Source organism: Marinicella sediminis, assembly GCF_002000055.1.
GTDB lineage: Bacteria > Pseudomonadota > Gammaproteobacteria > Xanthomonadales > Marinicellaceae > Marinicella > Marinicella sediminis.
The window spans coordinates 173015-230685 of record NZ_MVBD01000006.1 but is presented as its reverse complement, the minus strand read 5'-3'; the positions used below and the strand labels follow the sequence as shown (position 1 = coordinate 230685).

Annotated in this window: 51 protein-coding genes; 32 read left to right on the top strand and 19 right to left on the bottom strand. The window is 48.2% G+C overall.

Going from position 1 to position 57671, the window contains the following annotated elements:
• Positions 1-87: 87 nt before the first annotated feature.
• The 12 genes from rpmH to B0475_RS10330 all read left to right on the top strand — a co-directional run bounded on the left by rpmH (position 88) and on the right by B0475_RS10330 (position 12265).
• A complete protein-coding gene (rpmH, locus tag B0475_RS10385) occupies positions 88-228 on the top strand; it encodes a 50S ribosomal protein L34 (protein ID WP_449288551.1) in 141 nt (46 codons plus the stop codon).
• Between the two features lie 23 nt (positions 229-251).
• Positions 252-596, top strand: a complete 345-nt coding sequence (gene rnpA / locus B0475_RS10380) for a ribonuclease P protein component (RefSeq protein ID WP_157892856.1) — start codon at positions 252-254, stop codon at positions 594-596.
• Positions 593-2275, top strand: a complete 1683-nt coding sequence (gene yidC, locus B0475_RS10375; protein ID WP_077411773.1) for a membrane protein insertase YidC — start codon at positions 593-595, stop codon at positions 2273-2275. Before rnpA ends, yidC begins: the two co-directional genes overlap by 4 nt.
• Before the next feature lie 10 nt (positions 2276-2285).
• Positions 2286-3605, top strand: a complete 1320-nt coding sequence (gene mnmE / locus B0475_RS10370) for a tRNA uridine-5-carboxymethylaminomethyl(34) synthesis GTPase MnmE (protein ID WP_077411772.1) — start codon at positions 2286-2288, stop codon at positions 3603-3605.
• Between the two features lie 45 nt (positions 3606-3650).
• Positions 3651-5090, top strand: coding sequence for an ATP-binding protein (locus B0475_RS10365; RefSeq protein ID WP_198538202.1), 1440 nt, complete (start codon positions 3651-3653; stop codon positions 5088-5090).
• Positions 5087-5758 (top strand): response regulator, encoded by a 672-nt coding sequence (locus tag B0475_RS10360; protein ID WP_077411770.1) that lies wholly within the window; start codon positions 5087-5089, stop codon positions 5756-5758. Before B0475_RS10365 ends, B0475_RS10360 begins: the two co-directional genes overlap by 4 nt.
• Positions 5759-5835: 77 nt before the next feature.
• Positions 5836-6156 carry a hypothetical protein gene (locus B0475_RS10355; RefSeq protein ID WP_077411769.1) on the top strand — a complete coding sequence of 107 codons (321 nt, stop codon included), beginning with the start codon at positions 5836-5838 and terminating at the stop codon, positions 6154-6156.
• 107 nt (positions 6157-6263) lie between these two features.
• The gene (locus B0475_RS10350) at positions 6264-7592 is read left to right on the top strand and encodes an MATE family efflux transporter (protein ID WP_077411768.1); all 1329 of its coding nucleotides are present in this window, start codon (positions 6264-6266) and stop codon (positions 7590-7592) included.
• A gap of 3 nt (positions 7593-7595) precedes the next feature.
• Positions 7596-8171 (top strand): DNA-3-methyladenine glycosylase I, encoded by a 576-nt coding sequence (locus tag B0475_RS10345; RefSeq protein WP_077411767.1) that lies wholly within the window; start codon positions 7596-7598, stop codon positions 8169-8171.
• Complete coding sequence (locus tag B0475_RS10340) at positions 8168-8704, top strand: hypothetical protein (RefSeq protein ID WP_077411766.1); 537 nt, start codon at positions 8168-8170, stop codon at positions 8702-8704. The genes B0475_RS10345 and B0475_RS10340 overlap by 4 nt, the downstream gene beginning before the upstream one ends.
• Before the next feature lie 66 nt (positions 8705-8770).
• Entirely contained in the window at positions 8771-11722 is a 2952-nt protein-coding gene (locus B0475_RS10335; protein ID WP_077411765.1) for an FG-GAP repeat domain-containing protein, read from the top strand.
• A gap of 15 nt (positions 11723-11737) precedes the next feature.
• Positions 11738-12265 (top strand): GNAT family N-acetyltransferase, encoded by a 528-nt coding sequence (locus B0475_RS10330; protein ID WP_077411764.1) that lies wholly within the window; start codon positions 11738-11740, stop codon positions 12263-12265.
• A gap of 180 nt (positions 12266-12445) precedes the next feature.
• On the opposite strand, the gene B0475_RS10325 is transcribed toward B0475_RS10330, so the two are convergent.
• The 3 genes from B0475_RS10325 to hemE are packed head-to-tail and all read right to left on the bottom strand — an operon-like array spanning position 12446 to position 14210.
• Positions 12446-12835: a GtrA family protein gene (locus B0475_RS10325; RefSeq protein ID WP_157892855.1), complete on the bottom strand. Its 390-nt coding sequence runs from the start codon at positions 12833-12835 to the stop codon at positions 12446-12448.
• Complete coding sequence (locus tag B0475_RS10320) at positions 12822-13157, bottom strand: Rieske (2Fe-2S) protein (RefSeq protein ID WP_077411761.1); 336 nt, start codon at positions 13155-13157, stop codon at positions 12822-12824. Before B0475_RS10320 ends, B0475_RS10325 begins: the two co-directional genes overlap by 14 nt.
• Before the next feature lie 6 nt (positions 13158-13163).
• Positions 13164-14210, bottom strand: coding sequence for a uroporphyrinogen decarboxylase (hemE, locus tag B0475_RS10315; RefSeq protein ID WP_077411760.1), 1047 nt, complete (start codon positions 14208-14210; stop codon positions 13164-13166).
• A 140-nt stretch (positions 14211-14350) separates the two neighbouring features.
• On the opposite strand from hemE, the gene B0475_RS10310 reads away from it, so the two are divergent.
• Positions 14351-15751, top strand: coding sequence for a hypothetical protein (locus B0475_RS10310; RefSeq protein WP_077411759.1), 1401 nt, complete (start codon positions 14351-14353; stop codon positions 15749-15751).
• Between the two features lie 69 nt (positions 15752-15820).
• Here B0475_RS10310 and B0475_RS10305 read toward each other — a convergent pair whose 3' ends face one another.
• Positions 15821-17644, bottom strand: coding sequence for a DUF885 domain-containing protein (locus B0475_RS10305; protein ID WP_077411757.1), 1824 nt, complete (start codon positions 17642-17644; stop codon positions 15821-15823).
• A gap of 16 nt (positions 17645-17660) precedes the next feature.
• Positions 17661-18047, bottom strand: a complete 387-nt coding sequence (locus B0475_RS10300) for a VOC family protein (protein WP_077411756.1) — start codon at positions 18045-18047, stop codon at positions 17661-17663.
• A gap of 176 nt (positions 18048-18223) precedes the next feature.
• Between B0475_RS10300 and B0475_RS10290 the strand changes: the two genes are divergently transcribed.
• The 8 genes from B0475_RS10290 (at position 18224) to B0475_RS10255 (ending at position 25455) form a co-directional block, all read left to right on the top strand.
• Positions 18224-18640: a RidA family protein gene (locus B0475_RS10290; protein ID WP_109862376.1), complete on the top strand. Its 417-nt coding sequence runs from the start codon at positions 18224-18226 to the stop codon at positions 18638-18640.
• A gap of 4 nt (positions 18641-18644) precedes the next feature.
• Positions 18645-19187, top strand: coding sequence for a 3-hydroxyanthranilate 3,4-dioxygenase (locus B0475_RS10285; protein WP_077411752.1), 543 nt, complete (start codon positions 18645-18647; stop codon positions 19185-19187).
• Positions 19187-20197: an amidohydrolase family protein gene (locus B0475_RS10280; protein ID WP_198538201.1), complete on the top strand. Its 1011-nt coding sequence runs from the start codon at positions 19187-19189 to the stop codon at positions 20195-20197. Before B0475_RS10285 ends, B0475_RS10280 begins: the two co-directional genes overlap by 1 nt.
• A complete protein-coding gene (locus B0475_RS10275; RefSeq protein WP_077411751.1) occupies positions 20197-20988 on the top strand; it encodes a cyclase family protein in 792 nt (263 codons plus the stop codon). The genes B0475_RS10280 and B0475_RS10275 overlap by 1 nt, the downstream gene beginning before the upstream one ends.
• Entirely contained in the window at positions 20985-21863 is an 879-nt protein-coding gene (locus B0475_RS10270; RefSeq protein ID WP_232781871.1) for a DMT family transporter, read from the top strand. The genes B0475_RS10275 and B0475_RS10270 overlap by 4 nt, the downstream gene beginning before the upstream one ends.
• Positions 21864-21941: 78 nt before the next feature.
• On the top strand, positions 21942-22754 hold the full coding sequence (locus B0475_RS10265) for a TerC family protein (RefSeq protein ID WP_077411750.1): 813 nt from the start codon (positions 21942-21944) through the stop codon (positions 22752-22754).
• Positions 22755-22756: 2 nt separating this feature from the next.
• Positions 22757-24586 (top strand): cation:proton antiporter, encoded by a 1830-nt coding sequence (locus B0475_RS10260; protein ID WP_077411748.1) that lies wholly within the window; start codon positions 22757-22759, stop codon positions 24584-24586.
• 65 nt (positions 24587-24651) lie between these two features.
• Positions 24652-25455 (top strand): oxygen-binding di-iron domain-containing protein, encoded by an 804-nt coding sequence (locus B0475_RS10255; protein ID WP_077411746.1) that lies wholly within the window; start codon positions 24652-24654, stop codon positions 25453-25455.
• A gap of 49 nt (positions 25456-25504) precedes the next feature.
• Here B0475_RS10255 and B0475_RS10250 read toward each other — a convergent pair whose 3' ends face one another.
• From B0475_RS10250 to B0475_RS10230, 5 genes are all read right to left on the bottom strand, one after another.
• Complete coding sequence (locus tag B0475_RS10250; protein ID WP_077411744.1) at positions 25505-25666, bottom strand: DUF1328 domain-containing protein; 162 nt, start codon at positions 25664-25666, stop codon at positions 25505-25507.
• A 71-nt stretch (positions 25667-25737) separates the two neighbouring features.
• A complete protein-coding gene (locus B0475_RS10245) occupies positions 25738-26361 on the bottom strand; it encodes a BON domain-containing protein (protein ID WP_077411742.1) in 624 nt (207 codons plus the stop codon).
• A gap of 257 nt (positions 26362-26618) precedes the next feature.
• A complete protein-coding gene (locus tag B0475_RS10240) occupies positions 26619-27287 on the bottom strand; it encodes an OmpW/AlkL family protein (protein WP_077411741.1) in 669 nt (222 codons plus the stop codon).
• 195 nt (positions 27288-27482) lie between these two features.
• On the bottom strand, positions 27483-27833 hold the full coding sequence (locus B0475_RS10235) for a hypothetical protein (protein WP_077411739.1): 351 nt from the start codon (positions 27831-27833) through the stop codon (positions 27483-27485).
• Positions 27834-27905: 72 nt separating this feature from the next.
• On the bottom strand, positions 27906-28595 hold the full coding sequence (locus B0475_RS10230) for a PepSY domain-containing protein (protein ID WP_157892854.1): 690 nt from the start codon (positions 28593-28595) through the stop codon (positions 27906-27908).
• Positions 28596-28700: 105 nt separating this feature from the next.
• Here B0475_RS10230 and B0475_RS10225 point away from each other — a divergent pair, with 105 nt between their 5' ends.
• Positions 28701-29090 carry a RidA family protein gene (locus B0475_RS10225; RefSeq protein WP_109862375.1) on the top strand — a complete coding sequence of 130 codons (390 nt, stop codon included), beginning with the start codon at positions 28701-28703 and terminating at the stop codon, positions 29088-29090.
• Positions 29091-29124: 34 nt separating this feature from the next.
• Here the strand turns inward: B0475_RS10225 and B0475_RS10220 are convergent, their stop codons facing one another.
• Both B0475_RS10220 and B0475_RS10215 read right to left on the bottom strand, forming a co-directional pair.
• Positions 29125-31266: a M3 family metallopeptidase gene (locus tag B0475_RS10220; protein WP_077411826.1), complete on the bottom strand. Its 2142-nt coding sequence runs from the start codon at positions 31264-31266 to the stop codon at positions 29125-29127.
• 435 nt (positions 31267-31701) lie between these two features.
• Positions 31702-33414 carry an autotransporter domain-containing protein gene (locus B0475_RS10215; RefSeq protein WP_077411736.1) on the bottom strand — a complete coding sequence of 571 codons (1713 nt, stop codon included), beginning with the start codon at positions 33412-33414 and terminating at the stop codon, positions 31702-31704.
• A 155-nt stretch (positions 33415-33569) separates the two neighbouring features.
• Between B0475_RS10215 and B0475_RS10210 the strand changes: the two genes are divergently transcribed.
• Positions 33570-36146: a phosphoenolpyruvate carboxylase gene (locus B0475_RS10210; protein ID WP_077411735.1), complete on the top strand. Its 2577-nt coding sequence runs from the start codon at positions 33570-33572 to the stop codon at positions 36144-36146.
• An 11-nt stretch (positions 36147-36157) separates the two neighbouring features.
• Here B0475_RS10210 and B0475_RS10205 read toward each other — a convergent pair whose 3' ends face one another.
• From B0475_RS10205 to B0475_RS10195, 3 genes are all read right to left on the bottom strand, one after another.
• On the bottom strand, positions 36158-37387 hold the full coding sequence (locus B0475_RS10205; RefSeq protein WP_077411734.1) for a threonine synthase: 1230 nt from the start codon (positions 37385-37387) through the stop codon (positions 36158-36160).
• A gap of 27 nt (positions 37388-37414) precedes the next feature.
• Positions 37415-40363 (bottom strand): serine/threonine protein kinase, encoded by a 2949-nt coding sequence (locus B0475_RS10200; protein ID WP_157892853.1) that lies wholly within the window; start codon positions 40361-40363, stop codon positions 37415-37417.
• 114 nt (positions 40364-40477) lie between these two features.
• Positions 40478-42073: an isocitrate lyase gene (locus B0475_RS10195; protein ID WP_077411731.1), complete on the bottom strand. Its 1596-nt coding sequence runs from the start codon at positions 42071-42073 to the stop codon at positions 40478-40480.
• 272 nt (positions 42074-42345) lie between these two features.
• Between B0475_RS10195 and B0475_RS10190 the strand changes: the two genes are divergently transcribed.
• Positions 42346-44517: a malate synthase G gene (locus B0475_RS10190; protein ID WP_077411730.1), complete on the top strand. Its 2172-nt coding sequence runs from the start codon at positions 42346-42348 to the stop codon at positions 44515-44517.
• A gap of 246 nt (positions 44518-44763) precedes the next feature.
• Here B0475_RS10190 and B0475_RS10185 read toward each other — a convergent pair whose 3' ends face one another.
• The gene (locus tag B0475_RS10185) at positions 44764-47415 is read right to left on the bottom strand and encodes an alpha/beta hydrolase family protein (protein ID WP_157892852.1); all 2652 of its coding nucleotides are present in this window, start codon (positions 47413-47415) and stop codon (positions 44764-44766) included.
• A 168-nt stretch (positions 47416-47583) separates the two neighbouring features.
• On the opposite strand from B0475_RS10185, the gene B0475_RS17465 reads away from it, so the two are divergent.
• Positions 47584-47760: a hypothetical protein gene (locus B0475_RS17465; protein WP_198538200.1), complete on the top strand. Its 177-nt coding sequence runs from the start codon at positions 47584-47586 to the stop codon at positions 47758-47760.
• Between the two features lie 266 nt (positions 47761-48026).
• On the opposite strand, the gene B0475_RS10180 is transcribed toward B0475_RS17465, so the two are convergent.
• Positions 48027-48539 (bottom strand): transposase, encoded by a 513-nt coding sequence (locus B0475_RS10180; RefSeq protein ID WP_077411825.1) that lies wholly within the window; start codon positions 48537-48539, stop codon positions 48027-48029.
• Between the two features lie 604 nt (positions 48540-49143).
• Positions 49144-50010, bottom strand: coding sequence for a transposase (locus B0475_RS10175; protein WP_232781870.1), 867 nt, complete (start codon positions 50008-50010; stop codon positions 49144-49146).
• A 344-nt stretch (positions 50011-50354) separates the two neighbouring features.
• Here B0475_RS10175 and B0475_RS10170 point away from each other — a divergent pair, with 344 nt between their 5' ends.
• The 5 genes from B0475_RS10170 to B0475_RS10150 all read left to right on the top strand — a co-directional run bounded on the left by B0475_RS10170 (position 50355) and on the right by B0475_RS10150 (position 54268).
• Positions 50355-50666, top strand: a complete 312-nt coding sequence (locus B0475_RS10170) for a cupin (protein WP_077411724.1) — start codon at positions 50355-50357, stop codon at positions 50664-50666.
• Positions 50667-51174: 508 nt separating this feature from the next.
• On the top strand, positions 51175-51477 hold the full coding sequence (locus B0475_RS10165; RefSeq protein ID WP_077411722.1) for a hypothetical protein: 303 nt from the start codon (positions 51175-51177) through the stop codon (positions 51475-51477).
• Between the two features lie 586 nt (positions 51478-52063).
• Positions 52064-52636 carry an ankyrin repeat domain-containing protein gene (locus B0475_RS10155; RefSeq protein WP_077411719.1) on the top strand — a complete coding sequence of 191 codons (573 nt, stop codon included), beginning with the start codon at positions 52064-52066 and terminating at the stop codon, positions 52634-52636.
• A gap of 216 nt (positions 52637-52852) precedes the next feature.
• Positions 52853-53017, top strand: a complete 165-nt coding sequence (locus tag B0475_RS17655; protein WP_157892851.1) for a hypothetical protein — start codon at positions 52853-52855, stop codon at positions 53015-53017.
• Positions 53018-53437: 420 nt separating this feature from the next.
• Entirely contained in the window at positions 53438-54268 is an 831-nt protein-coding gene (locus tag B0475_RS10150) for a class I SAM-dependent methyltransferase (protein ID WP_077411717.1), read from the top strand.
• A 401-nt stretch (positions 54269-54669) separates the two neighbouring features.
• On the opposite strand, the gene B0475_RS10145 is transcribed toward B0475_RS10150, so the two are convergent.
• Positions 54670-55503 (bottom strand): DUF2306 domain-containing protein, encoded by an 834-nt coding sequence (locus B0475_RS10145; RefSeq protein WP_077411715.1) that lies wholly within the window; start codon positions 55501-55503, stop codon positions 54670-54672.
• A gap of 161 nt (positions 55504-55664) precedes the next feature.
• Here B0475_RS10145 and B0475_RS10140 point away from each other — a divergent pair, with 161 nt between their 5' ends.
• On the top strand, positions 55665-56726 hold the full coding sequence (locus B0475_RS10140) for a helix-turn-helix domain-containing protein (protein WP_077411713.1): 1062 nt from the start codon (positions 55665-55667) through the stop codon (positions 56724-56726).
• Between the two features lie 317 nt (positions 56727-57043).
• Positions 57044-57451: a hypothetical protein gene (locus B0475_RS10135; RefSeq protein ID WP_077411711.1), complete on the top strand. Its 408-nt coding sequence runs from the start codon at positions 57044-57046 to the stop codon at positions 57449-57451.
• The last annotated feature ends 220 nt before the right edge of the window (positions 57452-57671 follow it).

Here is a 57671-nt window from a genome sequence, read left to right as displayed (position 1 = left end):
CTTGAAAATTAATTGAAAAAACAGTATGATGCTCGACCTTTTTAAGGGTGTGCAAGATGCATACCTAACGCGTTAAAAAAACAGGTAATTATCATGAAAAGAACATTTCAACCAAGTAATTTGAAAAGAGCCAGAACCCATGGTTTCCGTGCTCGTATGAAAACCGCTGGTGGCCGTGCGGTAATCAATGCCCGTCGTGCCAAAGGCAGAAAAAGACTGGCTGCCTGAAGCCACGTTTAATCAGGTGTGCCTTGGAACATTTCCCAAAAGGCAAAAGATTACTAACCCGACTTGACTACAGTCGGGTTTTTAGTAAGTCAAAAAGAATACACAACAAACACTTCACCATATTGGTGCATTTCACGCAGGGGGCAAACATGGCCCGTGTGGGACTGATGGTTTCCAAGAAAGTACACAAATCAGCAGTCAAAAGAAACCGCATCAAGCGCCTGATCCGGGAAACCTTCCGCACCCAGTCAAACCTCAGGATGGCTGATTATGTGGTGATGGCAAAACCTGGCGCAGCCCAGGCCAGTAACCAACAGCTTAATTCCAGCCTCAATCAACTCTGGCAACAAACCGAGAATCGTCGATGAATAATAAAAATTTATACCTGATTACCCTCATGTTCATGGGTTTCATGTTGTACATTCAATGGAACAAAGATTATGGTCAACCAGTCAGTCAGGCAGCTGACCAGACGGCAGTAAGTCCTGCGGTTAATACCACAGTCATGGATGATGTTCCTGCGGTCAGTCAAACCACACAGGATCAGGACATTCCCCAGCCGAGCATCACCGGTCAACAGGATGTGCCTTCAGTGACTGGACCGACCAATACCAACATCATCAGTACGGTTGAAACGCCCCTGTTGAAATTACAGTTTTCGGAACAAGGAGCCGCATTGGTTTACGCAGAACTCAAAGCGTATCCATTGAAGAAAAATGAAGCGAAAAACATCATTCTGATGGATTACCAGGAACAGTTTTTTAAAGCAGAAGCCGGACTGGTGAGTCAAAGTGTTAATTTTACTCACAATGATCTTTATACCACCAACACACCTCAGGTTACGGTTACCGATCAAGTCACTGAAATCACTTTTACCCATCAAAAGCCAGAAGGTCAGTTGATCAAAACCTATACCATTGATCCGGCCAGTTATGAAATCAAACAACGACAAACAGTGATCAATCAATCCAGTGATAATTGGTTGATGAGTGAGTACCAGCAATTGCAGCGCAATAATCCCTGGAATGGCAAGGACCCCTCTTTCACCGATGCCAGTCGTTATTCATTCAAAGGTGTGGGATTCTTTGATACCGAGAATGGTTATGACACGGTCAGTTTTGAAGACATGCGTGATGAATCACTGGTACGTAAGTTGGGTGAAGGCAACTGGGTGGCCATGGTACAGCATTACTTCTTTGCCGGCATCATACCCTCAAGTGCACAGGCTGACATCCAGACGCAATACAATGCCAACAGCACCCACCCATACCGTGTTCGCATGGTGACTCCGGCACAAATGGTGAACGCCAATGGCACCGCAGAATTTAATTCCAGTTGGTATGTGGGACCAAAATTACAGAAACAATTACCCGCAGTGGCACGTGGTCTGGACCTGACGGTAGATTATGGTGTGTTCACAGCGATATCCAAACCACTGTTTTGGGTACTGGAGAAAATCCATGGTTGGGTTGGAAACTGGGGCTGGTCTATCGTATTGCTCACTGTACTGATCAAACTGTTGTTCTTTAAACTGTCTGAAGCGCAGTACAAGTCCATGGCCAGGATGCGTAAATTGCAACCCAGAATTGCGACTTTGAAAGAGCGTTACAAAGACGACAAGCAGAAATTCAATCAGGAAATGATGGGCCTTTATCAAAAGGAAAAGGTCAATCCGTTGGGTGGATGTTTACCTATTCTGGTTCAGATTCCGGTGTTTATTGCCCTTTACTGGGTGCTGCTGGAATCGGTGGAATTGCGTCAGGCACCATTTATTTTGTGGCTGCAGGACCTGTCAACCCCAGATCCGTACTTTGTGTTGCCGGCAATCAATGCGGCGGCGATGATCATGACCCAGCGACTGTCACCGACTCCGGGCATGGATCCAATGCAACAAAAGATCATGAAGTTTATGCCTGTGGCGTTCTCAGTGTTGTTTGCTTTCTTCCAGTCTGGTCTGGTGCTTTACTGGGCGGTGAACTCGGTATTGTCACTGGCACAACAATGGGTGATCACCAAACGCATTGACGAGCAGGACTCCGTTAAATAAGCAATTTCCGATGACCGTATCTGCTGACACCATTGCTGCCATTGCCACTCCGGCAGGCAGCGGTGGTGTTGGCATCATTCGTATTTCCGGCACCGAAGCCACAACCATAGCTCAGGCCATCTCCGGTCTGGGTGACCTTAAACCCCGATTTGCTCATTTTGCTCATTTTAAAAACACCCATCAACAAACCATAGACTCAGGATTGTTGTTGTATTTTGCCGCGCCGGCATCCTTTACCGGAGAAGATGTGATTGAACTGCAAGGTCATGGTGGCCATGTGGTGATGCACATGCTGCTCAATGAAGTTCTGGCACTTGGTGCCCGGATGGCCCGTCCCGGCGAGTTCTCTGAACGGGCATTTCACAATGATAAAATTGATCTGGTTCAGGCCGAAGCGATTGCAGATGTTATCAGCAGTGGCTCAGAACAGGCTGTACTGGCGGCTCAACGCTCACTTCAAGGGGCTTTTTCAGCGCACATCAACGAGTTGTTAGGCTTGCTGATTGAAACCCGGGTGTGGGTGGAGTCAGCGATTGATTTTCCGGAAGAAGAAATCGATTTCCTTTCTGATCAGCACTTGCGTGATCAGTTGAGTCAATTGAATGAAGCCATGCGCGATACCTTGCGAAAAACCCAGAGTGGTGTGGTTTTAAGTCAAGGTATCAGCATAGCCATCGTGGGCAAACCCAATGCCGGCAAATCATCATTGCTCAATTGTTTGACAGAAGAAGACACGGCGATCATTTCAGAAGTGGCCGGAACCACCCGTGATGTGGTCAAAGAGGATGTGGTGATTGCTGGTATCCCGGTGCGGCTGATCGACACCGCCGGCATTCATGAAACCGACAACCCGATTGAACAGCAGGGAATCGACCGGGCGCTGAAGATGAAAGAATCAGCCGATCTGGTGTTGCATGTTATGGATGGTTCACAAGCGATTACTGAAACCCTGAAACAGGAAGCCAATACCCTGCATATCATCAATAAATGTGATGTGCTTCACCCGGCAAACCAGTCACTCAATGGCATCATCAGGGTATCTGCGAAAACCCAGACTGGAATAGAAGAACTGCGACAAGCGATCACAGATCATACCCGCCTGGGCGTGCTCAATGAAACCACCTTCACCGCCAGAACTCGACATGTTGAACAGCTGAAATTAACCCAGCATCACATCGATCAGGCTGAACAACAGCTGGCGCATAACCAGGGAGAGTTGTCCGCCGAAGAATTGCGCCTGGCACAACACGCATTGAATGAAATCACTGGCGATTTCAGCTCGGATGATCTGTTGGGTGAGATTTTTTCCAGTTTTTGTATCGGCAAATAATATCCAATCACATTTTTTGCACGATTATGTGGCAAGATGCGGTTTATGAAAACCGGTTCAATCAGAAATAAAATCTTTGTGTTGTTGTTGATGATCACTTTATTGGTGGTCTTCTCCATGGCTTTGATGATGCGTTTTGGTATTGATCGTGGCTTTGACCGCTACAAAAAATCCCAGGAATACCGGTTTAACCAAAAAACCATACAGCTGTTGGCAGATCATTACAGTACGGAAGGTAGTTGGGACACCTTGCGCAATGACCCGGCAGCCTGGAAAGAGATGATTTTTCATTCGGCTTTCAAAGTCACTGACAAAAAACCACCACCCCACCGCGCTTCAAAAGGTCACAATAAACCACCACCGCCGCACCACCAGAAACAACAAGCTAAGTACACCATGAAGCGGATGTTGCCAAATTATTCTGTCTACGATGCCAACAAAGTAAAAGTGGTGGGCTCGATTGAATGGGATAAAGACAACCATCACTATATGAAAATCGTCAGTGATGATGAACTGGTTGGATTTCTGGTCACTCAAAGCAACAAAGGAATATATGCTGAAGAAGACCGCCAATTCAATGAAGGCATTCAGAAACTGTTGTTGATTATGGTCGGGATCATGGCAGTGACTTCCTTGTTGCTGACTTTACCCATCGCCAGATACTTCACCCGACCCATTCAACAATTAACCAGTGCCACACAACAAGCGGCCGCGGGTGATTTCAGCGTGCGTTCAAACATCAGGCGCAATGATGAGCTGGGACAGTTATCAAATCACTTTAACCATTTGGTAAAAACCCTGGAATCCAATGCCACGTCGCAAAAAAACATGATGGCCGACATTGCCCATGAATTGCGCACGCCATTGGCTGTTACCCTGGCTCAAATTGAAGCCATTCAGGACGGTATTCATCAAGCGGATGAAAAAACGCTGGGAATTTTGCATCATCAGATCACCACCCTGAATCACCTGGTCAATGACTTATATGAATTGAGTCTTTCAGACCTGGGTACCATGCGTTATGAAATGAAGTCAGTGGATGTATTGACCGTGCTGAAGCGAGCGGTGAATGCCTTCAAATTGGCTTTTGAGAAAAAGTCGATCAGTTGTAAGTTCAATTTTGATGACCGCCCACACCAGATTCTCGGCGATGATAACCGCTTGTGTCAGTTGTTTTATAACATCCTGAATAATGCCATGTTGTACACCGACGAAGGGGGAATTGTGCTTGTGTCGTTGACCCGTGAAACGACTGAGTATGTGGTGGTGATTGAAGACTCCAAACCGGGTCTTGATGCAGAACAAATGAACCGGATGTTTGATCGCTTGTACCGCAAAGAGTCTTCTCGCAATAAAAAATCCGGTGGTTCAGGCCTGGGCCTGGCGATTGCAGCCAACATTGTCAAAGCCCACAACGGACAAATCACAGCGTCATCCTCATCCCTGGGTGGGGTTCATATTGAAATCAGGCTGGCCAGGGTATGAAAAACGCCCGCATTCTGGTGGTGGAGGACCAGGAAGACCTGGCCAACTTATTGAAGGACTACCTGCAACAGGAGCAATGGCAGGTGGACCTGATTCATCATGGAGATGAAGTGGAACCGTTTATTCAGCAACACATGGTGGACGTGGTATTACTGGACATCATGTTGCCAGGAAAAAATGGTATGGACATTTGCCGTGATATCCGCAAAACATCAGATGTGCCCATCATCATGACCACAGCGAGGGTTGATGAAATTGACCGCATCCTGGGTTTGGAGATTGGTGCCAATGATTATGTGTGTAAACCCTACAGCCCCAGGGAGTTGGTGGCCCGGGTCAAAGTTTGGTTGCGTCAGAAAGCCAAGCCATGCGTGCCTGCTGTGATTGAGTTGAACACCGATCGATTACAAGTCAGCTGCGGCGATGCCCGGATTGAGCTGACCATGGTTGAGTGCCGCTTGCTGGAGAAAATGATGTCCCAACCCAGCCGGGTTTTTTCCCGCAGTCAGTTGATGGATGCAGTTTATGATGATGGTCGGATTGTCTCTGACCGTACCATTGACAGCCACATTAAAAAACTGCGTGCCAGGTTGAAAATAATCCAGCCGGAGCAAGAATTGATTCATGCGATCTACGGTTGTGGCTATAAGTACGAAGAAAGTCGGTGATTTCCTTGTTTCTTGCACAATTCTTGAAAAATCGATCAGTACCATAGAAGTCCCTTAACTAATTAACAGGTATTGAGATGAAAAAATTAATGGTATTACTGATGATGGTTTCTGTGGCTGCTGTGGCAGGTCCGGGCCACAAAAATCACAAGCAAAGCAGTTGGACAGAAGAGTTGGGTTTGACCGAGGCTCAGGTTCAGCAAGTCAAAGAAATCAAGCAAGCCAAACAAGACAAAATGATGGCGTACAAAAAACAACTGGCTGCAGACTACGATGCCCAAATGGCTGAAGTACTGACTGCTGATCAGATGGAACAGTTGTTGGCCATGCGAGCCACCAAAGAAAAGCATATGGCTGAGAAAAAACACAAAAAACACAAGCAAAAGAAAGGCTACTGAAGCCATTTGTTTTTATACTTCTCTGCAAAAACGCCACACCATGTGGCGTTTTTCTTGTCTGCTAAAAAAGACTGCCCAGCCATGTAAAGATGTAATAACATAGCCTCATGCTCAATAATAAACGGTCCAAAGCCATCCTCGCAGTGTCGCTGCCCATCATTGGGGGGATGATGTCGCAGAACATCCTCAACCTGGTCGACACAGCCATGGTCGGAAGGCTGGGTGCACCGGCTCTGGCAGCGGTGGGTTTGGGCGGTTTTCTCAATTACATGTGTGTGGCTTTTTTGTTGGGACTGAGTGCTGGTGTGCAGGCCATGGTTTCCCGCCGCATTGGTGAAGATAAACAAGCAGAAGCGGCTTATCCGCTGAACGCTGCTCTGTTATTGATTCTGTTGGCTGCCATACCGATGACGTTGTTGTTGTATGTGTTGTCGCCCTATCTGATTGCCTGGTTCAATCCTGACCCTCTGGTCATGGAACAAGGCACTCCATATTTACAAGCCCGCTTCATGGGTTTGATTTCGCTTGCTGTGCATTTCAGTTTTCGGGGCTACTGGAGCGCCATTCAGATGACCAAGGTGTACCTCAAAGCACTGTTGTTTGCACACACCAGTAACATCATCATCAGCTATGTGTTGATTTTTGGCAAACTGGGCATGCCGGCACTGGGTACTTTCGGTGCAGGTTTGGGCACCAGTATTTCAATCACCCTGGCGGTGTTTTATTATTTCTACTGTGCCTGGAAACACACCCGAGGATATGGGTTTCTAGAGAGTTTGCCAACCAAAGTCACGGTTAAGCAAATGATCAAAACGTCCGTTCCCTCCTCGGTTCAGCAATTCTTTTTTGCTGCTGGTTTCGCGGCTTTGTACTGGATCATTGGCCAGGTGGGTACGGCAGAACTGGCCGGGGCCAATGTGATCATCAACATCATGCTGGTTGGTTTGTTGCCGGCCATGGGGTTTGGCCTGGGTGGAGCCACCCTGGTGGGTCAGGCGCTGGGTAAAAAGAACATTGATGCGGCACATTTGTGGGGTTGGGACACGGTTAAGCTGGGATGCTTGACAGCTTTTGTATTGATGTTGCCGGTGTGGTTATTTCCTGACTGGGTGCTGGGGCTGTTTTTACCGGACCAACCTGCAGTGATTGAGTTAACTCGACTGCCATTACAGCTGGCAGCACTTTCACTGGCGGTGGAATGCATAGGGATCGTGTTATTTAATACCATCAACGGAGCCGGTGACACCACCAGTACCATGAAAATTTCATTTGCCTTGCAGTGGTTGTTGTTTTTACCATTGGCATGGTTGGTGGGCCCTTATCTGGGCATGGGTCTGACAGCCATATGGATTGGGCAAATCATGTACCGCCTGATTTTCACCTGGGCCATGGTACACATGTGGCAGGGCCGAAAATGGTCAACGGTGGAGGTGTGAACAATGATTGATCGAATTCGCTGCGGCTGGGCCGCCGATGCCTCAGAGCTGGATCAACTTTACCATGATGAGGAATGGGGTCGCCCGGTATATGATGACCGGACCTGGTTTGAGTTCATTACCCTCGAAGGGGCCCAGGCTGGTCTCAGCTGGACCACCATATTGCATAAACGTGAAGGATACCGCAGCGCCTTTGCTGGTTTTGATTATCAACAGGTGGCGGCTTTCGATGAACAGCAACAACTTGAATTAAAAAATAACCCGGCCATCATCCGCAATACCCTGAAAATCAAATCCACGGTTACCAATGCACAGGCATTCATTAAAATTCGCGAAGAATTTGGTAGTTTCAATGACTACATTTGGGCTTTTGTGGGTGGCCAGCCCATCATCAACCATTGGCAAACCATGGCAGAGGTGCCGGCCAGCACCGCCTTGTCCGATGCCTTAAGTAAAGACCTGAAAAAACGGGGCTTTAAATTTGTTGGAACCACCATTTGTTACGCGCTGATGCAAGCCACTGGTTTGGTGAATGACCACACGGTGGATTGTTTTTGTCGCCAGGAGAAAAAAACATGAAAAACCTCATTGCCCTAATGGCTGTAGTCCTGTTGTTCAATGCCTGCAGCAAACCGCCGCATGTCAAAAAACAGAACGATTTTTTCACCAATCTGTCCAGCCTTTGTGGCCAGGTATTTGAGGGTTACAGCACTTTTCCCACAGACCCCGACCATGATTTTGCCGGACAGTTGCTGGTAGCCAATATACAGTCCTGTGAACAACATCAAATCCGTATACGCTTTGCAGTGGGTCATGATCAATCGCGCACCTGGGTGATCAGCAAAAGCCGTCAGGGGTTATTATTGAAACATGATCACCGGCATGATGATGGTACGCCGGATGAGATCACCAACTATGGCGGCTGGGCGAACGATCAGGGTACAGGATGGCAACAGTTTTTTGCCGCAGACGAAGCAACCGCTGACATGATTCCGGCCGCAGCCACCAATGTCTGGATGCTCAGTTATGATCCGCATAATCAGGTGCTGACCTATGATCTGAAACGCCATGGCAAACCCCGTTATCAGGCTCAATTGAAACCTGCCGATTGACTTAACAATAATCAAAGAATGGACGTGATAGAATTGATTGAAACATAAGTAGTAAGGAGATGTTGAATGAAAAAGGGAATTTTATTGCTGTTGGTTTGGCTGGTCCCGGTCAATGCCCAACCGCTGTTGAAGGCCAATGACCATTACCCACTGACTGAAGAAGTTGTGCAGCTCACCGCAGGTGATTTGAACGGAGATGGGGTACCCGAAGTGGTGATGGCAACCACTGCACAACAGGGTTTGAAAATCCTTCAAAAAACCATCACTGGTGACTATAAACCCTACCCGAATACGCCACAAATCCCGGCATTTTTTTCGGCCAACAGACGGTTACAAATCAGACCGTTGTTGTTGATTGACGTTGAACAGGATGGTGATCTGGATATTTGGGTGTCCAATGCCAATGTCAGTAATGAAAATCAATTACTGATCAATGACGGTTTTGGAAATTTTACCACCAAGACCCATTTTGTGGATCAGAACACCTCATTTGAACAGGTCAGACTTTTTGCTGCTGACCTCGATAACGATGGTGATGTGGATGTGGTCAAATCGGTTGATTTATTTGAAGGGCCGCCACGATTGATCAATCTGCTGAATGACGGCTTTGGACAGTTTTCAACACAGGAGTTGTTTTTTCCACAGCGCAGTTATGATGCTTTTGAACACGTGGCTGATTACAACCAGGATGGCTTTATGGATCTGTGGCGCGCGCGCGAAGATTTGTATATTTATCTGAATGATCAACAGGGACAGTTCATCCGGCAACCCATCATCAAAAACCTCAATCTGGTAGATACCGGAGATCAACGGGATGACTCCAGTCAGGTGTTTTTTGTGGACATCAATCAGGATGGGTTGACAGACGTACAAGGTTTTGGCAAATCTCAGGGTTATCCCCGGGCCATCAACCAGGGAGATGGTTCGTTCACCCTGTCAAAAACACCACCAGAAACGGCGTTGCCTGATGTCAAAGATGCGGTGTTCTTGGACACCAATGGTGATCAGCAACTGGATGTGTTCATCAGTCATGTGAATGAAGCCGGGCACACCCTGTTGCTCAGTAATGAAAATGGTTACTTTGATGTGTCTGAATCCCCCGTTTTAGCCGGTGAAGTTTCTCTGAAGCTGCAACAGCTGGACCAATCTGGTGAATCACAGCCTGAGGTGTTCGCTGTCGGCAAAAGACAATTCGGTAGTTGGCAACTGACTTTTCCCAACCAATTGGTCTATGAGCGGCATAACACCGCACAAACCCTGATTGGAGAGATCAGTGACATGCACTGGGATGACATCAACAATGATGGCCATAAGGACCTGATCAGGGTTAACGGCGGCCAGGTGACCTACCAGTCAGGAAATGGCCGTACTGCATTGGCACAGCCCAGTGAAACAGGTGTTCCTGCAAGTCGATTGGTTGAACCGGTTGACCTGAATGGAGATGGTTTGCTCGACTTGGTCACCAGTCATGAAACAGGCTTTTTGACAGCCATTCAAACCAGCACAGGCGGTTTTCAGATGTCAGTCGAAGACATGGGGATGGAACGATTGATTGACATTGCCACCGGAGACCTGGATGGTGATGGTGATATGGATCTACTGGTCTATTTCAGACGCTTCCTGTCATCAGAAGAAACGCATATATATTTGAATGACGGTGAAGGCAATCTGCAGCTGCGTCAACAACTCTCACAACAGTTGATTCCGGTGTTTGCTGACCTCAATAACACAGGTCAATCGACACTGTTGACAGTCGAGGGCAATGAATCTTCAGCTGAAATGACATTGGTTGAATGGCAGTTCAATGGTTTTGATTTGTCAGCATCCAGGCGGGCTGCTTTGCCTGTTTCATTTCGGTTGTTGCGGGGATTGATCACATATGATGCGGATGCCGATGGTGATTTGGATGTGTTGGTTTCTCAATACCAATATAATCCGGTGGCCACTGCTTTATTATTTGAGAATCAGACTGGTGAACTGGTGCTCAGGTCGCTGCCTTTCCCTGAAGAATCAAGCCCCGGTCAAATGGCTGATTTAAACCAGGATGGATTTGCGGATTTCACGGCATATTTTAATCCCGATATACTGATCAATGATCAAAACGGAGGATACACCAGCGTTCCATTGCCTGGCCTGAACAGGGGATTGACAGAAAAATTATTGGTCGATTTGGATGAGGATGGTGATGTTGATGTGATTGCCAGTAATCAGGCACAGGGGCAAGTGGTTTACATCAACACCAGCACCGACATCGACTTCAGTGGGAATTGGTATAACCCTGAGCAGGATGGTCATGGCTTTCTGATCGAGGAAATCCTGTTCAACAATCAGCCGGGGGTGGTGGTATCCTGGTACGTTTATGATCAGGGCCAGCCTCTGTGGTTATCAGGGGCCGGAGTGTTGGATGGTAATACCGCCAATCTGAACCTGGCGATCACCAGTGGGCCGGAATTTGGTTCAGCTCATGATCCTGCTGCCATGCAGACAGCATTATGGGGCAGCCTGGATTTGACCATGACTGGAAAAAACACCCTGCAAGTCAACTGGGATGGCTCACCTCAGGGTTTCAGTGAGGGCAGCATGGAGTTGGTCAGGTTAACCACCCTTAAGCCCGTCGATCTCAACGAAAAAACCATCAATACCTGTCACACAGGCTCCTGGTATAACCCAGAACAGGATGGCCATGGTTACATGATACAGGTCATAGAAGCCGATGGACAGGATACCCTTTTACTGACCTGGTACACTTACCGAGACGGGCAACCATTCTGGCTGTTGGCCAGGGGTGAAATCAATGGCGGCGTGGTGGATTTGATCGCCCAGTATGGTCAGGGCGGATTGTTTCCGCCCGAATACAGCAGCGAACAAAACAGTCAGTTGTTGTGGGGTGATCTGCGTTTTGAGTTGTTGAATGATGAGCGGGCCCTGATCAGCTGGGAACCGGTCGTTGAGGGCTTCAGCTCAGGCAGTCTGGAAGTGCAGCGATTGACGCAAATTGACCGCTACCGTTGCAAATAACATAGAATAGGCAGCATGGCACATATCATTTCTACCAAGCGCTTACATTTATCAGAACTGGATGACGGAGATGTTGCGTTCATCCATCAATTGTTCAATGACCCGGACTGCATTCGATTCATTGGAGACCGCGGTCTGCATACCCTGGATGATGCCCTGGGCTATTTAAAGGACAAACTGATCCATTCATACCGGACCCATGGCTATGGCCTGTATAAGGTAACCAGGCAGTATGACCCGCAGCCACTGGGTATTTGTGGCCTGGTCAAACGTGATGCCGACAACCCGCCGGACATTGGTTTTGCATTCTTACCAGCGTATCGCAACGGTGGGTACTGTACCGAAGCCAGTCAGGCGATCATGCAGTGGGCTGCAGACCAGCAAATCAGTCCGGTCATTTTGGCCTATACCAACCCGGATAACCTGGCTTCCATCCGGGTGCTGGAAAAAATTGGTTTGCATAAACAAGCCATCACCACCCTGCCCGGTCAAGATTTTGAAAGTTTGATCCTGAGTACTGAACTACCCGAAAAAACCAACTGATGCTGGATTGCCATAAGCTGTCATGATATGGCCTGATTGTGGCCACATTTGAGCGTCATACTGTGGTTTTGGCTTTGGGAAAACCGATGAAAGTGTTTTGTTTTTGGGATGAAGACGATTTAAGTAACTTGCCGCCAGATTTTAAGCTGGTGCCCTTTGATGTGGCGTTTTTAGAACCCCTCAGCGAAACACCCAAAACTTTGACAACAGAAAAGTCACCAACGGAATTGTCAGCATCAGCGCGGGTAAAGCCATGGTCGAATAGTCCCAGCCAAGCTGGCTGACCAACCACCAAACCCCACCTTGATGGAGTGCAAAGCCGGTCAATGAAGTGATCACGAACCTGGGAAACCGTGAACGGTGCTGCCCATCATCCTTGAACGAATAGTGATAATGACCCAGATAGGCAGTGACCAATCCGCCGGCAAAACCGCTGGCATGCGCAGTGAATGGTGCGATGGCAAACACTTCATGCAACAACAGGCTGATGGCGGCATGCACCACACTGGCCAGTACCCCAACCAAACCGTAACGCACCATCAGCGCCAGAAAAGGTTTAACGGAACTCAACAAACACGTCCTTGTCATCAATGTCAATGGTCAGCGCGGTCAGTGACTGGCCAGCACAAGGTCCGCTGGTGCACAACCCCGTTGCGGCATCAAAGGTCGCACCGTGGGCCGGACAAACCAGCTGCTTATCCGGGGTTTCCAGAAAAGCATTTTCTGCATAATCCATGCGGCGCCCCTGATGGGGACATTCGTTGATGTATGCCACCCATTCGGTGTGACCACGTTTAACCATGACTGAACAATGCCCGTTTTCGGTTTGCAGGCTGTGCTCCGACCATTGGTCGATGGGTACATTGATGAGGGTGGTGAGTTTGTATTTCATGGTTGTTCAGCGACTCGAGTGTCGGCGCACCGCATCTACCAATACCGCGACTTTGTCAGGATCCATGTCCGGTTGCATCCCATGACCCAGGTTAAACACATGACCTGGTCCTGGTCCATAGGCATCCAACACTTGTTTGACGGCCTGATCGATGTATGCATCTGGGGCGTACAAAGTGGCCGGATCCAGGTTGCCCTGCAAAGCCACCCGGTCACCGGTCAGGGTTTTGGCCACATCGATGTTGATGGTCCAGTCAAGCCCCAAGCCATGGCAACCGGTTTCAGACATGGCTGTCAGGCTTTGATTGGCTCCTTTACTGAACAACACCACCGGGGTGTCAGCGAAACCAGCCTGTTTGAGGCCGTCGACAATTTGTTGCATGTAGTGCAACGAAAAAGTCTGAAAATCAGCCGGGCTGAGGACCCCGCCCCAACTGTCAAAAATCTGTACGGCCGATGCACCGCTCTGGATTTGTCCGATCAGGTACTTGATGATCGATCGTGACAGTTTATCCAGCAGCAAATGAGCCAGCTCAGGCGACTTGTACAGCAGGGCTTTGGATTTGGCATAGGTTTTGCTGCCGCCGTTTTCTATCATATAGGTCAACAGCGTCCAGGGGCTGCCGGAAAAACCAATCAAGGGTACCCGACCATTGAGGGTGCGGGTGGTCAGGCTGATGGCGTCCATGACATATTGCAGGTCATCCGCATCGGGTACTGGCAGGGCTTTGATGTCGGCTTCATCGGTGATGGGGTTGTTAAAGCGCGGACCCTCGCCGGGCTCAAAATACAACTCCAGCCCCATGGCATCGGGAATGGTCAGGATATCAGAAAAAATGATCGCCGCATCCAATGGAAAACGTTCCAGAGGTTGAATGGTGACTTCACATGCCATCTCAGGGGTGCTCGCCAGGGTCATGAAGTCTCCGGCCTCTGCGCGGACTTTGCGGTATTCGGGGAGGTACCTGCCGGCTTGTCTCATCAGCCAGACAGGGGTGCGTTCTGTGTTTTCACGGCGCAATGCACGCAAGTATAAGTCATTTTCGAGTTTCATCAGACAGGCCGAAAAAAAGGCCCATTTTATCAGTTACCCGGGGCATAAACAGCTATTTACCAACAGTTCTGTTAAAATGCCGCGGTTTGTATGGAACCTCACAGCAACAAAGAGGTCTTATAACCACTTTGAAAAACCAGATGATGATGAAAAAACCATTTACCTTGTTATTGTTAGCGTTCACAGCCGGCATTCATGCTCAGGCCCTGGACCCTGAAAAGATTTTTGCCAGGGATCTGGCGACCATTGACAGTCTGCCTCAACTGCTTGAACTGGCAGATAAAACCCTTCAGGAAGAGCAGTATTCCCGCTATGAGCTGGTGATGAAAAAGCTGACTGAACTGCGTCCTTATGACCCGGTATTCCGTCTTGATCTGGCCAAGGCATATGCTTTGCAGGACAAGAAAACCGAAGCATATAACGACCTGATAGAATTACAAAAAGCCGGGTTGAGCTACCCGGTCACTGAGCACAGCGGGTTTGATCTGATCAAAGACACCAAGGTGTTTGAATACATTGAAGATGGCATGGAACAGAATGCCCAGGCTTTTGGTGAAGGCAAACAAGCCTTTGCTGTCAGCCATCACTATTCAGGAATGTTGTTTGAGAACCTGGCGTGGGATGCCAAAGCTGAACGGTTTTTGCTGGGCAGCGTGCGTTCCGGTGCGGTCTACCAATATGACGAGGAAAGTGGATTCAGTGAATTCTTCAAAGCCGGGAATCCGGCCACTGGCCCCTGGGGTGTGATTGATCTGGTGATTGACCAGTCGGCTGATTTGTTGTGGCTGGCGACTGCCACACTGCCTCATTACACCGGAACCACCCAGCAAAATTTTGGTCAGGCGATGATCTCCAAAATCAGGCTAAGTACCGGTGAAGTGCTGAAAAACATGTCAATGGCGAAAAGTGATCAGCCTAAATTATTCACCGCCATGCACCTGACAACCAGTGGTGACCTGTATTTCATCAACGCCTTTGACAGTACTTTTTTCCGCGTGAAAAATGGTCAGGAAACTGTGGAGCCAGTTCTGGCTCTGCCAGGATTGTCAAACATCAAGGCCATCACCAGCAACGCCGCTGAGAGTGTGCTTTATGTGTCCGATTATGAGCTGGGGCTGTTTGTCATTAATCTGGAATCTTTGCAGGTGGTGCCATTGATCAAAGGTGGTAAGGGCTTCTTTGCCGGCATGAATGATTTGTTCTATGATGACGGTGATCTGATTGGTATCCAAAGCGGAGTTCAGCCAGCTCGTCTGATGCGCTATGTGCTGGAAAAGGACCTGTTTCTGAAAAACCTGTTTCCCATCGAAGCATCTCATCCTGAATTCAAAGATTTGGGTAATGGCACCCTGGTGGGTGATCATGTGTTTTATGCGGCCAACACCCAGTGGGCCAAGACCGATGGTTTGGGCCGTTTATTACCGAACAGCAGTTGGGAACCATTGGTGATCATCAAGTCCCCCACCCGTTACCGCATGGAAGAGCACATGTTGCAACAACAAAAAATGGAAGAAATCAAAAGAAAGCGTGGTTTGAAGTAAGTCCCTTTATCCAGACCCATCATATCAGCCAGGTCGTGAACTTACGACCTGGCTTTTTTTGTGCTGAAATCAGCTGTTTTCTTGGATGTACTGATCGACCAGCTGTTCCAGGATGTTCAGTGGAACGGAACCGCTGTTGAGTACCACCCGATGAAAGTCCCTGACATCGTAACGATCACCCAAAGCTTGCCTGGCTTGCTCACGTAATTCGAGAATTTTGGTCATGCCCACTTTGTATGAAGTGGCCTGTCCGGGCATCACAAAATAACGTTCAATTTCTGACACCACATCCGATTCCGCCATGCCGGTATTGGACAGCATATATGTAATGGCCTGTTCGCGGCTCCAGCGTTTGGCATGGATACCGGTATCCACCACCAGGCGGACGGCTCGGAAGAGTTCTGCCTGCAGACGGCCAATGTTGTCATAAGGGTCGGACAACATACCCATTTCATACGCCACCCGTTCAGCATACAAAGCCCAGCCTTCTGAATAAGCGGTGAATGGCACCATTTTGCGAAAAAACGGCATGTTTTCCAATTCCTGCTGGATGGCCAGTTGGTAATGATGACCTGGTATGCCCTCGTGGTAGGCAAGGGTTTTCATGCCATATTTTGGGGTGGCTTTGATGTCATACAAATTGGCATAAAACACCCCGGGGCGTGAGCCATCCATCGCCGGTCGCTGATAGTAAGCCCCTGGTGCGGTTTTTTCTTTGAATTCCGGAATCCGCTGGACGTCCATACCGGCTTCAGGAAAGTCATGAAAATGGCTGGCCATTTGTTGTTCTATTTCCACCAGCATGGTTTTGTAATCGTCCAGTATCTGTTCGCGACCTTCATCGGAGTCAGAATAATAAAAGCGCGGATTAACGGCCATGTTTTCGATGCTGCTGGTAAACCCACCGCTGACATCCCAACCCTCGCCAGCCAGGATGTCGAGGATTTCCTGTTGGATGCGATCCACCTCGGTGAGGCCAAAATCATGAATGTAGGATGGGCTGTAGTCAGTGGTGGTGAAAAATTTCAAGGCAAGGGTGTAGTAGGCATCGCCATCCGGCAGATTCCAGACGCCATGATTTTCACTGACTTTGTTGTCCAGCCGGACAAAGTAATCGATCAATCGCTGATAAGCCGGGTATACGGTTTGTTCAATGGTAGATCTGGCATCAGTGGCCAGGGTTTGCTGGTCTTCAACAGCCAGACCGGCTTGTTCCATTTTGTCAGCCAGTGCTGTGAACAGGATGTTGTCTTCAGCAGGTGTGTTGACGAAACCGTTCATTTCTTCCAATACTTTGGTGACCACAAACTGGGGTGGCAAGATGCCCAGGTTTTCCCGGTGTTTCAGGCCCTCCAGCACCTGGTCAAATTTGATACCTACTTTAGACAACCGGCTGATGTAATCTTCGGCATCGCCCACATCATGAACCTGGTGGGTGCTTTCCATGAATGAGGGGAAACCGTTTTGTACGCCAAACAGTTGATTCACGGGATAGTTGTGGAATCGAAAGCGTTGACCATCAACCACAATGTTCAGCAAGGATAACATCACATCTTTGGACATTTTGTCAGCTGGATCGAGGTCTTCATCGGCATAGGACAACAGGGTTTCGTGGGCCTGCAACACGTGCGCAAAAGTTTCATCACCGGCGGTCAGACTGGCGTCATTCAATTCAGCGTTGTGCCCTTCCATGCCGAACTTTTCCAGCACCCTCAATGAACTCAGTGTTTCGGGACTCTTTAAGGCAAACTGTAAAGCCGTGCGGCCGAAAAACAAGTTGATGTCATAGGGCTTAAAATACCAGACATGAACAAAAAACGCTGAGCCCAGAAGCACCAGCAATAACAGCAACACAGCAAAATATTTGAGGATTTTTTTTAAAACTCTTTTCATCGAAAGCTCCGGTGAATTATGGGTTGGTGGTCATACAGTACGCATTCAGTTTGTTGCCCTCCGGATCCCGGAAGTAGGCGGCATAAAAGCCATTTCCCCGGTCTCCTGGCTGACCTTCACAGCGGCCACCTGTTTCAAGGGCTTTGTGATACAGTGCTTTGACAAGCTCAGGGGTGCCGGCAGAGATGGCTGCCATGTTGCCGTTGCCGGCTGTGGCCGGTTCGCCGTTGAAGGGTCTGATGATGGAAAAACCGGTGGCGGTTTCATCTTTGGCCCAGACCACATAGCCATGTTCTTCAGAACCCGGCATGATGCGTTTAACATTGATTTCGGCGAACAGGCTGTCGTAAAATTCTGATAAAGCATCCAAATCGTTGGCGCCAATGGTGATGTAACCCAGCATGGTGTTATTCCTCTTTATACGGGTGCTGACCGCAGAATGACTGGTCCATGACCAGCCACCTCAGCACATTGATGATCAGACTTGTTCGTGGTAAACAGGTCTGGGTAATGTAAGCTAAACATTGTGAACGGCTGTTCTGACAAAGTCCAGCTTGAACACACAGCGAGAATAAAAATATGAACAAAGTCATGGCCAATGATGCCCCGCCGCCAGTCGGCCTGTATCCGCACGCCAGAAAAGTTGGCAATTTGTTGTTTTTATCCGGGGTTGGCCCCCGAAAAAAAGGCAGCAAAGACATCCCTGGAGTCAGCCTCGATGAAGATGGCAACATCACTGCATACTGCATAGAAACCCAGTGTCGCAGTGTCTTTGAAAATGTCAGATTGGTGTTGGAAGCCTCGGGTTCCAGTTGGGATGAGCTGGTTGATGTCACGGTGTTTCTGACCAACATGGATGATGATTTTGCCACCTATAACAAGGTTTATGCCGAGTACTTTGCCAGCAATCAGCCTTGCCGCACCACGGTAGAAATCAACAAGTTGCCGACACCGATTGCGATTGAGTTAAAATGTATAGCAGTCATCAAAGAGTGAAATCATGAACGAAAAGCACACCGCACCCAGCGCCCCTTTTAATTTTCAACAATGGATTGATGACCACCGCGACCAACTCAAACCGCCGGTGTGTAACAAACAGGTCTTTGAAGAGGATGATTTCATTGTGATGGTGGTTGGTGGACCCAACGGCAGACGCGACTACCATTATGATGAAGGCCCTGAGTTTTTTTATCAGCTGGAAGGAGAAATGTTGCTGAAGACCCAACAAAATGGGCAGGTCGTGGATTATCCGATCAAGGCAGGTGAAATCTTTTTGCTGCCACCCAGGATGCCGCACTCTCCGGTACGGTATGCGAACTCCATTGGTTTGGTGGTTGAGCGCAAGCGATTGACCAACGAGAAGGATGGATTGATGTGGTACTGTGAAAACTGTAACCACTTGTTGTATGAAGAATACTTTACCCTGACGGACATTGAACAAGACTTCTTTCCGGTTTTCGAGCGGTTTTTCAATGACCCGCAGGCCCGTACCTGTGATGCCTGTGGCACGGTCATGCCTGACAGCAACAAATTGGAGCTTTGATGCTGAAAATAGACATACACACGCATATTTTGCCGGAAAACTGGCCCAACCTGCAGGAAAAATATGGTTATGGTGGTTTTGTTCAACTTGAGCACACCGGCTGTGGTTGTGCCCGGATGATGCAGGATGGCCGTCATTTTCGTGACGTTGAAGCCAACTGTTGGGACCCTGAAGTGAGGCTCAAAGAGTGTGATGTTCACGGGGTTCACGTACAGGTGCTGTCGACGGTGCCGGTGATGTTTTGTTACTGGGCAAAACCACAGGACACCCATGATTTGGCACGATTTCTGAATGATGATATGGCGCAGAAAGTCGCCAGCAACCCGCGTCGTTTTGTGGGCCTGGGAACTTTGCCCATGCAGGCACCAGACCTGGCGGTCAAAGAACTCGAGCGTTGTGTCAAAGAACTGGGCCTGGCTGGGGTGCAGATTGGTTCCCATGTCAACGAGTGGAACCTCAATGCGCCAGAATTGTTTGAGGTGTTTGCCGCTGCCGAAGAGCTCGGTGCTGCGATTTTTGTGCATCCCTGGGACATGGTGGGTAAAGAACAAATGAAAGATTACTGGCTGCCCTGGTTGGTTGGTATGCCGGCAGAAACGTCACTGGCCATATGTTCCATGATCTTTGGAGGTGTATTGGAGCGACTGCCCAATCTGCGGATCGCTTTTGCCCATGGCGGCGGCGGTTTTCCGGCCAGTATAGGCCGCATTGAACACGGTTTTGAGGTCCGTCCGGACCTGGTGGCGGTGGACAATCCGCATAACCCGCGCAAATACCTGCAGCAGATTTATCTGGATACCCTGGTGCATGAACCTGGAGTGCTCGATTACATTGTCAAATTAATGGGTCATGAGCGTCTGGCGCTGGGCACCGATTATCCATTCCCGCTGGGTGAGTTGGAACCAGGCAAACTGATTGCTTCCATGCCCTATGATGATGACATCAAAGCGCGGATGTTGGCCGGCACAGCGTTGGAATGGCTGAACCTGTCAGCTGAGCAGTTTGTCTGATGAGTCGCCGGGTCAAGCTCAATCAGGCCCCGCGATCGATCGCCATACCGATGTTGTTTGACGGACCGCAACCCAGTCATTTCGGCGCCGCCTCGGCCTCCGCCAAACCCATGCAGGCCGGGTCGTTCATTGGTGACACCACACAAGGCGGTTCCTGTAATGCGCCCGAAGTATCATTCAACCCACACTGCAACGGCACCCACACCGAAAGCATTTCTCATGTGGTCGACCAGTTGTTGGCGCCACATGAAGTGGTGATACAGCCGTTGATGAAAGCCTTGCTGGTGACCTTGGAGCCAGTTACTCATGTCAGTATGGACAGTTATCAGCCAGCCATTGAGCCGGGTGATAAATTGTTGTGTAAGTACCAGTTGACGGCTGTAAAGAACCGTTTACACAGGGGTGTAAAAGCTTTGATTATCAGAACCTTGCCTAACGCTGCGGCGAAACTGACTCATCAATACGGTCAGGACATACACCCTCCTTTTTTCAGTAATGAAGCCATGCGCTGGCTGGTAGAAGAAACCCAGGTTGAGCACCTGCTGGTGGACATGCCATCAGTGGACCGGTTGCATGATGACGGCATGCTGAGCAACCACCGTTTGTTCTGGAACATTCAGCCTGGAGATCACCAATTAAATGACCTGCAGTTTCAGCACAAAACCATCACCGAAATGATTTACGTGCCGAACGAAATCAAAGACGGCGAATACCTGCTGAACCTCCAATTGCCTCGCATGAACCTCAATGCCGTGCCCAGCAATCCGATGTTGTATGAGTTGACACCTTGAGCCAGAAAACCCTGAAGTTGGTTTTCTTCACCACTTTGGCTTTACTGGCTTTTGCCGGTAATTCGGTGTTGTGCCGTTTGGTCCTGGGCCAGGGACTGATGGACGCAGCTGGTTTCACCAGTGTGCGACTGATTGCCGGCGCCCTGATGTTGGTGTTACTGATGGCGCTGAGCAAATCAGCCCAGTCTGTTTCAAAGCAGGTCATCACACCTCGGTGGCAGGGCATAATGGGCGCCGTGTTGCTGTTCATTTATGCCGTGTGCTTTTCTTTGGCATACCTGATGTTGGATACCGGCAGTGGTGCGCTTATTTTGTTCGGGGTGGTACAGTTGACAATGTTGTTCAGCAGACTCATTGGTGGCTACCGGGCTGGTTGCTTGGAATGGCTGGGTGTGCTGCTGGCTTTTTCCGGACTGAGTTATTTGTTGTGGCCAGCTTTGGGAACTCCCAGCTGGACCGGTTTTGTGTTGATGCTGTTCAGTGGGGTGGCCTGGGGACTGTACACCCTGGCCGGACAAGGCTCAGCACAACCATTGACCGACACGACGCGGAATTTTCTCTGGTCAGTGCCCCTGGCCCTACCCTTGCTGCTGTGGGTTCCAGGTTTCGAACATTGGTCTGTTGATGGGGTGATACTGGCGGTCTTTTCAGGTGCGCTGACCTCAGGGTTGGGTTATGCCATCTGGTACACCGTACTGCCTTCGCTCACCGCTACCAGCGCCGGGGTGCTTCAGTTGTCTGTGCCGGTACTGGCAGCCGGCGGCGGTGTGGTATTTGCCGGCGAGTCACTGAGCCAGCGACTGGTGTTGTCTGCAGCAGCGGTACTGGGCGGAATCTTATTGGTGATGTTAACCAGTCAACGACAGCAAGTTTGAATTCATTACATTGTTTTTTCCACTTGAAAATAACCGGCATTGAGATAACAATGATTGTTTTCAATTCTGAGGTTTGAGATGGAAGGCTTGTTCACCATAGAAAATTTACTGACCCTGGGTATGTTGATCATGCTGCAGGCTGTGCTGGGTTTCGACAACCTGCTGTATATCATTATTGAGTCCAAACGGGTGGCGCCGGACAGACAGTCCAAGCTGCGCAAAACCGGTATTTGGATGGCGGTTTTGTTCCGTTTGATTCTGTTGTTCCTGCTGTTAAAGCTGTTGTCATACTTTACCGAACCGATGTTTACCATTGGTTGGCAGGGCGTGGTGGAAGGCTCATTTAACCTCCGTGCAGTGGTGGTATTGCTTGGTGGCGTGTTCATTATTTACACCGCGGTGAAAGAAATCTGGCACATGATGTTGCTGGAAGAACACAACCAAAGCCAGGAAGACAAGAAAAAGGCTTCTTTTGGCAAAGCCCTGGCATTGATTGTGACCATGAACGTGGTGTTTTCTTTTGATTCCATCCTCAGTGCGATGGCACTGACCGATAATTACGTTGTGATGGCCACGGCCATTCTGATTGGTGCCATGTTGATGGTTTGGCTGGCGGACACCATAGCAGATTTCCTGCAACGCAATCGCATGTACGAGATTCTGGGTTTGTTTATTTTGTTCATCGTCGGCATCATGTTGTTGTCCGAAGGCGGTCACATTGCCCACCTGAAATTCTTTGGCCACGAAATCACCCAGATGAGTAAGGCCACCTTCTATTTTGTGATTGTGGTGTTGGTGATCTCTGAAATTGTCAGAGGCCGTTACTCGAAAAAACTGTCACGACTTAAATTACGGAATAATCCACAGGCAATAGAGTCTCTGAAGGAATAAACATGTCTGAACATTTGATGCTGTCAATAGCAGCGATTGGCATACTGGGCTCCTTGGCCCAGTGGCTGGCCTGGTGGCTTAAACTGCCATCCATTTTGCTGCTGCTTTTATTGGGCATCATCCTCGGTAAGCCGGTGACCGGACTGATTGACCCTGACCTGATTTTTGGAGATTTGTTATTTCCTATGGTTTCTCTGGCGGTATCGGTGATTCTGTTTGAAGGGGCATTGACCCTGAACTTACGCGAAATCCGCGGTTTGGAGTCAGTGGTCAGGAGAATGGTTACGCTGGGCATGATTGTGACCTGGCTGACCATAGCGGTGGCCACCCATTGGTTACTTGATCTGCCCTGGTTGTTGTCTTTGTTGTTCGGTTCGTTGGTGGTGGTCACTGGTCCGACAGTGATCGTACCAATGCTGCGAATTTTTAAACTCAACAAAAAAGTGGCCAATGTGCTGCGTTGGGAAGGCATCGTGATTGATCCGCTGGGTGCCTTACTGGCGGTGTTGGTGTTTAACTTCATTATATCATCCCAGCAAGGTGCAGAAGGCCTGATGGGTGTGTTTTTGGACTTTGGTTGGATTTTTCTGGTTGGCCTGGTGTTGGGTGCACTGGGTGGGCATTTGATGGGTGTGGTTCTGCGTCGTCATTGGTTACCGGAATACCTGCATAATGTATTCACCCTGACCCTGGTTTTTGCGGTTTTTGCATTGTCTAACCACTTGGCTCATGAGTCCGGTCTATTGACTGTGACAGTGATGGGTATGTGGCTGGCCAACAGCAAAAACACCCCCATTGAGGACATCCTGAATTTCAAAGAATCTTTGACGGTGTTGTTGATTTCAGGGCTGTTCATCATTTTGGCCGCGCGACTTGATTTACAGGAGTTTTTGAATATCGGATGGTTGTCACTGGTGATTTTGCTGGTGGTACAATTCGTTGCCAGACCATTGAAAATATTGATTTCAACCTGGGGTTCAGACCTGAATTTTAAGGAACGTGTGGTGTTGTCATGGATAGCGCCTAGGGGGATTGTCGCCGCTGCGGTTTCTGCGTTGTTTGCCCTGAAGCTTGAACAACAAGGTTACAGTGAAGCCAATTTGCTGGTTTCACTGACCTTTATGGTGATCATTGGAACCGTGGTGTTCCAGTCTGCCACAGCCGGTTATCTGGCAAAAAAGCTGGGTGTGGCTAATCCTGAGTCCAAAGGCATTTTGGTGGTGGGCAGCAACCCGGTTGCGGTGGCGATTGCTGAAGCGCTGAATAAACATGGTTTTGAATGTTTGTTGACAGATTCTCATTGGCGCTATATCAGAGATGCCAGAATGAAAGACATCCGTACTTATTATGGCAATGTGGTTTCAGAACATGCCGATCAACACCTGGATTTGATCGGGATTGGTAAAATGTTGGCATTATCGATGAACAAAGACCTTAACCTGTTGGCAGCGACCCGCTATAAAAGGGAGTTTGGGGTGGCCAACATTTTTGTCCTCAACGAGGAAGAGAGGAACCGTGATGAACACAAGCACAGCGTTTCCCGTGAGGGCAAAGCCAGAAACTTATTTGATCGGGACATCACGTACGCAAAACTGGCCAGTTTGTTATCTAAGGGTGCCAAAATCAAAAGTACCACTTTGTCTGATGAATATGGATATGAACAATACCTGGAACAGCATGGCAAAGGAGTGATTCCCATGTTTGGAATTTCAGCAGACGGCAAACAGTTGAAGGTTTTCACCCGCAAAGAAAGCGTTGAAAAGCTTGGCACTGAATGGACATTGGTTGGTTTGATACCAGAAAAAGAAGAGGATAATCAACCCATCGTTTGATATTTGTCAAATAAAGTACATCCCGGCTTGTCTACAATAACTGCTTTCGTTTCCAGGAGTTATTCATGCAAGGCAAGCCTGAAGTGTTGTTTCGTCACGGCAAACACCTCTGCCTGGCTTTCAATGATTTGGTTGAAGGCGAAGGGGTGCAGGCCAATCAGTTCCTCATCCTCAATGGTGATCAGTCGATATTATTGGACCCGGGTGGCGACTTAACGTATATTCCGCTGAACATCGCCATCACCCGTTACATCAACCCGAAAGAGCTGGACTATATTTTTGCTTCTCATCAGGATCCGGACATCATCGCATCGATTGATCGCTGGGTGATGAACTCTGCATGCCGTGTACTGGTCTCCAGCTTATGGGGTCGGTTTCTGCCACATTTGGTTTCATCGCATGTAGATAAACAAGTGGGCGACTTCAATCAAAGGGTCATTCAGATTCCAGATGAGGGTTTCCGGTTACCGTTTGGTGACAGTGAACTGGTTATGTTACCGGCTCATTTTTTACACTCAGTCGGTAACTTTCAATTGTATGACCCAGTCAGCAAAATATTGTTTTCCGGTGACATGGGGGCATCCATTGGAGGGGATGAATCAACCGCATATGTGACTGATTTTGAGGCCCATATTCCATTGATGGAAGGCTTTCATCGGCGATACATGGGTTCAAATAAAGCCGCCAGACACTGGGCCAGAATGGTTGAAAAGCTTGATGTGGAAGCCATCGTGCCACAACATGGACAGGCTTTCAAAGGAGCTCGGGTAATTGGTCAGTTTCTTGATTGGATCAGTGACCTTGAGTGTGGCATGGATTTATTGAAGCAAGCACATTATTCGGCGCCGTTGGCCTTGTACGGTTCATAAAAAACCCCCGAACGGGCGGAGGTCCATATTCGCCTTTTGTGTTAACCGGCTAAGTCTTGAACACGTGAGAAAACAATGAAATTACCATCAGCACCAGAAAAATGAAAAACAATACTTTGGCAATGCTGGCGGCTGTGCCTGCCACACCTCCAAAACCGAAAACGGCCGCGATGATGGCGATGATGAGAAATAAAAGTGCGTAGTTGAGCATGATTAACTCCGATAACAGTGATAAAAAAGCGGGGTGAACTGGCACCCCGCTGGTGGATTGTGATTCAACGCTTATGAGTTGCTGTCCACTTCAATTTCACTTTCTACATTTTTTACGCCAGGCGTATTTTCAGCGATTTGTTCAATCAACTCTTTCTCTGATTCACTGTCGACCACTCCATTGAGGGTCACCACACCGAAAGCGGTGTCCACATTGATATCCAGCCCGGATGTTGAATCGTTCCACAACAACTCAGATTTGATCGATGCGGTTGTGGTGGCATCGTCGTACCAGGTGCCGAACTCTCTGGTCTTTTCTTTCTGGTGTTTGTGTGTGACATGCCATTTGTCTGACATCTCTTCAGATTTCTTGACGATGATGTCATTATCAACAGCGGTCACTCCTTCAATGCTTTTGGCGATTTCTTCAGCGAGGTCGCGATCAATTTCGGAACGCACGGTACCAGACAAATAAGCTTTACCTTTCTTAACATCGGTATCGATGGTGAAATTGTTGAGGTGCCGGTTGATCAGTAAAGCAGATTCAATTTTGCCGTCTATCCAGGCATCCTTTAATTTGACATCTGTTTTATAGTGCTCATTGCCGCCAGCTGTGGCCATTGAGGTAACAGTCAAGGAAGCAGCAAATAAGGTTGATTTAATGGCTTGTTTCATCTTGTCTGTTGTTGATTTCATGATATCTCCTTTGTGTTTTTAAAAGTACACATACCGAACGATATGATGCTTTCAATTGTACAAACAATGCAATAAATCGCGTTGAAAAAACATTAAGAAAGAGTTAAACGCTTTGTGTTATTGAACTCAAGTTATTGATATTAAATATTTTTTAGAAACATCTCTTTGAGTTTGCAGAAATGTAGAGTGTGCGTATAAGAACAAAAAGCCCGGGATTACCCGGGCTTAATCAAGAAGAGGATTGTTATTTCGGTTTATCAGAATGTTTTGCCAAATCCGATGCCTAAAACAGTGGGGTTGATGTCAATATCAACGGATGCACGACCAATGGCGGTATCAAAAGTGGCTTCCGTATCAATCTGGATGTATTTAACATCGACATTGAATGACCAGTTATTTTGTAATTCCCAGTCAATACCAAATTGTGCTGCAGCACCCACAGAAGAATCCAGGTCCAGGTTACTGGCACCCAACACTTCCTGAGCTGGTGCGGTCAGGTCATCATTGAAAAACAGGGTATAGTTCAGACCAACACCCATATAAGGTCGGACTTTGCCTTTGGGATTAAACTGATACTGCAGAAAAACAGTAGGTGGCAGGACATTGGTGTCAACCACATCGGTTCCATCAGGAACGCCAAGACCACCAAGGCCATAAGCTGAAGCCGTGTGTTTAGAACTCAGGTCAGCCAACAGTTCCACAGCCCAGTTATCAGTAAACATATAGCCCAGGGAAATGTCCAGGCTGGGGTTGTCATCAACGGTCACTCCAGTACCTGCTACACCTGCGCCATCGACATGTATCAGGGAGCTGTCATCGTTCGGTGAAATGTTGATGCCACGAATGTGTAACAGCCAATCACCTTTTTCTACAGCCAGGGCATTAAAACTCATCAGAGCCAGGGTCGCTGCCAATACTTTTTTCATGTGTTTTCTCTGTTGTTGTGAAAACTGTATTGTAAAAAAAGCGTTAAAAGCAGTGTTTGACAATTGTCAAAACAGAGTCAGTTCTTTGTGCTCGGGAGCGATTTTTTCCAAAGCAGGCCAGAATCATTGAACAGAGGGAGTCTGGACAGGTTAAGCAATCGAGCCGGTTCATTTATGTCAGGCGCGATCACCGGCTTACCAACCATCGCAATCACGTTCTCCTAACTCATCCAGTCGGTCTATGATGTCATCCAGTGCCACCTCAAAATCTTCGCGTTCCATTTCTTGCCAGGACAATTGTAAGTCAGCTATCCAACGAGTCAGTCGTGCATCCTCTTCAACATAGGCAACCGCTGAAAGGGCTTCAGATAAATCTCCCAGGGTGGCATCCAATGGTGAATTCAAGCCAATGTCATCGACTTCGACCAGGGCTTCCGCCAGTTCATCAAGACTGCCAGCAAGGTCATCCAGGTCCTGACAACTGAGTTGAGCGTTGGCCACAGAAAAGCCGCAACAGGCCACCATCGTTAAAAGCAGTTTTTTCATTTTTGTTCCCCTTTATTGTGATTCAACCATGATAGCACCAAATACTGATTAAAAAGAACACATTGGTCAGTGTTAGGCGGGTCTTTTTCTTAATGTATAAAACAGCAAAACCACTCCTGTGATGGTGAACATCAGAGCTGCCAGAGCTGTCAGGTACAGTAGGGGATGGTTAAAATCATTGCGTTCATCGTAGTCCATGATGTGCAGCATCCACAAAAAATCAAACAATCGCCACCGGTCTGTGCGGGTGGCCAATACCTGTCCGGTTTGCGGTGACAGATAAACCACCGGATTTTCAGGACCCTCCAGTTTAACCTGCCAAACAGGCGCCGGCCGACCACGGATTTCTGAAGGTGTTTCGGTCAACAAACTGAGGGAACGGACCTGATGTTTGCTGGAGAGTCGTTGGCTGATGTGTGTTTTAACCCAATCAGCTGACAGTGGAGAAAGTTGTTTTGCCGTGATGGCATCAAACAGCATCGTTTGGTTGATGGTTGTGACCTGAATCACCGGGAGATTATCCAACATGTTCAGGGTTGCAGATAATGCAGGATCGGACAATTGCTGGGTGATCCCCGTGTAATCAGGGCTCAGAACAGGCAGGGTTTTGTTCTCTGGATTTTTCAGGATGTGGTTGCCACGGACTTCATCGATGGGCATGTAGCTCATCAAAAAACCGCTGGTAAACCAAAAAATCAACTGGATCACCAGCACCAGTCCCACCCACTTATGCAGTTTACGGAAAAACAATTGAAGACGCATACTCGATCCAAATGAAAAAAGCCCATTGTAATGAATGCAGCGACCAAACCCAATCATTGAATAGCAGATTGGGTACAATGTTGTGAACTGATGAGGAACCCAACAATGAGAAAAAAAATATCCAGTGGATCAACCTTTGAACAGCAATACGCCTATTCCAGGGTGGTGGTCGTCGGTGATCAGGTTTTGGTTTCCGGCACCACCGGCTATGACTATGACAGCATGACCATCAGCGATGATGTGGTGGATCAAACCGAACAATGTTTTCAGAACATCATTCAGGCCTTGCAAACTTGTGATAGTGAGTTGGCTGATGTGGTGAGGATACATTATATCTTACCTGACAAACGGGATTTTGCCGCCTGTGCACCGGTGTTGCAAAAACACCTGTCTGAGGTCAGGCCAGCAGCCACCATGATTGAAGCAGGCTTACTGGATGAAGCCATGAAGATTGAAATCGAAGTCACAGCCATAAAAAAAGCCCCGAAGGAATGACTCCGGAGCTTTCAGGTTTAAACCCGTTATGGGGTTATTTTTTGGGTACCGGAAATCCCCGGTCGCGCATCAAGGCATCAATAGAAGCATCGCGCCCGCGGAATTTTCGATAGGCTTCAGCAGGATCCATGGCGTTTCTGGGAGCAAACAGGTATTTGACCAATTTCGCAGCCACAGCCTTGTCATAGTAACCACCAGGTGCTTGCTCGAAGGCTTCAGCGGCATCAGAGGTCAACACATCAGCCCACATATAACCGTAGTAAGCCGTGGCATAACCCTCTCCTGAGAACACGTGACCAAAGTGAGGTGTGCGGTGACGCATCACCAGTTCATCAGGCATGCCCAGTGCTTTAAGGGTATCTCTTTCAAAGGCGTCGACATCTATGTTTTCCGGATCAGCCATGTGGATTTTCATGTCAATCAAAGCTGAAGCCAGGTATTCAGTGGTGGCAAAACCCTGGTTGAAAGTGGCCGCTTTTTTGATTTTAGCGATCAGTTCAGCCGGAATCACCGCACCGGTTTTATGGTGTTTCAGGTAGTTGTTGATCACCACATCAGTAGACAACCAGCGTTCCAGCAGTTGGGATTGAAACTCGGTGTAGTCACGAACACCACCATTGGAACTTGGATATTTCACATTGGATGCCAGGAAGTGTAAGGCATGACCAAATTCATGGAAGAATGTTTCGGCATCATCCCAGGACACCAGTACCGACTCACCAGGAGCTGGTTTAATGAAGTTGGAATTGTTGGAAGACAGCACAGTTACTTTGCCATTATAGGTTTCATGTGAACGATAAGGGCTGGCCCAGGCACCAGAGCGTTTACCAGCGCGTGCAAACGGATCAAGGTACCACAAACCAATGTGTTCACCAGAGGTTTTATCGGTGACTTCCCACACGTTCACGTCTTCATGATAAACCGGAACTTTACCTTCTGGTAAGGCCGTGAATGTATAGTTGAACAACTCTCCGGCCACATAAAACATGGCTTCTCTGAGGTTGTCCAGCTGCAGGTACTGCTTGACTTCATTGGAGTCCAGATTGTATTTTTTCTTTCTGACTTTCTCGGCGTAATAACGATAGTCCCAGGGTTCGATGGTGATGCCATGGCCCAGTTCATCTGCCACAGCCTGCATGTCAGCCACTTCTTCTTTCACCCGGCCAATGGCTGCTGGCCATACAGCTTCCATCAGTTGCATGGCATTTTCAGGGGTCTTGGCCATGCGGTTTTGTAAACGCCATTCAGGATAGTTTTTGTGTCCCAATAGTTCAACACGCTCACGCCTCAGTTTAAGGATTTTAGCAATCAGTTCATTGTTGTCATATTCGTCACCATTATCACCACGTGAATAATAATTGGTCCAAACCTTTTTGCGTAATTCACGTTCGGTTGAATAGGTCAGGAACGGGTCCATGGAAGAACGGGTGTTGGTGATGGCGTACTGGCCTTCTTTGCCTTTATCGGCTGCGGTTTTGGCCGCCGCTTTAATAAATGACTCTGGTAAGCCTGATAACTGTTGATCGGTGATGAAGGTCACGTAGTTTTCTTCATCATGCAACACATTGTTGGCAAACTGCGTATACAAAGAAGACAATTCTTTGTTGATGGCGGCATAACGTTTTTTGGAAAACTCATCCAGATTTGCACCATTCATGGCAAAGCCTTCATAGGTGTTCAGAATCAAGCGCTGGGACTCAGGGTCCAGTGGGTTTTTCAATGAATCTTCGTAGACTTTTTTGACCCGGGCAAACAGTTTTTCATTTTGAGAAATTTTAGACCTCATTTCTGAGAATTTTGGAGAATACTCCATTTGCAGCTTCCTCACCTCAGGGCTTGACAGGTTGCTGCTCCAGATCCCAAAGTACGTAAAAGCCCGACCCAATTTTTCACCTGCACTTTCCATCGCCACGATGGTATTTTCAAAGGTGGCAGGTTCCGGGTTGTTGGCGATTTTTTCATAGTCGGCGAGGTTTTCGGCCATCGCCACATCAAAGGCCTCGGGAACGTATTTGAGGTCCATTTTATCAAAGGCCGGGACCCCTCCATACGGACCGGTCCATTCGGCCAACAATGGATTGTTTGTTTGTTTGGCTGGCTCTTGTGCCTGTGTGCTGCCCATGGCCAGGCACATGGAGGCCAGCAACAACATGGTTTTGGGTTTATTGATTTTCATAATTCTCTCAGTCAATGCATTAAGTGTAAAGATGCCGGGTCCAGATTCACAATTGCTGGTGACAAAGGTGAATGAGGCCGTGGCGATCACATCGCGTAATCAAGCGCCCGACTTTTGATTGAAACGTTCACGTCATGCCGATCATGGCACCAAGGCTGTCAGATTCGCATCAAAATACCTTGATTTCATCAGCTGCCTGAAAAGTCGGCGGGACGAGCTGATCACCAGCTCATCCTGTTGGGTCAAATATCTTGCAAGCTGAACCAGACAGAGAACAGTGCCAAAAGTCCCTATCGGAAGGATTCACCGATTCCACGAAAAATTCACCATTGGCGGATTAACATGGCTAGCTCCAATGGGTGTACTTGACTGCGATTTCTTACCCACACTAAGATTTCAATGTGCACACTCATTGGACCTGTGGCGGGTTTTTCTTCAGAACTCGAATCGGGCACCAAAGCCGATGGTTTGTTGGTCAAACTGATCCAGGCCAAAAATCTGGCTGTAACGCAAATAAAACATTTTGCCATTGCCGCCAATCCAGGTGAGACCGATGCTGGCCTGACTGTAACTGCTTTCAGTGAAGTTGGTTTCCACATTGAACAGCTCATCTACCGGCATACCTATCAGCCGCATTTCCATGATGCCATTGTCCTGATCTTCATAGTTATGTTGAAAACTCAATTGTGGTGACCAGACGCCATTAGCTGTACTGATGGCCCGGGACAGGTTAAAACCAATGTTGTATTTCAGTGACTTGAAATCTTGTTCTGCATAGAAAATATTGAAGCCTGAGGCCCCTGATTCGGTGTATTGGTCCAGCCGGTTGTTGACGTATTCAGCGCCCAGATACGGCGACCAGTTCCAGGAGCCTTTCGACCAATTGTAGCCAGCACTCACCGCTGCGGTGAACTGTCTGGAATTGGTTTCTCCCACGGCCCTGACACTGACCACCTCGTCAATCAATACAAATTCTTCAAGTCTGACTTGTTTCACATCAGGTGTGGCGTAGCTCAGCCGGGTATCAATGTAGAAGGCATCTGCAGGTGTGAACAGTCCATAGAGGTTAACACTTAACCCTTCCGAGGACATGTCAATTCCTGCCCCGGCGTTCGAGTCCAATTGGTTGTAACCAAGTGCAGCACCCAGTACCACGCGATTGGAAAACCGGTAATCAACCCCGGCGGTGAGGCTGTCAGAATCATATTCAAAACCATCATTGACTTCATCGGCGTATTCGAAATCGCCACTGTTGAGGTTGCCATTGATGAAAAAGCCCCAGGGGGACACGAAGGACTCAGCCTGGCCTGTTTGCTGATCATTGAGGTAGCCAAGCATGGCCACAGGCAAGGAGCCTGTCCCGGTGTCAATGGTCAGATCTGCCACTGAGAAACCACCGGTGCCAGCGCGCAATTGAGCCATGCGCTGACCGATGTTGGACAACTGAGCGGCCACCACTTTGGTTGAATTACGGGCCTGATGCACCACGTTCCTGGGCCTCATCCAACTCAAAACCCGGGTGAGCATTTCGAAGTCACCCAATTCCGCTTGTTGAAGAATTTCATCACACAGCCCATCCAGTCCATTGTGTAAGTTGTCACCAGAGCAATAAGCGCCCAGCACCCGGGCCGCCCTGGCAAATCGTTGTTTGCGATTTTCCGGCATGTTGGTCAACATGCCGGCAGCATAGTCTTCAATTGATGGCAGCGGATTAACCTGGAACACAATGCGCTGGCTGTTATTGTTTGGATTGGGGTCGTTTTCTGGTGACAGTACCTCGGCGTTGAGGACCAGATTGTCCGGGTTTTCCTGTTGTTGCAACTGGACCCTGACGAGCACGGTTTTTTCAGCACCCATGGGAAAGTCGCCGATGTTTTGGCAGCGGATCTGGCCATTGGGTACAGAGATTTGGCAGGGGCCAGATGCGGTGGTGGTGATGTCGCTGAATAAGCCTTGAGTGACATCCACATTGAGCCTGACGCCGGTGGCATCATCCGGACCCAGGTTACGGATGGTGATTTCCATTTTCGCCAAATCACCGGTGATGATGCGGGATTGAAAGAGTCTCACCCCGACGCCGATGTCGGCATCTCCTGCGTACAACAACTCACTGCTCAATAACAATAATAAGACAACCGCTGTTTTCATAATTCCCTCTGCATTTTTTTATTATTTTTTAATGAAACGCCCCGCTTGTCAAATCATCATCCAATTAATATGGAGCATATGCCCGGCGAAGATTGCAGTGGGCCGATGAAGCGCATAACATATTAAACCACAAATGCCACCAAATAGACCGACGTATGAACCCCAACAGCCAACTGATCAAATACCACAATACCGTACTGAACCCCTACCAACTGTACAACAGTTTGTTCCTCAACCTGCCTTTTGACACGGTCTACCATACCGGCATGTTGTTACCCCTGTTGCACCAGGCTTGCGTAGATGGATACCGACAGTCCCTGAGCCCACAACAGATCATGGAACGATTCATCGATCAGCACCTGGCGGGTCAGGACCAGCAACAACAATTAAGCACCCTGTTTCGTTTCATTCAATACATTGAACGGCAGATTGTGCTGTTTGATTCTGTGGAAGAAGCGGCTTACACGGAAAATCATGAACTGGATGGCCCGGGTACCGTACCACACCTGGCGCAACTGGCCAGTTATCGTGGACAACAGTCACAACTACAAGAGCAACTTGGAAAACACACCGTGCGGGTGGTGCTCACGGCACACCCGACGCAGTTTTATCCCGGAGCGGTGCTGGGAATCATGACCGACCTCAGTCAGGCCATCGGACGCAAAGACACCACATTCATTGAAAAGCTGTTACAGCAGTTGGGAAAAACCCCGCTGTTTAATCAACAAAAACCGACGCCCTATGATGAAGCCATGAGCCTGATCTGGTACCTGGAACACGTTTTTTATGACACCATTCAAACCATCAACCGCCGGGTTCAACAAGCCATATTTGCTGGTGGTGCCTTGCCTGAACATGCTTTTATTGAACTGGGTTTTTGGCCAGGAGGTGATCGTGATGGCAATCCTTATGTGACCGCAGAAATCACAGCCAAAGTGGCCAACAAACTTCGTCAGGCCATCCTCAGGTGCTACCATCAGGCGGTTCGCCGGCTGAAGCGGCGATTAACGTTTCCTGGTGTGGTACCGGTGATCGAAAACCTGGAGCAACAATTGTATCATGCGGCCCATTTAGGGGCCGCAGAACAACCCTTTGATGCCAGTGTCTTGTTGCAAACCCTGAAAGATCTGCGGCAAACTGTGGTGGCAAAACATCAATCGCTGTTTGTTGATGAGATCGATGCACTGATCCAACAGGTCAATACCTTTGGCTTTTACTTTGCCACCCTTGATGTCCGCCAGGATTCCAGGGTCCATCATCAGGTGATGCTCAGCATCATTGCAGAAACGGCTGTGCTGGACGCAGACTGGGCTGACCTCAACGAAGATCAGCAGATTCGTCAACTGGCAGACATCAACACTGCAGTGGAACCCCTCAGCCTGCAGGACCCCATGGCCCAGGACACCCTGGCCTGTATCCAGACCATGGTGCAGGTTCAGCGAAACAATGGCGAGAAGGGTGCCAACCGCTACATCATCAGTAATTGTCAGAGCGCCCTGAATGTGATGGAAGTACTGGCTTTTTTCACCCTGGCAGACTGGCCTGGTCAGCAGGTTTCGGTGGACATCATCCCCTTGTTTGAAACCATTGATGACCTGGCCAATGCCCCTCACATCATGTCCGTTTTGTACCAAAACTCAAGATATCAGGCACACCTCAGGCAGCGGCAAAACAAGCAGACCATTATGCTGGGTTTTTCAGATGGCACCAAAGACGGTGGCTATCTGGCAGCCAACTGGGCGATTGTTGAAGCCAAACAAAGACTGTCCCAATTGGCCGGTGAACATGACATCAAAGTGGTGTTTTTTGATGGCCGCGGAGGACCACCAGCCAGAGGAGGAGGTGTAGCACATAAATTCTATGCGGCTCAAAACCCCAACGTGTCAAATCAAGCCATACAACTGACCATTCAGGGCCAAACCATTTCCAGTAATTTTGGTAATCGACATTCGGCACAATACAACCTGGAGCAGTTACTGAGTGCGGGACTGTCGAACACCCTTGAAAACAGTGCCGGCGGTTGGGATAAAGACAGTCAACAGTTGTTGTCGGCCATGGCCAAAGACTCCCTGGAACATTATGTGGCTTTCAAAAACCACCCGAAATTTGTGCCGTATCTGGAAAAAATCAGTACCCTGAAATACTACGGCAAAACCAACATTGGTTCGCGGCCCACCAAGCGTAACCCGGGAGAGGGACTGAATTTTTCAGACCTCCGGGCCATTCCCTTTGTCGGTGCCTGGAGTCAGTTGAAACAAAATGTCTTGGGCTATTATGGTCTGGGGTATGCCCTGACCCGGCAAATTCAAATGGGACAGCTGACCCGCTTGCAACAACTGTATCTGGATTCCGGATTTTTCCGGGCGCTGATAGACAACAGCATGATGTCGCTGTGTAAATCATTCATGCCTTTGACGGCTTACATGCAGGATGATGCGGAATTTGGTGAGTTTTGGTTGACCATTTTTGCTGAATACCAGGCTGCCGAAAAAGCCCTGAAGCAGGTGGCAGATACCGATGAATTGTTGCCGGGCAAACCGCTGCGCCGTCAATCCATACAGGCACGGGAAGACATGGTATTGCCGTTATTAACCATTCAGCAATATGCCCTGCAACGCATCAACCTATTGCGCCAGAGCGGTCAGGAAGCCGGTGAGCTGATACACATCTATGAAAAACTGGTAACCCGCTCGTTGTACGGCAACATCAATGCCAGCCGCAATTCCGTTTGATATGACTGCTGTCAGCCCAGCAGATGCCGGACATCAGGCAGGTACTTTTCAAAAGATCCGGTGTTGAACACCACCACCTGATCTTTGCTGTTAATCATCTGCTGATCAATCAGTTCTGGCAGTGCGGCCAAGCAGGCGGCTCCTTCCGGGCACAGCCACCAGTGTTTATCCTGCCACACCTGTTGCAGTGTGTGGGCAATATCACGTTCGTTGATGGCCACGGATGTGCCGCCACTTTGCCGGATGATGTCCATCACTTTGAAGTGGCCAATTCCGCCGGCCACATTCAGCCCCACTGCCAGGGTGTGACCTGCAGGTGTGGGTTCAGGTTCAAACAGGCCTGCGTCAATGGCGTTTTTCACTGGCGGAGTGGCTGCTGATTGCACAGCGATGATTTTCGGCCGCTGATCACCAATCATTCCCAGTGCCTCGAGTTCATCAAAGGCTTTCCACATGCCCAGGATGCCGGTGCCACCACCAGTGGGATACAGGATCACATCCGGCAATCGCCATTGATCGCACTGGGCATTGGGTTCGGCCAGTTCCAGGCCCATGGTTTTTTTGCCCTCAATGCGCCAGCCTGGTTCCTGAAAGGTGGCGACATTGAAATAGCCCTGATCCAGGTATTCCGCTTTCATTTTCAGTCCGGCTTCTTTGATGGTGCCTTTGACCATGTCCAGTTTGATGTGGGGGTTGTGGTATGCCAGTGCGGCGACACTACCCTGGATGGGTGCCGGGGTATCGTCCGGCATGATGATGGTGGCAGCCAAACCCATTTGGTTGGCATACCAGGCCAGTGAATCACCGGCATTGCCTTGTGTTGGTACCACCAGTTTGTTGAGCCCATAATGGGCGGCCATATTGGCCACCACGGCCATGCCACGGTCTTTGAAGCTGAGGGTGGGGTTTTGGCCAAAACCGGGGTGGCCCATGCCCTCATCTTTGACAAACAAGGAAAACCCATGCTGGGCAGCCAATGACTGATCGCGGTAATCCAGCAAGGGTGTATAACCTTCACCAAATGAACGAAAGCCTTCAGCCATTGGCAGCAATCCGGCAAAACGCCATAAATCTCTGCGTTCAGGGTGGTACCACTGGTCAGTTTTCATGGCGGTGGTGTCATACATCATTTGTACCGGCCGGTGGTCGTGTGGACACAGGTTCATCGGTTGGTCAACGGGGAAATGGGTGGCGCACAAGGTGCACTGTAAATGGGATAAACGGGGGTTCAGCTGGCTCATGAATTGAAGGTTCCTGGTGATTGTGGGTTATAAAATGATGCCCAGTTGGTCCGCCAACTGTTTCAGACGGTCAAGGGTGTTCAAAAAGGCTGGGTTGCCGGGGTCGGTGTTGAGCAGGCGTTGGGTGATGTTATTGGCTTGCTGGAGCGTGGCAGAAGGTTCGGTGCTGCTTTCGGCCTGTACCATCAGGCTTCTCGCCCAGCTGTTCAGGTTATAGGGGTTGTTGGGGTTGATCGCCATGGAATGGGTAAACAGTTGATTGGCTGCCTGAAAGTTGCCTCCGGACTGATGGTTTTTCAAGGTCAACAACACCGCCTGACTGAGCATGATGTTGTGATCAGTCGGGTTGATGATCCGGGCCTGAGTCAGGTATTCAGTGGCCAGCTTTAAATGATCAGCAAGGGGTCTTTGTCTTTGTCGCTGCGACTCGGCCATCAACAGATGGGTATTGGCCAGGTTGGTCAGTTGGTGTGGATCGTTGTGCAACTGGTTGTCGGCCGGGTTTAAAAAAGCCAGCAGTCGTTGTCCTGCTTCGGTGATGTCCTGCTGCTGCTCAAACTGTTGGCGCAACTCTACCAGATATACCTGTGCCATGTTGTTGATCAGCCCCCACTGTTCATTGACCAGTAAATCAGGGGTCAGCATGGTCTCATTGAACAGGCTTTCGGCCCTGGCCAGTACGTCGTTGACAGCTTGCCCCTGACGGACCAACTCGTGGGCTTGTTGTCCAAGGACAAACAACAGGTCACTGACCACATAAGGCCGGTATGGTGAATCCACGGTTAACAGCCGTTCAAAAATTCCCAGTGACTGGTCCAGTAAATCCATGGCTGAGTCACCAGCCAGCATGTGTTCTTGAGCTTCGGTAGCCAGTATCAGCGCCTGATTCCAGCTGCTGTTGAACAGGTCTGCCAGGCCAGCCTGTTGATTCCAGTCCTTGGCCCGGGTCAGCGCTTGATGAGCGGGCTGGCCCTGGTCGATGGCCCAACGCGCTTTCAGCAGATATATTCGGGACAACAAAAACTTGGGATAGCTGTTTTCGGGCTGGGTAACCAGGGCTTGTTCACAGGCCTCAATGCTGGCCAGGGTGTGTTTTTCAACATCCAGGCCACTGCGTTGAATGCCGTCAGCCATCAGTTCAAAATGAGTGAAGCATAAACTCTGGTAGCCAGGCGGATAGCTGCGGGCCATCTGGGTTGACAGCTGGTAAGTTTCCGCGGTTTTCAGGGCAAACTCACGGGCCTGTGACCACTGTCCCTGTTGACGGGCGTGTTCCATGGAGGCGGAAAGTATCAGTGCTTTGAGGTTGACCGCATCTTTGTTCCAGTGTTTTTCCGCCAGGATTTGATTGACCGCTTCCAGCCCTGCGGACAATGAATCGGTTTGTGACAGCGCAAACGCTTGCAGCAAAGGATTTGCCTGACCAGCTTGCTGATGGGCCAGATCGATGTACTTCAGGGCTGGTTGTAAATATGTTTGTTGCAGGGTTGGGTTTTGCATGGCTTGTTCGTAGCCATGCTGATCAGAGTAGTCTGAGGCCTTCTCGATGTACAGCTTGGTCCAGGCCTCCGCCAACAACAGGCTTTCTGCTTGGCCGGCTTCCAGCAAGGTGATGGCTTGATCATAGTATTCAGCGCGTAACATGATCAAACCCAACAAGCGATTTTTTTCCCCGGTTTGTAGCACTGTATTTTCGGCAATGGTCTGATACAGTTGTTCACCTTCTTGCAGGATGGAGACAATGGATTCATTGACCGGATGGGTGGGTAAGACGTAGATTTGCTCTGCTTGTTTGACCAGGTCATTGATTTGATTCTCGTATCCGGTGATCAGCAGGGTGCGTTCGGCCTGGTTGCCGATTTGCAGCCACTGCCACAACAGGCCGGCAAGCAGTACCAGCAACACAGCTGCCAGCCCCCATTTCAACTGTTTATGGCGTCGCTGCCGGGGTGCGTCCAGTACCTGACGGAATAGTTTTTCAGCGGTGGGTGCATCAGGCCGGTCAGCTGGTTTGAGCTGAGTCAGCTGGTCAATGATGTGTCGCCACTCAACAGCCAGGTCATCACTGTTTTGACGCTTGCCCTGCTGTACATCGGTCAGCAGCTGTTCGGTTTCCATGACCTGGTAGGCCGCCTGGTGGCTGAACACTTCCTGGGCAATGATGCCCAACGCATACAGGTCACTGGCGGTGTCGATGCGTTCGCCGCGGGCCTGCTCAGGGCTCATATAACGGATGGTGCCCACCAGTGAACCATGCTGGGTGAGTGGGTCATTGGTGGCCTGGTCTGAGGGGTTTTGCTGCCTTGAACGGGGCTGACTCAGCGATTGGGCAATGCCAAAATCCAGCACCTTCAGCTCACCTTGTTCGGTGATCATGATGTTGTCTGGTTTCAGGTCGCGGTGGACAATGCCGTGCTCGTGGGCCACGGCCAATGCTGCAGCCAGGTCGGCCAATAGTTTGAGTTTCTGGGTGGTGTTCAAAGGCACTTGATACAGCGGTTTGCCGCGGATGTATTCCAGTACCAGAAAGTCACCCTGATCGGTTTCGATGTAGTCATACAATTGACAGATCGACGGGTGGTTGATTTTCGACAGGATCTGCGCCTCCCTGATGAACCGTTGCTGGGTGGCAGGGTTTTTCAGGTGTTCCGGACGAATGGCTTTGACAGCCACCTGACGTTCCAGTTTTTCGTCAAACCCCAAATACACCGACCCCATGCCACCCTGCCCCAATTCTTTGATGATGCGGATGCGGTTGATGAGCGTGCCGGGCGCTATACCAGATGTTGTGTCAGGTATGGCTTCATTGGAGTGGTTGGTCAGGAAAACGGCCAGCTTATTTTCATCAGCAAGCAGTGTTTCAACCTGACTGCGGATGGTGCTGTCATTGATTTCTTCCAGCAAAACAGTGCGTTCCCGGGTGTCAAGTCCCAGGGCTTTTTGAAGCAGGATTTTGGTTTGTTTGGTGTTTTTCACCCTGACCGTTCTGTTGTGACTGGCTGGTTTTATATTACCATAATCAAACCAGGCACCTGACACAAAAAAAGCCTCACCGAAGTGAGGCTTTATCAGGTTTTGACCGTGGAAGGTTCAGTCAAACTGATTCATGGTGTTGTCTTCACCTGAGGCCTTCAGCGCGGCATCGCCGGAGAAGTATTCTTTGTGGTCATCACCAATGTTGGATCCGGCCATGTCCTGATGTTTCACACAAGCCAGGCCTTCACGGATTTCTTTGCGTTGCACGCCTTTCACGTAAGCCAGCATGCCTTCGTCACCATAATATCCTTTGGCCAGCTGGTCGGTAGACAAGGCGGTGGTATGGTAAGTCGGCAAAGTGATCAGGTGGTGGAAAATACCGGCATCTTTGGAGCCGTCTTTCTGGAATGACTGAATCATGTGGTCGGCTTTCTGGGCCAACGGGCTGTCATCGTATTTGACATCCATCAGCTCATCACGACTGTAATCACTGACGTTTTCACCTGCTTCAACCATGAGATCATAGGCCTGTTGACGGAAATTCAAGGTCCAGTTGAATGAGGGAGAATTGTTGTAAACCAGTTTGGCATCTGGCACCACATCGCGGATGCGCTTAACCATGCCGCCAATTTGTCCGACGTGTGGGGTTGAGGTTTCGATCCATAATAAGTCAGCACCATTTTGCAGACTGGTGATGCAATCCAGCACACACCGGTCTTCACCAGTGCCCTGGCGGAATTGGAAGAGCCCGCTGGCCAGGCGCTTGGGTTTCATCAGGCGGCCATTGCGGTTAATCACCACGTCGCCATTGCTGGTTTCACTGATGTCAACTTCATCACAATCAAGGAACGAATTGTACTGATCGCCCAAATCACCAGGTTGGTTGGTCACGGCGATTTGCTTGGTCAGGCCGGCGCCCAGAGAATCGGTTCTGGCTACAATCACACCATCATCTACACCCAATTCAAGAAAGGCGTACCTGACGGCACGGATTTTGGCCAGGAAGTCTGCATGGGGTACGGTGACTTTACCATCCTGATGGCCACATTGTTTTTCATCCGAAACCTGGTTTTCAATCTGAATGGCGCAGGCCCCGGCTTCAATCATTTTTTTGGCCAGCAGATAAGTGGCTTCTTCGTTACCGAAACCGGCGTCAATGTCAGCGATGATCGGTACCACATGGGTCTGGTAGTTATCGATGGTTTCCTGGATGCGCTGGGTGCTGACTTCATCGCCGGCTTTTCTGGCGTCATCCAGTTCTTTGAACAAACCGCGCAGTTCACGGGCGTCGGCTTGTTTCAGGAAGTCATACAGTTCTTTGATCAGTGAAGGCACACTGGTTTTTTCATGCATAGACTGATCTGGCAAAGGACCAAATTGTGAACGCAGGGCAGCGATCATCCAGCCGGACAAGTAGAGGTATCTTTTATCAGTGGTGCCATGGTGTTTTTTCACCGCGATCATTTTTTGCTGACCAATGAAGCCATGCCAGCAACCGAGTGATTGGGTGTAATTGGCTGAATCAAGATCGTAGTCCTTCATGTCCTTGCGCATGATGGCCGCGGTGTATTTGGCAATGTCCAAACCGGTCTTGAATCTGTTTTGCAACTTCATGCGGGCCACGTACTCAGGATTGATGGCTGACCAGGGTGACTGGTGTTCTTTGATGAGTCCGTCTGCTGATTTCACTTCTGTCTGGTAATTTGACATATCTAAAAGTCCGAATTGTTGGTCACACGTTGGTAACCGAAAGTTAATAAATCTGTGGCTAAATAACATCAGTCAAACAAACGTTTGAATAACGTGTTCATGCATATTAAGAGCATTTTCACGACTTTTAAACACTTTTTTACGGCTTTTTGGAAAAAATATTTTTTTTAATACTTTCGTCGGTTTATTTGCGAAATTAGAGTTTTTAGTCTAAAAAGCTGTTATAAAATAAAAAGGTTATGTCTTAAAACCCTCAGCTCACAGGATTCCAAATGACTCAATACACCACCCTTTCTGCTCTACAAGTTGACACGTTACTCGCTGATTTTATCAACCAGGACGTGTTGCCTGAACTGAACATACAGACCGATGAATTCTGGTCCAAAATGGCGACATTGATTCATGAACTGGCACCTGTTAACCACCAACTTCTCAAAAAAAGAACAGAGCTGCAAGCAAACCTAGACCAATGGATTACAGAAAACCGCGACCATTTCGATCACGGACACTATGTGGAACAATTGATCAAAACCGGTTACCTGGTCAAAGAAGGTGAAGCGTTCACCATCGGCACCCGCGATGTGGATTCCGAAATTGCAGAACAGGCAGGACCACAGTTGGTGGTGCCCACCTCCAATGCCCGTTTTGCCCTGAACGCCACCAATGCCCGCTGGGGCAGTTTGTATGATGCCTTATACGGCACTGATGTGATCCCGGAGACCGATGGTGCCGAACAAACCACTGGTTACAACCCGGTGCGGGGTGAACGGGTGATTGCTTATGGACGGGATTTTCTGGATCGCCACTTTCCCCTGCTGGACGGTTCACATCATGAAGTGACTGACTATCAGGTGATCAACCAGTCCTTCAAAGCCGTGTTGGCCAATGGTGTCATCACTGTTTTGCAAGACCCCTCACAATGTCAGGCTTATCAAGGTGATGCGTCACAGCCCACAGCCCTGTTGTTGAATCACCACGGCCTGAGGGTAATCATCGAAATTGATGCCACCTCGCCGATTGGAAAGACTGACAAAGCAGGCGTTAAAGACCTTACCATGGAAGCGGCGATCACCACCATTCAGGATTTTGAAGATTCAGTGGCAGCGGTTGATGGTGAAGACAAGGTCGGGGTTTACCGCAATTGGCTGGGCCTGATGAGGGGTGATTTGAGCGACACCTTTGACAAAGGCGGCAAACCTGTGACCCGGGTACCTGCTCAGGACCGGGTGATGATCGCTCTGGATGGTTCTGAACTGACCTTGCATGGCCGCAGCCTGCTGTTTTGTCGCAATGTTGGTCACCTGATGACTAACCCGGCGATCCTCACTGCTGAGGGCGATGAAGTGCCTGAAGGTATCATGGATGCGATGATCTCAGTGTTGATCGCCATGCATGATCTGCGTGGCCTGGGCCCCTTGCGCAACAGCCGCACTGGCTCAGTGTATATCGTTAAACCGAAAATGCACGGCCCTGAAGAAGCGGCTTTTGCCAACACCTTATTCAATGCGGTGGAAGATGCCCTGGGCTTGCCGCGCCACACCGTGAAAATCGGCGTGATGGATGAAGAGCGCCGCACCACGGTCAACCTCAAAGAATGCATCCGTGCAGTGAAAGACCGCATTGTGTTCATCAACACCGGATTCCTCGATCGCACCGGTGATGAAATCCATACCAGCATGCTGCTCGGTCCGATGGCCCCCAAAGCCGAGATCAAAGCCATGCCATGGATCAAGGCCTATGAAAACTGGAACGTTGATATTGGGCTGGAATGTGGCTTCACCGGTAAAGCGCAGATCGGTAAAGGCATGTGGGCCATGCCTGACGAAATGGCGCAGATGATGAAGATCAAAACCGAACACCCCGAAGCCGGCGCTAACTGTGCCTGGGTGCCCTCACCCAATGGCGCCACCCTGCACGCCATGCACTATCATCAGGTGGACGTGTTCGATGTGCAGGATAAGCTCAAAGACCGGCCAAGAGCCGACATCAATGACATTCTGACCATCCCTTTGTGCACCGATCCCGAAGCGTTGACCGCAGAGCAGGTTCAGCACGAACTGGACAACAATGCCCAGGGCATCCTCGGTTATGTGGTGCGCTGGATTGATCAGGGCGTGGGCTGTTCCAAAGTGCCCGACATCAACAACACCGGTCTGATGGAAGACCGCGCCACCCTGCGCATCTCCAGCCAGCACATCTGTAACTGGTTGATCCACGGCATCTGCAGCGAACAACAAGTCAAAGACACCTTCGCCCGCATGGCTAAAGTGGTCGATGAACAAAACACCGGTGATGCGGCCTACCGCAACATGGCCGATGACCTGGCAAACAACACCGCCTACCAGGCCGCTCTGGATTTGGTGTTCAAAGGCAAAGCACAACCGTCGGGCTACACCGAACCCCTGCTCCACGCTTATCGGCTGAAACTCAAGGCCGAGGGTTGATCGAACGCTGGTTGTGCGATGTAATCACGATTGATCCCTCAATCACATGTGCCTCGCGGCAACGTTGGCAGAAGCCGACGCTCCAATATCGGAGCGTCAACGCCAGTCCGGCGTTGGTTTGTCACCTCAGATAACCCGTCAACACTGAGTACCGACTTCAGCTTTTCTGCAATGGTTAAACTTGCGACTAAACCTGCCTAATGACATAAAGTGATTTCATTTGTTTTCAACCAACCTGTACCTTGTTCATTTGAGGATTAGATCCATCACAGACTGGTTTTTTTCCGCTGCTTCTTTTTCTGCTGGTATATCAATCGGCAAATCCAGATGTTTGTCCAAAAACTTCATTGTTTCGGTGATGAAATGAATGTTAGAGTTCAGGTATTTTAAAGAATGACCCTCATTCATCAAAACTGTTAAATCAGCCTCCATGTCAAATAAAGTAAACATCTGTTGCATACGCAATGCATGTTCAACAGTCACCCGGTTGTCTTTCAGTCCCTGAAACAGTTTGATCGGGCGGGAAATTTTGTCGGCCAGATAAAAAGGAGATTTTTTCATCAGCTTTTCCATTTCAGTGCGTGGATCTCCCACAATTTTTGCCAACTCTTCAAAAAATTTATCATTCTTGTTCAGTGACTGATTGCCAAACAACAATGGCAAGTCCATCACACCGTGCAAAGATATGGCGCACAGATACACATCGGGATATAAAATAGTTAACATGACTGCCGAATAACCACCATAACTACTGCCCATTGCGCAGACTTTGTTGCTGTCCAACGCATACTGTTCAATGGCTTCAAGTACCACAGCATGGATGTCTGACTCGATTTTTTCACCCCACTGTTGTTTACCGAGTTCAATGAACTCCTTACCATAGCCGCTCGAACCACGGTAATTAACTTTCAAAGATGCAATGCCTTTTGAAGCCAGGAAGTGCTGTGTTTCATCATTGGCAGCGGTATCACGAACACCGATGGGACCACCATGAGGAATCACCACCAACGGTGGTTTGTGTTCTCCTTTAATGGACGGCACCACTAAAAATCCTTCAACCTCTATGCCATCTTCAACCTGTACAGAAATGGCATGATTATCTCCCTTGGGTAAATTTTCATAAACAGGATTTTCATCCAACAGCTTACTCACTGTTTGGGTGTTTTTTTGATACAGGTACCAGGCACCTTTCGAATACTGAGTGTAGGCATAGATCAGCATCAATTCTTTTGCTTTGATGTGCTGACGGACAAACATTTGTAAATCAGGGTTTTGTTTGCGCAACTGACGGATTAGATCATTGTTTTCCTGTAAAAATTTACGCTGAGACCAACCGTTCTCAAGGTGTGTATATCCAATGATCTCCCGGCTGCTGGGGTCTTCAATCAACGACTCTATGTCCACATACGGGTCTTCAATGAAAGGCCCGATGTGTGAGTAATCTTTGGTTGAATACTTATGCACCGATACTTTGTCTCCAAAGGCATCGGTGAAGGCATAAAAAAATGTTTCATCGGCGGATAACTTGACAGGTAAGGGTACATCATCATCGCTGTGGCTGGTCCGTATTCTGACCCAATCATCAGTGGTCTTATCTGGTAAAAACCAATGGTGGAACGACACCTGTTCATTTTTTTTATCATATTCAACTTCAATGGCTGATCTGACATAGCCGGTTTGGTCAGTCAACCAGTCAATTACGGTGTTGAACTTTCTGGTTTTTTTGTACGTTTTTTTGAAAGATTTTTTGATGCTTTTTGTGGAGCTGGTGTCGACAAAATATAAACCATTGATGTCATTGTTGTTAACACTGCTCAACCTGAAATTAGCAAAAAACATCTTGTTTTCCTGGTCTATCAATGGGTCCAGCAATTTGCCAGCAATTGGAATTTCCAACACTTCAGCACCAACCAATTCTGCGTTTTGGTTGGTGCTCAGGTGCATCACATGACTGAAAGAGTACTTTTCATAATCCAGATCATAAATAAAAGAATCATTGTCGATCCACCTCAGGCTGCTTATCCTGGCACGGTCTGGTAATGATTCTTTGAACACTACATATGACTTGAAGGTATTGATGTTGACTACCTCAATTAGCGTCATTTTATCTTGTAATGAACTGAGCAGTATCCAGTCGCCCTGAGGATTGATTTCTCCAGAAACTTGGCGGTTGGTATCCAGGTAGTCTGCTAACTTGGGAAACATGTTCTTGGCCTGATCGACCCCTTGCATGATGTCAAAGACCTTTATCGGAGATTGTTGTTTGTCTATTTCACGGTAGTCTAAAGCTGTAATTGATTCAAAGTCTTGTTGTGCTATGATGCCAGGAAGGTATTGAAAATAAGGATCATTTGCATGCCCAGAAAATACCAGAGGCGTTTGCCCGGTGTATTGCTGGTAGTGTTGCTTAAAATAAGGCCATTCCAAGGTTGCTTTGTTGGTCGATTTTAAAGAAAAAGAACCGCTTAGTGAGCTGGAAAATTTCACTTCGGCTAACCATGTCCCCGGGTAATTAATAACCCCAGGTTTGACCTCAAAAACATGCTCATCTTTGTCGAACCGTATCCAGCTTAAACCCCACATGATGTATCCCCGTAAAGATTTCCAATAGTACTTTCCTGCTTTGAGCTTAACCAAGGCATGGTTTTCACCCTGTTGCATGTCAGAAAACCTCATGCGCTTTCCGGAATCAACATGATCCAAAATCACGGTGGTGAAATGTTGGTTGCTTTCTACCGACAAAAATAAATACCCTTCATCATCAGCCAGTTCAGGATCAGAGCCTTTAAGAATCAACAATTCATTTTGGTTGAACTTCAATGACAGAGCTTGCTGACTTAACAGCAACAACATCAGTAATGAACATATACGGGAAATATTTCGCTTTGATCCATTCATGGTCTTCAGTTCCTTTAAGAGGTGTGAAAATCGGCTTAATCTTAGCAAAATCCCAGACATACGGAAATATCCGTTTAATCAAAACACCTGGTCCACTACAAATTCGCTGCATTACTGGGAGCTTAAACCAGGCAACGGGTCAAAGACACCTTCGCCCGCAAGGCTAAAGTGGTCGATGAACAAAACACCGGTGATGCGGCCTACCGCAACATGGCAGATGACCTGGCAAACAACACCGCCTACCAGGCCGCTCTGGATTTGGTGTTCAAAGGCAAAGCACAACCGTCGGGCTACACCGAACCCCTGCTCCACGCTTATCGGCTGAAACTCAAGGCCGAGGGTTGATCGAACGCTGGTTGTGCGATGTAATCACGATTGATCCCTCAATCACATGTGCCTCGCGGCAACGTTGGCAGAAGCCGACGCTCCAATATCGGAGCGTCAACGCCAGTCCGGCGTTGGTTTGTCACCTCAGATATCCCGTCAATTAGGTTTTTAAGATGACAATGAACAGCTGATCAGAGCCTTAAAACAGAACATGGATAACTTTGGAGCGTCGACTTCAGTCGACTTTGCTGTTTCCACTGCTGAGCACCAGCCGTGGTTGATGATCATTCATAGATTCCGAAAAACCGTCTATCAGCATCGATCAGCCCTGCTGCCGGGGCGTTGTTTCTGATGTACCGATAAGTCGTCTTGAAGTGTTCTTCACTGCGGATGGCTTTATCAAAGTAGCCCCTTTCCCACAAAGACCCGTTACGTTGCAACCGCTTATTAATCAGCCGGGTCAATCCACCCTTCACTTTGTGCATGATTGTGCTTAATTCCAGCTGTTGTTGAAACAGCATATGAACGTGGTTGGGCATCACGGACAGTGCAATCAGTTGATAGTGACCGGGATCCAGGTTTTGACAGTAAAGCCTGGTCAGATCAATGATGTCATCATTCAACAAACAGCCCAATTCAGAGTGATCCAGGTGCTGATCGATGCTGAGTTGTTTGTTGCTTTCATCCAGATTTGATTCTTGTAACAGAAGCACAAATTCATCGACACTGGCTTGCGTCCGAAAAGTGACGAATTGATGGGTGTGTTCCTGACTGAAATGATGAAGCTGTTTTCTCACGCTGTTCTGCTTAATGTTGACTGAAGTCAACGCTCCAATGATTGTATCTTTTTCATATCAATAAGTATTTTTGTTTATTGATGAATGACTTTTTTTCAAAGTGAATACCTATATCCTGACCCATGTAAGTTAACGCAGCCTTGGCATTCTGTCTGTACAAATCCTGCCAAAAGAGCATGGGTAATTTCCTTCAAAGTCAGAAATCAATGGCTCTGAGAATATTGAGATAAAAGAATATCGGGACATGCACTTTTCATAGAGACCAGCTGAAGTGATTAAGATGGTTTTGTTGTGGAAAAATAAGAAATTGAAAAGAGTTAGAGGCGATTTAATGTCCGGGAATCGCAGTTTCTAGAAACTCGAGCAAAATGGCCTGATTGAAAATGAGTTGGGCGGTGGGAATATCGGGACATGCACTTTTCATAGAGACCAGCTGAAGTGATTAAGATGGTTTTGTTGTGGAAAAATAAGAAATTGAAAAGAGTTAGAGGCATTTTAATGTCCGGGAATCGCAGTTTCTAGAAATTCGAGCAAAATGGCCTGATTGAAAATGAGTTGGGCGGTGGCAGACAGAATCTGCTGACAAGCTATGATGTATGATTAGCTACTCCAGGGCTGGTTTTAGGCGATAACCAACCGCGAATTTCTTGCCTACTTTTTTGCAAAAGCTCTTGATTTGATCAACCGTGCCGACAGCTGAAAAACCGACTGATTTGAAGCCCTTGAGTTCGTCCAGCCAGGCGTCTGGATCGAGGTTTAGTCGGTCAAGGATAGGAGGCAGGTTTTCTGGAATGTATCCACGTTTGTTTTCAAGAATTGATCGGCCAGAATAGTCCAATAGCCCCAAGTATCCTGATAGTGAAAAAGGCAGATCATTATCATGATAGCCAAACCCAATCAGCCTGGTGTTCTTGTCTTTGATACGTTCCTGTATTGAAGTGTAATCAGATTGTTCTGGGGTTTTTGCCAATGCGGCGCGAATGGGGTTGAGATCGACGTATGCCATGCATGTAAGTAAAGCGCGCTCATCGAGCAAGGCTTGACTCTTGAAGCGTGATTCCCAGAAGTGGCCAGTGCACCCATCTTCAATGTTGGCTCGTCTGGCAATGTATTCATTAAGACACTTCATAAACCAGCTGATGGACCTCAGTCGTTTCAGATAAATTTGAGTCTTTTGAGTGACAAAATCCAGTTGAGGTTTGCTTAAATGTTCACCTTGTATAAAGCGTTCACAGGGTCCTGGTAAATCAAACAAACCTCCCCAAGCTATGAGCACTCGTTTATCTGTCCAATCCTTGTTGCTATTGACTTTCAGAACGATGTGAAAATGATTGCCCATCACAGCATAAGCACAGATATCTAAACTGAACAGTTTGGCCAGATATTTCATGCGTTCAACGACCCATTTACGCCTATTTTCAAATGATCTCCCAGAGGCATGGTCATCACCGCACAGAAAGGCCCTGCGCACGCATCGACTGACCACATGGTAATATGGCGTTTCCTTATAGCAAATCTGGTATTTCCTTGCTAATCCCATTGTTTTCTCCGATTAAAACCATGATTTTGGATAATTCAGAGGGAATTGGCTGTGGCAATTGTATGAACTGACCGTATGATATTTCTTAGGGAGTGCCTGTCCTGCAAGTTACCACTGCAAGTTACTCTGCAAGTTACCGCTGCAAGTTATGTAAAATAATGGTCTGGGAAAATTCAGGTGGATTTAATTGTGGTAAATGTCTGAATCAGCGGTATGATCTTTCTAAGAGATAGCCTTTCCTGGTATACCTAAATCATCAATATTTGAGGAATAAAATGAAAATCATCAGAGCAAAGGAGTTTGTCGCCCAGAAGCCATGGGAAGCGCTGGATATAGCGAATATGAATGGCATCACCACCCGGCTTCATTGGACGGACAAGCCTTATAAGTGGCATATAAATACGGGCGAAGAGGTGTTTGTTGTATTGGACGGCGTTGTTGAAATGTTCTATCGGGAACATGGCTCAGAACAATCAACAATACTGGAGGTTGGCGATATATTCTTCGCATCTGTAGGTACTGAACATGTAGCTCACCCCAAAGTCGCTTCTCGAATTTTGGTGGTTGAAACACAAGGCAGCGTATAACAAGCATGTCAGGTAAGACATCTTTTACAAAACTTCACTTCGGTGTTTGCATTGCGCAACAGTAATTTTTCGGCAAAGCTGGCAGATTAAATTAAGGACCGGAACGATTTCCTCATACAGCTGAAAACCCAATTTCCAGACGCCTGCTCAGAGATTAATGAATATGAGCGTGGTATGCTTCACTGTGAAATAGGGGCCTTCAGGCGTTGGGTGGAAGTAGAGTTATCAAAAGGTTGGAAATGGAATTTGAATAGGCATTTAGGTTTATTGAAGAAAGCCTGAAAAAGGCTGATCCTGATTTATAAAATGCCATAGAAGTCTCATTCATTGAATGATCTGGCACTGGGGCAACATGACCCGGAATACAAGAAAGTCATCAATGAACGGGCTCCGGCATTGATCAAAGAAAAAATAACAGAAGCACATGAATTTTGGAAATAAAGCTAACCAGTCAATCAAGCGAACGGGTCAACAAACCGTTTATATTTATCGCTAGGCGCCACTGATCATGAATAAAAAACTGAACAAAGTGGAGCAAGAACTCTCTACAAGGGTTGCCAGCATACTGTGGAAAGACTGGGACCCCATTGGTGTTTACAATGAACAAGCTGAATGGGATGACGAGTATGCTGGCTATGTTCCATCAACAGTCAAGCTGCTGCTTGAAGGCTGTGACACATATAAAATGTTAAAACACCTGACAACCATAGCCAGTGTCAATATGGGGTTGAGCAGGAGTGCGGGAAAAGAACACAATACAAAAATTGCCAGTCTGTTAATCCATGCCAGGGATGAGTTGCCTGGAGGTTAAATCGCATGGCCAGGGTTTCCATGACCTGGGCCCTTCGTGCCTTCACCGCAGCCTGTGAACAGGAGTTTTGCAGACATGAGGAAAAATGATGAAACAGATCCAAATCAATGGAACAGAACCGGATATCCTGAATAAGGTTTGCGAAGACCTGGTGTTTACGCAATATCAGGAAAGCTTTGTGGTTATTGAATCCGCAAATGTCACCAACATGAAGTTTAATGCGATTTGGTATTCGCTCTGTTTTGAGGGTGATTCAGTTATCTGGAGGCAAGGCCAGGAACCTCAGCAAGCAGATAATCATTCCTTCGAAAGTTGCCTGGTCTCTGTGCGGTGTTCGGAACATGCTGATTACGTTGGGGCTTCACTGCTTGGTATCAATTACACGAAAGAAAATGATTCGATTAAAGTACAATTCACATTCAGTAGCGGGAATGACCTGGTCATTGAATACAATCAATTGACCGATTCCGCGGCTGTGATATGCTGACAAGGCCTGCTGACCAGGCGTACAAAGCGCCAGCCGTTGTTGCCGTTTTGCAGCCATGTCTGGTACGGCAAAACCAGTGTTAGCCAGAAAAACGGACTCATGACGAAAGCCAAAAACACCCAGATCGAGTTGCTGATTGCTTCGGAAAAATGCGATTACGAGGAACTTAAGCGCCTGTTAAAGGCGGGGTTAAAGCCATCCAACATTCCCGAAGCAAATGGCTGGTCAGCGCTCAGGCGAACCCTGTTAGTTGGTGACACAGCGTGTGTCAAGCTGTTGCTGGCATATGGTGCTGACATCAACGAAGTTGATCCGCAAGATGGTACCACAGCGATTTTTGATGCGGCAGGTGAATGTGGTCAGGACATTTTGAGTCTGTTGATAAGAAATGGTGCGGACATCAACAGCAAAGACCATGATGGTAAAACGCCATTGATGGAGGCTGCTTACTTTGAAAAGACTGATAACATCGTGACATTGGCAGACAATGGAGCTGATATTGATGCCAGGGACTCAGGAGGTTGCACGGCACTGATCATCGCGGCCATGTTTTACCGGGAACAAGCGGTCCGCACATTGCTCGGTTTGGGGGCTGATCCTGAAACAGCAGACGCGCGCGGGAATTCTTTGCGCATGTGGATGGGAGATCCCGAACAGTATAAAATAAGCTGATGGTATCAAGAAGACATCACCGGATGAAATCAATTGGACAAACCACATGTTTCCCGCGAAAAAACCCTGATCGCCAGATGTTTTTCTCAGCAGTTCAAGCGTTATGTTATACATGAATCAGAGTGAATTGCACAAGCAACCAGGTCAGGTGTAGGTGCTGACGTTTTTGCCATCACAGAATTGAGACCACAAACAACACAAACAACATCAAAAACCATGAATATGACAAACGAAAGCACTGAAACCCAGGAACAAAAAGCAAATAAAGACCATGATAAAACCTCCAAAAAACGAGCCGTGATCAAAGCCACGTTGATCGGTATTTTGGTTGGGGTGATGTTCATTGTGTCTGCCAAAATGGTCAACCTCGCCATGTCTTGAACACAGGATCCAGGAAGATGTCACCAGGAGTGATCTTGGGCACCGGCCTCCGATCCAGTCTCGGCGCTTACTTCTTTTATCCATACAGTCGTTATCCTGGTGGTTAGTCAGGTTTTTTTCTTTGATAAGCAAATGGCTGATCAATCATTATGATGAGGCATATTGACTGCGTCAAATCACCACAACTGCATTCAAAGCAGTCTTAAGGGCCTGCCCACCTTGCGATCGATCTTTTGTCCGTAACAGACACCTGATGAGCATGGCTTTTTTTCATTTAAAGAAATCAATGACTTACAATGAGAAACAACGTACGCGTATTGGGGTCTGGTATTCTGTGAGAAGGCATCCATACACGGAGCGCTAAAAAACCGAAAACACGCAGCTGTTTTGTTCAGAATCAGAAACCAGGAGGTTAATTTTATGTCGTATGATAAATCTGTATCAGACCACTATTTACATGGCGGTTTGCTTGAGGCCATAGAAGCAGCACTCCCGGTTCTCGGTAAAACAATTGGGGATGTGACCATTGCAGATCTTGCGCCAGTCGATGAGTTCCATATCGGAGGACGCCTGGCAACAGATCATTTGTTTGATCAGCTTCATTTTTCTGAACAAGACTCCGTATTGGATGTGGGTTGTGGTTTAGGTGGTGCGGCCAGATATCTGGCATCTCAATATAAAAACCAGGTCACCGGAATCGACCTGTCACCTGAGTATATTGAGACCGGAAAAGTACTGTGTGGTTGGTTAGGTCTTGATAAATATGTAACGCTTGAACAAGGCAGTGCATTGACGATGCCTTTTCAGGATGGTTCATTCGACGCAGGTTATATGCTCCACGTGGGCATGAATATTGAAGACAAAGCGTCGCTTTTTGCCGAAATTTTTCGGGTGCTAAAACCCGGGACAACCTTCGGCGTTTATGACATTATGCGACAAATTGATGGTGAATTGACTTACCCCGTTCCATGGGCGACTGAAGGTGCTACCAGTAAATTGTCTACACCCGCTCAATACAAACAAGCCATTAGCGATGCCGGATTTGAAATCTTCAGAGAGAACAATCGCCGTGATTTTTCAATGGAGTTCTTTAAACAGTTACGCGCAAAAACCAAGGAAAATGGGGGTCCACCCCCATTGGGTCTTCATATTCTGATGCAAGCAAGCACAGCCCCAAAAATCAAGAATATGGTTGATAATATAGCCAGTGGTTTGATTGCTCCGGTTGAGATGATTATCCACAAAACATAAAACAACAGAACAAGCACCTGTTTTTGGACAAAGAGTCCGCTATACGATCACTTTGCCAGGAACCATTGAGCAGATCTTATATGGTAGTTTATGAATAAAGTGGTATAACTCTTCGTATCATTATGTCTTTTTGCATCCACAGCGAAAGTTACTGTGTTGATTCAAAATGTCACTGTGATTTCATCTCATCTTCAAATGCCTGAAACACAGATGAATGTCTTGATAGGTGAGGGATGAATCAGTAAAACCGGCATAACCAGCAGGATGGATTGCTCCATCCTGCTGGTTGCAAATACATCATCTGGTTTTCTTTACAGCAACCAGGAGGGTTGTTGTTCAAGACCTGTAGATCAGAACCGGTCAGTCAGTTCAATTGATCAGCTGCGCTCTACAGTGGTTGCTCATATCCTGGGCAGCCACATGCCCATGATGGCGGCAAAAACCCCAACGGCGAGTATGATGTTGAGCAGAAAAACCCCTGTGGCAGTGATCAGCTTTTGACGCACAGACTGACTGGACTGAGCCCGCAGATAAACCTCAAGGAACAACAACGGCATGATGTATACCAGGGTGTAAAGTACCTTCAAAAAGGGACCAGTGAAACTGACGGGATCAAACCCAACCGGTTTGCCATGCACGGTCAGCCAGGCCATCAATCCAACCCGAAACAACCAAACCCCACTGACCGCAACAAACAGCCGCAGTGCCCATACCCGGTGTCGGCTAAACTGCCGCTGCCGGGCCCATTTAAAGGCCATGGTGGCACAGATCAAAATGAGTGCGCCATTGATCAACAGGGTCAGATGCCCAAACCAGTCGCCGATGATATTGTCATGCCGGGTGATGATCATGAATGCGCCACTCAGACTCATGACAATGGCAATGACCACATACAGCCTGCCATTCCAGCGATGCACGGCCGGAAATTTGTTGCGCATGGCTGGTATCAATTGTAGTAAGCCACCGACCGTGATGATGGCGGCAAACAGCACGTGGCCAATGACGGCGATGTTGCCCCAAAATTCACCGGCGATAAAACCAGCAGGCATTACCTGGTTGAATCGTTCAATTTCATTGGCAGCGGTGGCAGCATAATAAAAAGCAACGATGTAAAATGCGAACATGGCCTGCCCGGCCAGAATGATTGAAAACCACAGTTTGGCTGAACCATTCAGTACTTTTGTGGCAAAAACAGGGGAGCGCCTACCGGCAGTTAAAGTCTGTTGTATTGTCATGCTTGTTCCTCAGTGTTGTGCAGGTGTTGTGTTATCATGGTCATTCGGTTGTCTGGTCTTGAGGACCTTTCAGCTCAGTATTGGGATTTGATGACACCTGTCTAGTCATTTTGGAAATCGACCAGTTTTAGTGACCTTAACTAAGTGTATGGGAATAAATCATGTGGACCGATCAACTATTGCGACGCATCACCACTCAACCGGCACCGGATAACAAAGCACCAACCTTGTTGGTGTACGCTGCCAATTTATTGGGTCGTTTAAAACGGATTGAACCAATGATCCTGGTGTGGTGGAGTTTTGCCTTGTCCATCCTGTGTTCATCCGCGATCAGGATGACCAACATGTCTTCCGGATTCAGTTATTATGTGTTGGTGGTGGCCGGATCGGGTGGTTGTGCCTGGTTCTGGCTGCTCAGTCGTATGCTGTTTCGCCGACGTAAGGACTGGCGGCCGCGGATGTTCGCTGTGGTCCCTGTGGCTATTGTGTTTGAAGCCTTGGCGGCATTGATGATTCCTGTGGGGCCTGCCGGCATTGCCGGAGAAGCTGGGCGGGTGTTTGGTAATGCCGCTTCCATGATTTGTGTGACGGCCATCGTGTTTATTTATAAGGAAGTGTTGCAGGGCTATCACAGGTTGCGTTGTTCCGCAGAGCGCCACTTCAGGGTGATGTTTGTCGCTGGGTTCAGCCTGGTGGTTGGTATTGCCATCCTATGGTTATCAGGTGCTGGTGACGGTTCTGTGGCGGCCACCTGGAAATCAGCCCTGCTGACCACTTGTGCCATCTTGACCGTGGCAGGCAGTCGGGTTGTGGTCTGGTACAGGTTCAGAAACCCACTGCAACAAGCCTTGTCCCATGAGACCGATAAGGATACAGTTGAAGGCCTTGTCCGGCGCATCCAGAAGGCCATCGGGAATGATGATTTATTGACCACAGTCAATCTGAAAGTGGCTGATTTTGCCGACCAGCTTGGTGAGCAGGAATACAAAATCACCCGTTGTATAACCAACCACCTGCAGTTTCGAAATTTCAATCATTTTTTGAACAGTCATCGCATAGATCGGGCAAAGCACATTTTTCAGAACCCTGAAACCCGGCACCTCACCATCTCTACAGTTGCTTATGATTGTGGTTTTAATTCATTGGGTCCTTTTAACCGTGCTTTCAAAGAATTTACCGGAATGACACCGCGGGAATTTCGCCAGCAACAGCCGGTTGGCTAAACGGCTGAATCAAGCCAACTTTATGTGTGCTGATATTTGGCAACAGCGGCCTGCGACAACGTTGACTGAAGACAACGCGCCGGGGAGAGCAGATGATCAATTCTGTCTGCAAACTTGGTTAGGCAGATCATAGAAGCATGGCTCAGTCTTCATGAATAACACCCAATAACCATCGGTCAGCATCAGGTTATCCTTTTCAAACATTCAACAGTGAAGCGTTACAGAGCAGCCATTAATTGCTTCAATGTCACAAATCAATGATTTAGAATGAAATGCACTCAGCCAGGATACCTTAACAGGTTTATTTAATTCTGCTTATGAAAAAGATCCTCAAATATTCAGCTTTATACTTTGCCATCGTATTCACAATTGGCTTTGTGCTGGGCACCATCAGGGTGCTTTATGTGGCGCCGCAACTGGGTGATGATCAGGCGGAATTGCTTGAATTCCCGCTGATGGTTTTGGCGAGTTTTGTGGTTGCTCGTTACATTGTCGGCCTGGCGGGTGATGGACTGAAGCCGGCTCAACTGCTGTGGGTGGGCGTAATGGCCCTGGGTTGTTTGTTGATGGTTGAATTTTCACTGGTGTTGGCGCTGCGGGAAATGTCCATCGTTACATATGTGACATCCAGATACTCATTAGCAGGTGCAGCTTATCTGGTTTCATTGCTGCTGTTTGCGGTGTTCCCGTTTGTCATTTCAATATGGGGCAAGCCGAACAAGTAAATACCAGGTTTAATTCCACGCTATTCTGAGCCAATAAATGAACACATCTTTGCAATGATCCTGGGTTACCGGCCTCCGATCCAGACTCCGGTCCAGACTCGGCTCTAACAACTGCATTCACACAGTCGTCATTAAGGCATGTTTTTTTTCGCGCTGCAAAAACCAGCAGTCGTATAGGAATGACCTTGGGACTTCATTCACTATTGTTCCTGACAAAAGT

Coding starts and splice junctions, on each gene's coding strand:
- B0475_RS10300 (WP_077411756.1), bottom strand. CDS start 18,047: ATGCTGGGTTACATCACCATTGGCGCCAACGATTTGGATGCTTTATCA.
- hemE (WP_077411760.1), bottom strand. CDS start 14,210: ATGAAACTCGAAAATGACTTATACTTGCGTGCATTGCGCCGTGAAAAC.
- B0475_RS10230 (WP_157892854.1), bottom strand. CDS start 28,595: ATGCGTCTTCAATTGTTTTTCCGTAAACTGCATAAGTGGGTGGGACTG.
- B0475_RS10350 (WP_077411768.1), top strand. CDS start 6,264: ATGCTCAATAATAAACGGTCCAAAGCCATCCTCGCAGTGTCGCTGCCC.
- yidC (WP_077411773.1), top strand. CDS start 593: ATGAATAATAAAAATTTATACCTGATTACCCTCATGTTCATGGGTTTC.
- B0475_RS10250 (WP_077411744.1), bottom strand. CDS start 25,666: ATGCTCAACTACGCACTTTTATTTCTCATCATCGCCATCATCGCGGCC.
- B0475_RS10240 (WP_077411741.1), bottom strand. CDS start 27,287: ATGAAAAAAGTATTGGCAGCGACCCTGGCTCTGATGAGTTTTAATGCC.
- B0475_RS10215 (WP_077411736.1), bottom strand. CDS start 33,414: ATGAAAACAGCGGTTGTCTTATTATTGTTATTGAGCAGTGAGTTGTTG.
- B0475_RS10305 (WP_077411757.1), bottom strand. CDS start 17,644: ATGAAAAGAGTTTTAAAAAAAATCCTCAAATATTTTGCTGTGTTGCTG.
- B0475_RS10140 (WP_077411713.1), top strand. CDS start 55,665: ATGTGGACCGATCAACTATTGCGACGCATCACCACTCAACCGGCACCG.
- mnmE (WP_077411772.1), top strand. CDS start 2,286: ATGACCGTATCTGCTGACACCATTGCTGCCATTGCCACTCCGGCAGGC.
- B0475_RS10170 (WP_077411724.1), top strand. CDS start 50,355: ATGAAAATCATCAGAGCAAAGGAGTTTGTCGCCCAGAAGCCATGGGAA.
- B0475_RS10320 (WP_077411761.1), bottom strand. CDS start 13,157: ATGAAATACAAACTCACCACCCTCATCAATGTACCCATCGACCAATGG.
- B0475_RS10355 (WP_077411769.1), top strand. CDS start 5,836: ATGAAAAAATTAATGGTATTACTGATGATGGTTTCTGTGGCTGCTGTG.
- B0475_RS10195 (WP_077411731.1), bottom strand. CDS start 42,073: ATGTCAAATTACCAGACAGAAGTGAAATCAGCAGACGGACTCATCAAA.
- B0475_RS10330 (WP_077411764.1), top strand. CDS start 11,738: ATGGCACATATCATTTCTACCAAGCGCTTACATTTATCAGAACTGGAT.
- B0475_RS10185 (WP_157892852.1), bottom strand. CDS start 47,415: ATGAATGGATCAAAGCGAAATATTTCCCGTATATGTTCATTACTGATG.
- B0475_RS10190 (WP_077411730.1), top strand. CDS start 42,346: ATGACTCAATACACCACCCTTTCTGCTCTACAAGTTGACACGTTACTC.
- B0475_RS10335 (WP_077411765.1), top strand. CDS start 8,771: ATGAAAAAGGGAATTTTATTGCTGTTGGTTTGGCTGGTCCCGGTCAAT.
- B0475_RS10245 (WP_077411742.1), bottom strand. CDS start 26,361: ATGAAATCAACAACAGACAAGATGAAACAAGCCATTAAATCAACCTTA.
- B0475_RS10145 (WP_077411715.1), bottom strand. CDS start 55,503: ATGACAATACAACAGACTTTAACTGCCGGTAGGCGCTCCCCTGTTTTT.
- B0475_RS10165 (WP_077411722.1), top strand. CDS start 51,175: ATGAATAAAAAACTGAACAAAGTGGAGCAAGAACTCTCTACAAGGGTT.
- B0475_RS10280 (WP_198538201.1), top strand. CDS start 19,187: ATGCTGAAAATAGACATACACACGCATATTTTGCCGGAAAACTGGCCC.
- B0475_RS17655 (WP_157892851.1), top strand. CDS start 52,853: ATGAATATGACAAACGAAAGCACTGAAACCCAGGAACAAAAAGCAAAT.
- B0475_RS10155 (WP_077411719.1), top strand. CDS start 52,064: ATGACGAAAGCCAAAAACACCCAGATCGAGTTGCTGATTGCTTCGGAA.
- B0475_RS10235 (WP_077411739.1), bottom strand. CDS start 27,833: ATGAAAAAACTGCTTTTAACGATGGTGGCCTGTTGCGGCTTTTCTGTG.
- B0475_RS10310 (WP_077411759.1), top strand. CDS start 14,351: ATGATGATGAAAAAACCATTTACCTTGTTATTGTTAGCGTTCACAGCC.
- B0475_RS10285 (WP_077411752.1), top strand. CDS start 18,645: ATGAACGAAAAGCACACCGCACCCAGCGCCCCTTTTAATTTTCAACAA.
- B0475_RS10275 (WP_077411751.1), top strand. CDS start 20,197: ATGAGTCGCCGGGTCAAGCTCAATCAGGCCCCGCGATCGATCGCCATA.
- B0475_RS10135 (WP_077411711.1), top strand. CDS start 57,044: ATGAAAAAGATCCTCAAATATTCAGCTTTATACTTTGCCATCGTATTC.
- B0475_RS10205 (WP_077411734.1), bottom strand. CDS start 37,387: ATGAGCCAGCTGAACCCCCGTTTATCCCATTTACAGTGCACCTTGTGC.
- B0475_RS10225 (WP_109862375.1), top strand. CDS start 28,701: ATGAGAAAAAAAATATCCAGTGGATCAACCTTTGAACAGCAATACGCC.
- B0475_RS10150 (WP_077411717.1), top strand. CDS start 53,438: ATGTCGTATGATAAATCTGTATCAGACCACTATTTACATGGCGGTTTG.
- B0475_RS10220 (WP_077411826.1), bottom strand. CDS start 31,266: ATGAAAATCAATAAACCCAAAACCATGTTGTTGCTGGCCTCCATGTGC.
- B0475_RS10360 (WP_077411770.1), top strand. CDS start 5,087: ATGAAAAACGCCCGCATTCTGGTGGTGGAGGACCAGGAAGACCTGGCC.
- B0475_RS10265 (WP_077411750.1), top strand. CDS start 21,942: ATGGAAGGCTTGTTCACCATAGAAAATTTACTGACCCTGGGTATGTTG.
- B0475_RS10260 (WP_077411748.1), top strand. CDS start 22,757: ATGTCTGAACATTTGATGCTGTCAATAGCAGCGATTGGCATACTGGGC.
- B0475_RS10345 (WP_077411767.1), top strand. CDS start 7,596: ATGATTGATCGAATTCGCTGCGGCTGGGCCGCCGATGCCTCAGAGCTG.
- B0475_RS10340 (WP_077411766.1), top strand. CDS start 8,168: ATGAAAAACCTCATTGCCCTAATGGCTGTAGTCCTGTTGTTCAATGCC.
- B0475_RS10210 (WP_077411735.1), top strand. CDS start 33,570: ATGAACCCCAACAGCCAACTGATCAAATACCACAATACCGTACTGAAC.
- B0475_RS10255 (WP_077411746.1), top strand. CDS start 24,652: ATGCAAGGCAAGCCTGAAGTGTTGTTTCGTCACGGCAAACACCTCTGC.
- B0475_RS10365 (WP_198538202.1), top strand. CDS start 3,651: ATGAAAACCGGTTCAATCAGAAATAAAATCTTTGTGTTGTTGTTGATG.
- B0475_RS10290 (WP_109862376.1), top strand. CDS start 18,224: ATGAACAAAGTCATGGCCAATGATGCCCCGCCGCCAGTCGGCCTGTAT.